Genomic DNA, 57,671 nt, shown 5'->3' with positions numbered 1-57,671 from the left:
GTGACGGTAGGATCCTCGAGGCGACAATCACCTCAAACCCATTCGCGCCAATTCAGCAGTTCTGGGCCTATAGCTCCTCCCCTTCCCTTCAAAAAGTCGCGCTCGGCTCTGTAGTGCCCGCGCTGCTCGTATCAGGCCTCATTGCTTATCTTGGGCTCAAACCTACCAGCAATCCATTAGGGGATGCAGCCTTTCAGGACCTCGCAACCCTTCGGCGCGGGAAGTGGTTTGGCAAGAAAGGTCACATATTCGGCCGCATCGGGAGCAACGTCCTCCGCGCGTATGACGATCGCCACCACCTCATTATTGGCCCGACGCGATCCGGTAAGGGCGCGGGCTACGTCATCCCCAACGCTCTCATGCACGAAGGCTCTATGATCGTCACGGATCTGAAGGGCGAGGTCTACAAGGCAACCGCCGGCTATCGGAAGCGCAACGGCAGCCAGGTCTTCCTGTTCGCGCCGGGTTCCGAGACGACCAACAGCTATAATCCCTTGGATTTCGTTCGTCCGGAGCGAGGCAATCGCACGACTGACATTCAAAATATCGCCAGCATTCTTGTACCGGAAAACACCGAATCCGAGAATTCAGTTTGGCAGGCCACAGCTCAACAGGTTCTCGCCGGCGCCATCAGCTACGTTCTCGAAAGCCCCTTCTACAAAGGGCGCAGGAACCTCGGCGAGATCAACTCCTTCTTCAACAGCGGGACCGATCTGCAGGCCTTGATGAAGTACATCAAGGAGAAGGAGCCATACCTGTCGAAGTTCACGATGGAGAGTTTCAATTCCTACCTGTCTCTCTCGGATCGGGCCGCGGCCTCGGCACTGCTTGATATCCAGAAGGCGATGAGGCCGTTCAAGAACGAACGCGTTGTGGCCGCAACGAACATGACCGACATGGACCTTCGATCCATGAAGCGTCGCCCCATCACAATCTACCTTGCCCCGAACATCACCGACATCACGCTTCTTAGGCCGCTGCTGACGCTATTCGTTCAACAGGTGATGGACATACTCACACTTGAGCATGATCCCAACTCCGTGCCGGTCTATTTTCTGCTGGATGAGTTTCGCCAGCTGAAGCGCATGGACGAGATCATGACAAAGCTGCCCTATGTGGCCGGCTATAAGATCAAGCTCGCCTTCATCATCCAGGACCTGAAGAACCTAGATGAGATCTATGGTGAGACGTCCCGACATTCGCTCCTTGGCAACTGCGGCTATCAGCTCATCCTTGGTGCCAATGATCAGGCCACGGCAGAGTATGCTTCCCGCGCGCTTGGCAAGAGAACCATCCGATATCAGTCTGAATCGCGCACTATCGAGCTTATGGGCCTCCCGCGCCGAACAAAGGTCGAGCAAATTCGCGATCGGGACCTGATGATGCCGCAGGAAGTGCGGCAGATGCCCGAGAACAAGATGATCTTGCTGGTGGAGGGGCAGCGGCCAATCTTTGGAGAGAAGCTGCGCTTCTTTAAGACGCAGCCCTTCAAGGAGGCGGAGGCCTATTCTCAGACGCACATACCGACCGTTCCAACTGTCGATTACCTGCCACCTAAACCAGTTCCAGCGACCACGCCAGCATATGCCAACGCAGGCCAGGAGCAGGCTGAACAAGCGGAAGCGATAAAGCCTGCGTCTGAGGCGAAAGCGGAGGAGCCGCGGGCGCCTGTCCAGGAGGAGGCTCCGCAAGAGCCAGCGCCCTCCACCTCGCCCGCTCGCGTTGTGAATCCCTCCGCCTTGGCCAGTAAGAAGGTAAGCGCCGGGGGCATTCCGGAACCTGCAAAGGCAGCTGTGCCCGCTCCCGAAAAGCGCACAACACCTGTCTCAGAGAACGACATCGAAAAAGCGCACAATGATCGGGTTAGTCGCCTTAGGGAGGTCGTCGAACGGGAAGCGGAAGGCAAATCACCGCGCAAGAGGAAGAGCTTGGAAGAGCTATTCGCAGCGACCGTTCCTGATCCAATCATGGAACAGGCCGGTCGCTAATTCAGGTTCAGAAGGGCCAGAAGCTCGACGCGTACTGACCCGCCTCTGTTAGCCAAGCCATGGAAGCATGATACCAGCCGATCACGGTCCCGTAGACCTTGATCAGGATCGCGAGGATCCCAACGCAGACCATGCCCCACACCATCATCTTGCCGACGATATCGGCAGACTTGGGGTCGTTTACTTCCACCAGGTAGGTGTTCTGATTACCGTCCTGCATGACACTTTAGCGATCACGGTCGTCCCGATTACGCTCCCTCTGTTCAACCTGTTCACGCTCCAACTCCTCGAGACGAGGAATGTGCTGTTGCGCGGGATCAGTCCGAGTGGTCTCGCCGCCCTGCTTGGCCGCTTCCCTGTCTCTGTTTACACGATCTTGATGCCTCTGAGGTGCGTCCACCGTCTCAGCGAGCTGGTGAGCCTCACGCTCCGCTTGCCCGATCGGACGTTCCTCTTCCAGATCCACCCTGAGATCGCGTTGGCGATCGTCGGCAGTATCCGCTGTTATCGGCTGCTTGTTTGACTTGTTTTCGTCCCCACGCTCTTCATTGCGTTCAATGGTCTCGATCTCCGCGCGCAGTTCCGGATCCTCATGTGCCAAATCCCGGAGATAGCCGTTTCCGGTAGCGGCGAGTTGAGCTGCATGATGAAGCGAAGCCTCAAGGCCCTTCTCATACTGCTCCCGGTTTTCGTCTCCGAGCTCGCCGGCTTCGATTTGGGCGAGGCCGGAGCGATAGTGTTCCACATTTGCCATCGCATCGCGACCTACCTCAACGACAGCCTCTCCATGCTTGGCAACAGCTGCCTCCCACTGGAGGTTAGCATTCGTCTGCTCTTGCACCTCAGATGCCGTTATTTCCGGCGCGGCACCACTTTCTCTGGAGACGTCGCCAGCAGCGTTTCGTCCATCCTGCTCATCAAGCCCACGCTCCTTCATTTCGAGCATCTGCCTGCGCAGATCGACGATCTCGCGAGCGAGGGAGGAAACCTCCTCGAAGCCTGACCGGTCCTCTGGGAGAGCGCTGCGCTGAAGGTTGAATAGAGCCGTTTCAACCGTCTTTTCGTAGGCTTCGAACTCTGGCCGTGTCTGCTCGCGCATGTCCTTTGCCTCCGACAACATGTCTCTGATTGCTACCATATTGGAGCGGTAATCACCGCCAAAATCCGCATGAACGACTGTACCAGCAGGCGATTGATCAGCCTGGGCAAGGCCGTTTTCCAGATAGGAGCGATGCTGAGCGGCGTAGGCCGCAACCACTGTGTCGCCGGCGTTGACTGCAATCTTCTGCCAGGTCTCCTGAGCTTTCAGGATGTACTGGCGGCTCCTCTGGCTCGTCGCCACCACGCGCCGATCAGCTCGCTTTGCGTCATATCGCGCCTGCGCCGGATCGCTGGTGCCTACATGCTCGGTTCGACCGTTATGTTTGACGGCGCGAACCTGATTACGCGTGAAGGCTGGCGGCGTAGCGAACTCGCGGCGATCGGTCATTTCCATATTGATGCCGTGGTCACGCGCCTTCTCGGCCATGACCTCACGCCATTGCCGGAAGGTGGCCGGGGCAGTCTCGATCCGGTCTCCCGCTTCCGATCGCATGGTAACGATGGCGTGGGCATGAACATGCGGCCGCTTGCCCCCCTCAGAGGCTTCCTTCGGATCGTTCTCCGGATCGTGCAGGGAGAAGACATAACGATGGCCCGCAAACTGCTCAGCCAGGAAGTCGCGGACAGCTCCTTCAAACGCGACAGCATCCGTGCCGGCACGTGCCGATAGGATCACGTGCATCACGTCACGGCTTTTGCGGCTGTGCAGCTCATCCCGCCATTCCTTCTGCACGAGATCGCCTGCAGCCTTGTCGTCGGCAATTAAGCGACCCTGATCGTCCCGAACGTCGTTGCGCTGCGCGATCAGGTCTCGCAACTTGGCAGCGCCGTATTCCACGCCGTTGCCATAGCCTTTGAACGAGAAGCTCGCCAAAGCCTCTTTTGCAACAGCGCTGGCGTTAAAACGCTCCTGAACGATGTCGGCCGCCTTCGCGTCCGCCGTAAGGCGCTCGCCCTGCACGCTGCGCAACACAACATAGCCCTCGATCTTCAGCGATCCGTCGTTTCGGGTTTCGACAGAGTAAGCATAGCGCCGATTACCAAAGCCCCGCTTAAGAATCTCCCGCACCTGCTCATACGGGTCCGAGCCGCCGGCCAAGCTCACCTCGACGCTGAACGCGCCGATATCGCGGCTCTCGGTCCTGTTCTGGAAAAGGTGATCCCAATCGCCACGCAGACGCGCCAACTCCTCACGGCCACGCAACGTCTCGCCGTTCTCGTTCTCAACCTTCAGCTCCCCCCCTCTGGAAACATAGTTGAGCATCGAGCCGACGCGGGCTCCACCACCGTAGGAAGCCAGTTTGACCACGGCGGGCTGGCTCCCTTTGGCAACGCTCGCAAGACGAACGTCCATTGATCGAATAGCACCCGAACCGGCAGCCATCGTCCTCGGAGGCGGCGACACATTGAATGCCGAAGTCCTCACCACTCCCCTAGATCCCGACCCGCCTTTAGACATCCCAGCCTGGTGCTGCAGATTCTTCAGTCTCTTCTCAAGCTCTTCCTCGACAGCCCTCCCACGGCCGCCGAGCGTCATTTCGTGCAAGAGCGCCGCGCGCCTTTGCTCCCATTCGCTTGTGAAAGTGCCGAAAAAGAACTCCACGACCTACACCTCGCCTCGGCGCGCATGCCCGGCACGGCGCGAAAGTGTCCGCAGCTCACTCATCACAGCCGCCTGTATCCGCTGGACGTTGCCAAGATTGATGTCCAGCTCGGAAGGGTGGACACCTTTGCCCGCATTAAGGGAGCGCGCGACCTGGTTCAGATTGATGCCGATCATCCGCATGTCTTCGAGCAACGCGGCCATGATCAACCTGTCTTCCGCAGTCAGAATGGGTCGAACGCCAGCCCCCTCGAGGAGCAGCGAGCGGAAAAAAGCAGACACACTCATACCGGCCAACTTGGCCGCTTCTTCGATAGCCGAATGCTCAGCATCGCTGACACGGACGTTGATGAGACGCCCCTTGCGTTGCTCGGGCGTCGGTACTTCGATCGTGTCTTCGCTCATCAATCACTTAACCCTTCCCGGAGCTTTGCGACCCTCATCGTGGGCACGTTCCACGATCGAAATGCAAAATGTAAAACATTTTTGCGTATCCTGCCACCCTTAACACACCTAACTCTCATCCTTTACCAACGCGCTATTCCCCAAATTTCAATTTACTTTCGCCTCTCCTCGAGCTCCGCTTCGCTTCGCACTCCATCCGTTGGAACGCTCACCAGGGTTCACCGCCAAAACCGCTTCTGAAGGCCTTTCTCTGTCCCTCGTACTCGAGGTGACAAGGGACGCTTCGCTCTTCGCCCTTGGCACCCTCCGTGCGAGCGCCAAGTGAGGCCTCACGCGGCTCCGGGGTTCACCACTCGACCCAGACAGTTGTAAAAGCCACACGACCAACTCGTGTGGTTTTATTGATGTTCAAAAGCGTGTGATCACACGCTTTTTTTGATCTTAACCTGCGTGTGCTCACATGTTAGGTTTGCTTCGATGTGAAGATCTTAACGACGATACTGATGTGCCGATTGAACCCACGTCGGATCGCTAGGGGGCGGGGGAACCGTTAGTCTGAGAGGATCGTGCAATGGCAATCTGCATATCGCTGGTAAGCGGCAAGGGTGGAGCGGGCAAGACAACCGCCGTAATCCTGGTCGCTGGAGAATATGCGCTTCATGGTAAGCAAGTGCTCTTGGTCGATGCCGATGGCCGACAAAACCTGAATGAGTGGTGGTCCCGTTCCGAGGCGAAAGACAACAGGCCAGACGGCATTGAGCTTCGCACGGCAGTAACCAACGCATCACTTCAGCATATTCTGGAGAACGAAACGCATGGGTTTGACGTCGTGCTGATCGACTCGCCCGGTCAAGACACCGTGCTGCGAGACACGATCATCGCCGGCTCGGACATCGTTATGACCCCGATCCAGCCAAACCAAGACGAGATCCTTGCTGCCGGCCAGGCAGCAATGGATGTGGCTGACACCTGCGATCGTACCGGGCGAAACATTCCACATCTCAACTTCAGAACCCGGATTACTCTCCCGGGACGTTCACTGGAAGCCTACCGCCTGATACGCCCCTTCATCGCAAACTTGCAGGAACAGGGATATGATTCATACCTCTTGGACACTGAGCTTTATGAGCGAAACCCATACCGCGACATCAGACTTGGATATGGGACGCTGCAAATGCTGGAGCTGAGCGACTCAGTCAAAAAGGCCCGGAGCGAGGTCATGACCTTGATGCAAGAAATTGAACGTTTCCTGTCGAACGAGCAGAAGAGGTCGTAAGATGGCTAAAGGGACTTCCAGCATATCTGATTTTCCCGTTGCACCGCGACGGTCCCGGGGGAATGTACCCAATCCAATGTCGCAGCCGGCTATAGACAACGAAGCAGAAAACGCGGTCGCCAGCCATCAACCGGACGAGGTCGCTGTCGAAGAAGCTCCCGCTCAGGTACCAGCCGTTCAGGTGCCCCCAAGATCAAGTTTGATTTTGCCCTCACCGGAGGCTCGCCGGGAGAGAGCGACGAACAAGTCGTTGGAGCGTGAGGCGTCCAGAATACGACTGCAGGAGCTCAAGCAGAACAAGGCGCGCGAGAGCAAGCACTTCGTGAATTGCCCTCTTGATTACGACACTAAGAAACGCTTGGAGCGCGCAGCCTCTGAAAATGACTTAAAAATGACGGTGATCGTCAAGACCGCAATCGACCAGTTCCTGAAGGATAATGGTTATTGATCCTCGACCTTCGATTTCTGGCCGGGGTGGCCGTGGGCACCACCCTTGGCTTCTTGATCAACCCTGAAGCAGCGGAGAAGGCAGGGATCGACATTCAGTCCATAAAGAGGACTATGCCTGTTATTGGTTCTTCTCCAGCCGAGCCGGTCAAACAAGCTGATTGGCCAACCAACGAACACGCGAAACGGGAGCTGTTCCGGTTTGCGATGTGGGACTTTGAGACATTTGGGCCGAAGTCTGAGATTTTGATCACAAGGTGCATCAGCATCGACCAGCTTTCATTGGCATGCGAAATGCGCGTGAAGCTGAGCTGGATCTTCGAAGAAAGAACGGTCGAAGGCGTTTTTCAATCCAGCGCCCACAGCTGGAACCTGATCGCTGCGAAAGCCGTGAACAGGAATGCTCCCACTGGATCTTGAGGTGATGGACAACGCGCCCTGAGTTGCGGATTTTATATCGAGGAGATCAGCATCCTGGCATTCATTCCCCCCACTTTTGTTAGGGCTTTGTAACTGGCGCGCAGGATGACAGTGCCTTAATGGCACGTTATGGTGCGTGATATCTGCCACAGGCGGATTTGGGGACTGAGGGAATACCGACTGTGCGGAATCTATCCGACTATATCAAATCAAGGGAACTGGTTGAGACTACAGATCCAGATTTCCAGAGACCCTTGTACCGCAAGGAGGGATTCGACGGCATAGTCAGCTTCGGCGAGATCGACGCAAAACTTTCCGCATTCCTACTCGACGAACGCGCGAAAACTGGTCTGACCCAGAGTGATTTCGCGACCCTGGCTGGTCTCGCTCGAGTGGTCTACAGCCGCTACGAACTGAACATTTCGCGACTGACCGTCTCTCGAATGATTCACCTTTCCGAGCTCCTTGGGTTCCTGCCGATGCAGATGATTCATGCCGCAGCACCTCATCTCTACGGTAAAAATCCTGAAGAGGCCGATGATCGGGTTGAACTCTTCAGACTCATTCATGACCTCCCGCATGACACCATACGCAGTTTGATCGGTATAGTTGGCCAACTGACGCCTAAGGATGTTCTTGAAGCTCGGCAAAAAGCGGAAGCGGAGGCCGAAGCAAAAGCTGAGGCCGAACGCCAACGACTGACTAGAAAAGCGGCGAGAGTCAGCAGGAAAGGCCGTCCCCCTGGCCGGCCACCAGGTCGAAAATCATCCAAGGTCGATACCCCGACAGACGATTGAAGAACGGAAAGGGCCGTCAAGTGATGGCCATTTAGGAACGCGTCGTCCCTCACCCCGTTTTCCGATCGCTGTTCGCATTTGCACGCAGCAGCGACATCAGCATCGGTCCCAGTCCGAACTCCCCTCCCCTCGCCCGGCGCGTGAGATCGCGGAGATATCCACCTGCCGAATTGATATGCCCTGCCCTCTCCAAGATTGCAGCCATGGCAACCGCCGCGTTCTCCGGCCCCATCACCTCGCAAGCTTCTTGATAAGCCGACGGGCTAACACCAAGCGTTGATCGTACCACCACCGCGGCGCCCATCAGCTCGCGCCAATGGGAGATCGTCCCGCCCGGCCCGTAGTCCGAAATCTGCGGGCAGGCTTTCAGGACCATCGACAGCGGGAACGCCTTCATCTGTTCCGGCTTTGCCAACGGCTGAGCAACCGCTTTGGGTGCTACTTCCAGCTCGACGGCTCCGCCCTGCTCTTTTCTAGAGCTAGGTTCAAGTTCATGGATGGATTTGGGTTTTGAATTCTGTATGTGGCAGCCATTTTGAACAGCATTGCCATCCATATTTTGAGAATCTAACTGATTTTCCAGAAGGTTGAGGATTTCGGTGCGCAAAAGCTGCATCTCGTCGAGGATTGCCTCCACCTGGTGACGGTCAGGATTGCGGGGAAGTCGGCTGACAATGCCGACATACATGTCTTCGATGGCTTCCCAGTCGCCGTCGGCCCCCTCCTCCATCGCTGCTGAAATCAGCTTGCGCACATCACGCCGGCAGATAGTCAGTGCCTCTTTGGCTCGCCTGAACTGCAGGCGTTCGGCAGCGACTTCCTGCGCCAGAATTGCAAGTTCCGTAGCACGAGCCAAAAGTGGAGAAAGATCGAACCCAAAGGCTTGCTCGATATCGCCACCCTTGTCCCGGTGAGCGTAGCGCTTGCCGTTCGGACTATCCTTGCGCTGGATGAGCCCGGCTTCGACCAAGGCAGCCAAATGGCGCCGCAAGGTCGTTCCAGTGATGCCGTGCGCTCTGACAGAAAGCTGGGCGTTCGAAGGGAAGACCACCAATCCGCTATCGCAGTTGAGCTCGCTTTCCGGATAAAATGTCAGCAATGCGTCCAGCACAGTCAGCGCCCTGTCCTGGAGGCCGAGGCGTTCACGGGCCTCACAGGCGTCGCGAAACACCTTCCATTTTTCGACCGGGCGGTATGGTTTTGTATCGGACGTCTGGAGCTGCCTCTTTACAAGAGCAAGCACAGCCGGCCGCCGCCCAAAGGGCGTCGTGACATTTCCCGTCTGCATATTCCTTCACCTTTCTTCAGGCAAAAGAAATCCGCTCACCAAAACGATGCCAAAGACGCTTGACTGGGATTCATGGAAATGCGATTCTCGATCTTGCTAGGAATTGAGAGAGGCTTCCACGACGGAAACGTTTTGGGGGCCTTTTTCTTTTGTCGCGGTCTCTCCTCTTGACCAATTAACGAGTGTCTCGATCACACCTCTTGGTGAGTTGGATCGGAATGATTGTTGTATTCGCTTAGAAGATCAGGCATTCGGTCCGCCAGCCAGCGCGCGAAAGCGCGTTCCTGCTTCGGGATTGAGACCGTAGTTCCAGCCGAATTACTCTTCATGCGGCCAAAAACTCGGCCACCCACGGCGAAGTCAACAATCTCTTCAGCTGGTTCCGCAGTCACTTTGTCGGCTGCAGCACTTGCAGCTCGTATCGCTTGGGCAATACGGCTGGAACTGTCAGCGCCTCGAAACTCGACCGTGTCGATTATCTTGCGAACACGTGCTGCGCTGCTCGGATCTTTCAGCAACTCGGCAAATGCGGTCCATTTCGGGCGACCAACTCCTTTTGCTCTGCCGATCGCAAGAATGATGTCTTCGGGAACCGCCTCCGTCACTCGAAACAGATGCGATATTGCCGCTTCTGAAGCTCCCAAGATTGGGCACATGGCGCGATGGGAAAGGCCAGCACTTTTGAGCTGTACTGCCCACATTGCCTGCTCGATCCAGGTCAAGTTTTCCCGAACACCATTCTCAAGCGATTGCTCTTCAATCAATTGCCGATCGGAAAGCTCTCGAACATACGCTCGAATCTTTATGGTCTCCGGGCGATCCGCTTCTGCCATTATGGCCTTGATCGCCGCCCATCGACGGTAACCGTAGGCAAGCTGGTAATGATCCGGTTTCGTCGGATGCGGCCGAACGAGAACCGGAATTTTTTGGCCTTCGCTTGCGATAGAAACCTTAAGCGCCTCGAGCTCTTTGGCCGCATCTTCGTCGTTGCCAAAGCGATCTCTATAGGGGGAGCGGTCGATACGGTCAGGGTCGAGTGAAATGACACTATCTTCGGTGAGCTGTGTCAGTGCTCGACCCACATTGGAAATGACCGGTGAAGAGTGCCGCCGCGCCAGCGAGGGCTTGTCAGACGCGTCCGACACCACAGTAGATTCTGTCCGGTTTTCGGCGGCCGCCATTCGCTGAAGGATGCTTTTCTTCATGTGCTACGTCCCCAAACTTTGTGAACGAGGTCGAGGATTTCGGAGTTAACTCGATCAGCGCTCTCAATTGCACGCTTCAACGCTTCACGACCGACCTCGCCCGACTCGAGCTCGTATAGTGTCTTCTTCGCTACCGCTGCACCGGCGATTGCCGTCGATTCTAGCGCCTCCGCAACCAGTACATCATCACCAAACAATCGGCGCATGACTCCAGACATGTACTTCTGAGGCCCGTCATTCGGGTTCACGCGGGTGAGCAGGAAACGAAAAAAGTCATGCTCAAATTTTGCTCCAAACTGCCCCAGCACCTCCGATAGATCGGAGATCATGATCAGGAACTGATTGCATGATGCAACGTCGAGCATCGCCGGGTGAACGGTAATGATCAAGGACGTGGCTGCGTAAAGAGCGGCGAGCGTCGAGTATCCAAGGGACGGTGGGGTGTCGATGATAACGATATCGTATCGATCATCGACGCGGCCCAGGGCACTGCTTAACCGCTCGAAAAACAAACCCAAGTCATCTCTGGTTTTCGAGGTCAGATAGGACGGGGTATCAAACTCAAAGTCCATTAGCTCCAGATTGCCAGGAACTAGATCGACACCCGGGAAATAGGTTGGCCGGATCACTTCAGCGAGCGGCCGCCTCTCATTGTCATATCGAATGGCTGCATAGGCTGTTTGGTTCTCGCCGAGATCGAACTCGGGCTGAATACCAAATAGCGCAGTCATCGATGCTTGCGGATCAAGATCCAGACACAGGACCCGATAACCCTGAAGCCCTAGAAAATGTGCGAGATGGATAGAAGTGGTTGTCTTGGAACTACCACCTTTAAAATTCGCCGTAGCAATTACCTGAAGCTTTTCGCCTTTGCGACGATGCGGAAGCAACTCGCCAGCTTCGTCCGGACGAAGTTCGGCCAGGAATGCCCTAAGTTCCTTGACCTGTTCTATCGTGTAGGTTCGCCTGTTGTTTTCTGCACGCTCGGGCAAAGGCCCCTTCCCTTCCAGCGTCAACTGGCGAAGAGTACTTTCCGGAACCTTGAGTAGCCTCACTAGGTCAAGGGTTGAGAATGTCCGACCAAATGTTTTCTGCGCAGAGGGTGGATAAACAGCCTCACGCATATCGTTCAGCTCCGCAGAGAGTTTCGAGGTGTAGACCCCGATCTTCGACGCAGTGTCTCTGACGCTCTGAGAAGCTGGCTGCAACATTCAATCCTCTTGACGGTTCTGACCACTTTACGAGATCATTTCCGTCAGGGATGCCAGACTGACTCCGATTCTTCAAGGCGTTTTTCGTTAACAAGAAGTTAACGCATCAAGGATGCCCGACTTTACAGTTGTAAAGTTTTGGGTCGATGCGCATGAGGCCCGACAGTTATGCCAAGGCCCCTACCCTGTAGAAGAGCTGAACTGTCGCAGATAGTCAGCGACTGCCTGAGCCTTCGCGGCGGCAGTGATTACTGCACGTGAATCCTGCTTGAGCACCTTGAGCCAGTTTTCAACGTAAGTCGCGGTGTTGTCTCGCGGATCATGCTCGATGCCAAGATCGGCGCAGACGAACGCGGCTGAGATCTCGGCAACAAGCTCCTCCATGGCGTAGGCCTCACTGCCGAACCGCCCACTCAGGTCGCGGCCCAAACGTGCCTTTGCACCACTCCAATGAGAAATTTCATGAAGAACAGTGCTGTAAAGGTGAACCTCGCTGAGGAACCGCCCCCGATCTGGAATCAGAATGTCATCGAGACCAGGGCGATAACAAGCCTGCTTGCCGCCGTAGGTGATCTTCGCGCCAGTGCGATCTATGAAGGATTCGACGTTTTCGAGAACTGGAACGGCATCCATTGGCACATCATCGGCCGGGCTCTTGAAGCGGTCAGGCAGGTTGTCAATCTGCTCGACGTTGAAGACGGTGTAGCCCTTGAGATAGGGGACTGCGCGATCGTCCGCCTCCTGCTCCTTCGGCGTGAAGGTGCCGTACTTGACGACGAGGGTTCCTTGTTCGCCCTTGCGGACCTGAGCGCCAAGCTCCTGAGCCTGCCGGTAAGTCATCCATGTGTTTTCGTCGTAGCCGGCGAGTTGCCCGGAGAGCCACAGCATGACCACGTTGATGCCGCGATAGGCTTCGCCGGAGGCGCGGAGCGGCGTAGCCGACCTGCGGCTGTTTCCGCGCCATGGCCGGATCCAAGGCCTGGTGCCGGCCTCGAGCTGCTGAATGATGGTGTCGGTGATCCGCTGGTAGGTGTCCTTTACGCTCTGCATCGCCGTCTCCTGTTCGTTGGTTGACGGCAAAGATCCGGAGATAGCGAAACGACCCCATGCACCCGTAGGGCCGCAACGGAGTGTAGGACCGCGCACGCGGTTGAATGGGGGAGGAGCTATCGTAGTTTGTCCGTCAAATCATCCAACGGACAGGGGAGGGCGCAGAGCTCCGGCACCCCGGCCAATGACACAGGCTCACTGCAGCGACCGGGCCGCAGGTCAGCGCTCTCGGTCGTCTTGGTCGCGGTTTCGCTGGCGATCGGCAAGCTGCTGCGCTTCGATAGCCTTAAGCTCGGCGTTGATGTGCTGCGACTGAGGCTCTTGGGCCTTTTGCTGACCTGGCGGCGATTGGGCATCTTGAACCTGTTCCGGCCGCCCCAGAGTCTTGAAATCAGATCGAGCGGTGAACTTCACCTCCTCGTCGTCGGGAGGCATCCGCTCGGGAAGGTCAGCGCGGTCAACGGCCACAATCCCCCTGTCGGTCACGAGGCTCGCCACGCGATTGTCGTGCCCGAGAACCTGCCCTTCGATCACTTCGCCCGGGCGGGCCGTGCGGATGTTGTGCTCGAACGGGTTCTCGCCAGCCTGCTCAAGATCTGACATGGCACTGCGGATAGCCCCGCGGCGGTTAGGATCCATCGCATCCTGGATGAGATGCTTCATCGCCGGACTGGACGGATCATTGGTGGTCTCAATGGATGCCTCGATCATGCGAGGCTTGGTGATGACGGTAAGATCGATGTCATGACCGTAGGTGCGGCCCAACGAGACCACTAGCGCCTCGTTTGCCCTTCCATTGCCTTCTCGAAAAGCGTGAACGTAATTCAGCTTAGAAAGGACGTGGGCGGCCTTCTCGGCAAACTGCTCAGGTGTAGCGGCTTTAAGGCCCTGAACGTCTCTAGCAGGCCTCAGCGCCTCGTTGAGGCCCATTTCGATGCGCGAGCCGGGGAGGAAGGTCGTGTCGCCCTTCGAAAGCCCACCTACCGGCTCTACCCGCTGCCCATCGACGACAGGACTTTCATTTCGCGTATGTCCTGCCCATTCATAGACATCTTGAAAGATGTAGCCGTGCAGAGCCTTAAGATGCGCTGCGTCGTGATTCCCGGTCGGACCTTTTCCCTCAGCCAGCTCCGTTTGCCTCAAAGCCGTGAAAGCGTATTCGGCCTCACGCAGCGCCGAATGGCTTCTGATATCCAGCTTGTTCTTCAGAACATCCCTGAAATCCTTATCCTCTGAAGTGTTTGGATAGGTGTAGGAGCCTTTGGCTTCATCATCGCGGGCCAAGCGAAACCTCATGCAAAAAAGCCGCCTGAGACCACAGGCGGCCGCGAGAAATATCTAAGTGATGATTAAGCCCGCTTGAAGCGGGCCAACAACTCTTGGCGCATTTCCTCGGAAGTGATATCTCCCGCAACGTAACGGCCGTTTGCTTCTTCCAAAACCGGATCGCCAGTGTAACCCTGCCGCATATTGGCAGCACGAGCCTGATCGACGGCTTTCTGTCGGGCTGCAACAGCTTCCGGAGAGCGATCGGGGCGAGGGGCATGAACGTTCATTGGCAGAGCCTCCAGTTACTATTCAACTTAGCACAAAAAGAGCCGAATATCCAGCGAATGCGGGGTAAGCGGCTCTTTATGGTGGGAGCCCGATCAGAGATCGGGCCTCCCAGAGCGATCAATCGCGGGGTTCCCATTCGATGATGGCCTGCAGTGCCAGATCATCTTGGCCGGGGTAGCGGCCCAAGTTGGCGTTGAAACCGAGGCGCTTGATGGAGAGGGTGTAGTACGGCTTCCCTTCTCCGCTGGTCTTCTTCCAGATGCCGCCAACTTCGATGTCGTGGCCGCGAGGTGACTTGGCATAGACGCGATGCGTTGGAGCCTTATCGTTGGTGGAGTCGAACGGTGTAACCTTGATGTCCAGGTCCCGGTCGATTGTGGAGATGAGGCCGGTTCCCTTGGCGTTGTCGATGTCGTCATTGTCGAACTGGATGAAGTTGGTCATGCTCATGTTAATCACTCCTCTATGGTGGTTGCGATGATCGTTCATAAGGCACGGCGTAAAGCGGTGCGCACCGCAGGCCGGAGCGCAGCGAAGGAGGGTGGGCGGGGACAAATTTTTTTTCGCGAGGAAGCCGAAGGCGGGGAAAATTTGGAGACGAACGGCTTTGCGCCAGCCGTGTCGCCGTGCGAACGGGCATCAAGAGCAACCACTTTGGAGGTGTGGGGCCTGAGCGCTTGCAGCAATACGTCACCTCGACAAATGGGACATCGGCACAGGTCAAGGGCGGGATTGTGCTGACTGCAGCCGAACCAGCAGCCTGAAACAAGAGGCTGGGGTAACCAAGAGTTCCACCAAAACATGAGATCTCGCCATCTGTTGCCCATATCAGCGCCGCCAGTCGTTCAGTTGCAGGAATGGCTGCGGCGATAGGAGGAGGGCGATTCAACCTGAGCGCCCCACAAGCCTTGGCCTCGCTGTCGGGCTCTTGCCTCGGCGCGGCGATACTGGTCGAGATCGATCGGGTGAGATCTTGGCAGATAACGCAACAGGAGGCTGGCTTGGCCCGCCTTCACCATTTCGAGGCCAATATCCGAGTTGTCGATGAAGCACTGGCCGACAAGGCGTTTGTACTGGTCTCGATCGACTTCAACACAGCGGACATGCTTGCCATCGATCATGCGGGCGAGGAAGCGACGTGCCTCGATGCCGCACCTCCATATCGCGCCATTCTTGAAGCCGGTCTGATCGCGCTCACAAGCATCGATAGCCGCAATGCGGATCCTCTGTTGGCGGATGCTGAAGGTGTCTCCATCAATCACCCGCGCTCGGCCTGAATAGTCGGCCGCTGCAGAAGACGCGGTGAACAGAAGCGCGGCCAGCGCGGCTCCAACCAAGCGATTTTCTATCACGAGTGTGCCTCCATTGAGTTGCGGGCTGCCAGCCCAAATACGGAGCGGTTCAGATGAAGGTCTCCGCTCGCGGCACGGTCGGTCATGGCCCGCAAATACCCACCCGGCGAGCTGATCTCGGCCCGCGTGTATTTCTCAAAGGTGAGAGCGATCGCAACGGCAGCCGCCTGCTGGCCCATTCGGTCCACGGCCCGCTGGCGCGCATCCTCGGACACGCCGGCGACGCGGCAAAGTTTGGGAGCGATCCGGTCCAGGTCCGCCCAACTACGCGGGGGCTGGTAGCCATACTCGGCAAGGCTTGGCGTAGCCCGCCACACATCTTCCAGCGCCACAAGTGAAGGCCGCACTTGCAGTTGCCTATTGCTTTGGCGCAAACCGCTCCCCAGCCTTTCTTCAAAAGCCCCCTTGCTGGCGGAGCCAGCCTTTGGCGAACTGACTTGTTCGGCGTTAGCCGAACGCCGTTCATTATTACGAGGTTCAAAAGGATTGGGGGTTGTAATCTGTATGTGCATGTCGTTTTTGACATCCGTGCATGTCATATTTGCATCTATGTCAGAAGCTTGCGGGATCCGATTCACGTTGCGCAATCGGTCGCCAAGCCACTCCAAAAGCATTGTTGCCTTCCGGAGGACTTGGGCCGGTGCGTACCTGGCTGATCCGATGAAGGCAGCGATCTTCTCAACACGGGACCCGATCCGCCCGAGAATGACTTCCCCTCGATCGGTGGAGGACGCCAGAGCATATCTCGCGGCACGCAGAGCGTCCCGGAAGCGACGCGACGCGCTGTCGCGAACTCGAATCTCTTCCCGCTTCTGGCGCACCAGCTGATCAAGTTCATGGTGCCGAGCGATCAGGACACGCAGATCAATGCCGCAGGCGTCGGCAATATCTCCTTCACCGTCACGGATCGGGTAACGCTTGAAATTCGCACTGTCCTGCATGGTGACAAGGCCGAGGTCGTACAATCGGGAGAGAATCCGGCTTACGCGCCCTGGCGACTTGTTGATGTCATAGCCGAGCTGTCGGTTCGACTTGTAGACGATCGGCCGCCCTCCTTTGTCGAAGGCGTCTGCCTTGGCGGTCGTGATGATTGCTTCCAGCAACGCATATTCTGCGGTCGTAATCATCCCGATTGTCATCAGGTTTTTTGCAAGTACCGCAAGCTGCCCGCGCGTCACCGTTCCGATTTCCGTTGACTGCGCCAGTCGCCGGAATTCGGCTCGCTCCTTCGTCATTCTGCGACCTGTCGGCCGCTTGTGTTGTGTGGGTTCCCCCATCGTCCGTCTCCTGTCAGAGGCCAGACAAAGCTCCGCCGTTCACCGAAAAGGTGTTTTGATTATTGACATCGGAGGGGAGGTCTGCGAGAACGATTTTGGCTTATTATTACCGAACTGCAGACCGCTTCCGGATTCTTCGGGAGCGGTTTTTCTTTTCTGGGCCGGGTGTGATCTCCAAAAAGCTGTTAGAATGTGTGAGTCGGAATCGGTTACGGTTCCGCTCGTTACGATTTGTAGCCTGAGATACCGAATTGATGCAAGTTGACACATTTCCGCGCTGCTGCGCTGGTTCAGCCGACATCTGAAATAACGCTTACATTTCAATTTCTTAGCATGCTTTTTCGCCTCTTCCCTCTCTTCACGCTGAAATCTGGAACGTTTCCAGAGTAGGATTTACCCCCCGTTATTGTTGGGGAAATTCAACCGGGTGGGGAGGAGAGTTTGAGAGGAGGGGGCGAGGGCCTCCTCTCAACAAGCGGCCTGATCTGCCGTCCCCCGATACGTTTCTGCCTCCCAGGCACCTGCGAAAGCGCCCGCATTGGCTCGATGCCAAGGCGGGCGCTAAAGTGCGATCTAGAAGCAGGCTCAGCCGCGCTGAGCAGCATCCTCAAGATAGGTCGGCGGTAGATCGAAGGCCTTTAGCGCTGCATCGAGTGCTTTTTGCACATCATCCCAATCAACATGCTCCGGGTCGCTCAGGTAGGCGTTGATTAGCTGACAGCAGCTTTCGGCGGCAAGGGTCGGATCAGGTTCGGAATCGAGCATGGCTTATCCTCTGGAATGGGGGAGCCGGTCACGCTGGAGGACGTGACCGGGGACAAGCAGCGGCGGGATTATTCCGCTGCCATCGGGAACGAGTGTTCCTTCTTTTCCTCAGAGGTTTCAGCCTCACCCTCTGCGTTGGGGTCTGACCCGATCCGAACGTGAGGCGGAAGCCAACCGCTGTCCTGGATGGACTTGGCGGCATACTCCGCAGCCTCGCCCTTCTTCATGTTGCAGACACCGGCGGCGAAATCCTCGCCACGCACCTCGGCAACAACGGCTTGAATGGTCGGTCTGTTGACATGGCTGAAATAGCTTTCCGCCGTAGTTTCAAACCAGTCACGCATGTCCACATTCAATGCGCAGCCCATCTGGTCGGCATGTGCCAGCGCTTGGCTGCGACTGCTGAACTTCTTCTCAACCGCATTGACGGAATGGGCGGCGGCATAGGCCAGAAGCTGCAACAATTCGCTTTGCGATTGATCCATCAGCCATTCCCAAAGGTCAGCAGGATCGCCGGGAAGCCGGTGCCCATAGTTTTCCTTAAGGCTTCCCCACGCCTCGAGGGCCTTGTTCTCGGCGGGACGCTTCATCGAACCGTCCAGCACTTCATGAGTGACAGAGATTTCAAGCGCGCTCTGGTGGCCGGGAATGCCCCATTCCGTGCGATACTGCACTTTGAGCAACATCGCGTGGACGACCGCGACAAGCGCAATGTCGGGATTGTTTGCCAGCTCGACACGAAGTGCCGCCGTCTTCTGAGCGGTCAGGTCTTCAATCAATGCGGCTGAATGGGTCAGCCCCTTAGATTTCGAAGCGCCGTCAGCCTCCTCGGTCGCCCCGCCTTGCTTTCCTTCCGTGGCCTCGGCCTTCTTCTTGTCCTCGTGGCGGACAAAGCCTCTCAGCACCGACAACTTGCCCCAATGGTCGATTGTGACGATTGCCCCTGCCATTGCGAGGTCTTCGCTGCGATAGGCTTCTTCGCGCTTCTGCAGGACGGCAATTTCCTGCTCGACGGCGGACAAGGCGGCCTCTGCACCTTCATCCTCCTGATCCGCATCGATCTGCGCCGCCAGTTCGTCATAGCGCTCAGTCAGTGCGTCAAGCTTGGCTTGATCCTCGTCGCTTAGGTCCAAGCGCTGCGGGTAAACCCGGGCCATCTGATAGATGTTATCCGGCTGCTGAGCGCACCACTCGACCCATTTCCAGCCTTCGGCCTTCACGGCTTCCGCCTCGATCTCCAACTTCTCGGCAACCAGCTTTTCAAGCAAGCCGCTATCGCATGCAAAGCCTCCTCCCTGCTCGACAAACAGGTCGCGGCGCACTGGACCGCCCGCCGCCTCATAAACCTCTAACCCGCCGATCAGCGCGAGCCGCTTGTCGCTTGCGGGGACTTCATCCACGGCGAGCCGGCGCTTGATTGTGTTGGCGCTGCGATCCCATGAGGGGAGGGCATTCCAAACCTCTTCCTGTCGAGCGTGATCGTCGGTGATGGTGAAGGCGGCAAGCTGCTCAAAGGTCATATCCTCGGCGCGGAACGCCGAGAACAGGACAGGGGAAACCTTCGCCAGCGCAAGACGGCGGTTGACGATGATTTCGGTTGTCCCGAAACGGGCGGCGATGTCCTTGATGGACTTGCCCTCATCGAACAACGCTTTGAATGCCTCGAACTGGTCCGCCGGGTGCATGGCCTCCCGCATGACGTTCTCGGTCAGGCTTAACTCCGTTGCGTCACCCGCCTCCCGGACAATGACGTTCACGGCGTAGTCGGCCCCGATCTCGCCGCGTTCGGCGAGAAGATTGAGGGCTGCGAGGCGGCGACCGCCGGCCGTCACGAGGTATCGGCCTTTGGGAGCTTTGCGCACCACAAGGTTTTGAATAATGCCATTGGCGAGAATGGACGCCGACAGGCTCTCGATGCTCTCCTTGGTGTAGGTCTTGCGGACGTTTTTGGGGTCTGCGTTCAGCTTGTTCAGTGCTACCGCGATGATGTCGCTCATGGTTCCTTGCTCCAGTTTTTCCCGTTTCCCTTGGGAGCAAGCCCCGCTAGTGGGCGAAGCCTCTGCCTTCGTTTTCGAAGGATGTGCCCCCACATCCGGCGGAACGAAGGGGGAGGGCTTGAGCCCGCTCCCGTTAGGACGCGGATCGGGTCATGGGGCGGGAGGAAGGAAAAACGGAAGGTTTGCCGGCCTGACGGCGAAAGCCGTTTTTCCTGACGAGCGACAGCGCTTGCGCGCTTGCCCATTGGCGCGATCGGCGACCTATCGTAAGAGCGGTACAGGGCAGGGTAGATGGGCGGCCGACCCTGGCCGCTCCTTTCGGATGCGAACCGGCGACGCCGGTTCTCCGTCTTCTGATACAGGTTATAACACGACGGATCTGCCCGCTGCGCTCCGAGTGATGAGCGCTCCGCTCCTCGAGCAGCTCTCCATTTCAACTTGATTCAACATGTCGATAGCGGTCGCTATCCCAGTCCCTGACGAAGATAGAGAGACAGAGCGACAGGCAAGTCTTGGGCGCGATGCTGGCTACGAGCTTTTGCAGGGATATCTGACCGGCTGGCGTTTCGCTAGAACTCCGAAGGCTGGACAAGGCATCCCAGTGCGGACGCAGCAGTACGGTGTACGGCATAGACGCGCTTGGCTTTTTTTTGGGCGTTTGCCCACGCTTCGTGCAAAAGAAACCACGAAATTAGCGAAGCGTAAACAAGTGGCCCTTAAATATCGCATTCGGTGACTGTGCTCCGTCCGAAGTCGTTAAAAACGCTTCTTCGATGGGCCTCACCTCAAATGCGGCTTGCCGCATTTGAAATGTCGACGGGGACATTCGTTGGGAAGGGATCATTATGACCATCAGGGTCAAGCTTCTTGCCTGCATTTCGTTGCTCACCGCAGCATTGATAACCATCACGGGTTTCAGCTTTTACGCCCTTAAAAAGGAAGCGGAAATCGCCAACTCGATCGTTGCCGACAGGGTGTTGCCAATGGAGCAACTGAAGCGGATCGGCGATGGCTATGCCGTCAATATTGTTGATAGCGCTCACAAGGTGAGATCTGGCGCGCTCTCTCCTCAAGATGGCTTGAGTAATATAGACGCGGCGCTGGCCTCCATCGATGCGCACTGGAAGGAGTACACATCGACGGTGCTGACCGCAGAAGAGAAGCAAATTGCCGATCACTTCGTGCAGGTCAAGGGAGAGGCAAACGAAGGAGTGCAGTTGCTGAGACAGATTCTGGTTTCCCGCGACAGTGCTGCGCTCTCAGAATTCGTTGAGCAGAGGCTCTACCCGACTATTGATCCCCTCGGCACCGATATCTCGAAACTGATCGATCTGCAGATCGAGGTCTCAAAGCAGGACCTCGCTAAAGGCAATGAGCTGGCATCGCTTTTGACAGCCGGCATGACGATACTCACGGTCTTCGGGGCCGCTGTTGCCGCATTCTCCACTTGGACCGTATTGAGAGGCGTAATTCGCCCCGTGAACTCCATCACCGCGGCGATGTCCGATCTCGCGAATGGAAACCTTCAAGTCCAAATCTACGGCCAGGGCCGTCGGGACGAAATCGGCAAGATGGCCTCCACCGTTGCCATATTCCGAGACAATGCCCAAGAACGTGTGCGCCTTGAACAGGAAGCTGAGGCAAATCGTTCACTCAGCGAGCAGGAGCGTCTCGAGCGTGAGCAGCAGCAGGCTCGCGAAGCCGCAGAAGTGCGGTTCGCCGTTGAGAGCATCGGCCACGCCCTCAACGAGCTCTCAAATGGCAAACTGAATTACCGGATAGATGCCGTCTTTTCAGAGCGACTGGATCAGGTTCGCTTAGACTTCAACGAAGCCGTTGCTAAGCTCGAGGATGCGATGCGCCGGGTCGGCCAAAATGCGCAAGCCATCGCGGCCGGCTCCAATCAGATCCGCGCGGCGGCCGACGACCTTTCAAAGCGAACGGAACAGCAAGCGGCATCTGTAGAGGAAACTGCAGCAGCGCTTGAGCAGATCACCACAACGGTCTCCGATTCCAGTCGCCGCGCCGAAGAAGCTGGAAAGCAGGTCCAAGAAACACGGCAGTCTGCCGAGCGCTCCGGAGAGATCGTCAATCGTGCTGTTCATGCAATGCAGGAGATTGAATCCTCGTCGCGCGAAATCTCAAGCATTATCGGTGTAATCGACGAGATCGCCTTCCAGACGAACCTGCTGGCGCTCAACGCTGGGGTCGAGGCGGCGCGCGCTGGTGAGGCTGGCAAGGGCTTTGCTGTCGTCGCCCAAGAGGTGCGAGAACTTGCTCAGCGATCCGCCTCCGCGGCGAAAGAAATCAAGACTTTGATCTCGAAGTCTGGCGAGCAGGTGGAGAACGGCGTACATCTCGTCACAGAAACGGGCAGGGCGCTTGAGCATATCGTGTCTCAGGTTCAGGCGGTCAGCGTCAATGTTACCGCAATCGTCGAGGGCGCCAAGGAGCAAGCGACGGGGCTGAAGGAAATCAATACAGCCGTCAATACAATGGACCAAGGCACGCAGCAGAATGCTGCGATGGTCGAGGAATCGACTGCAGCCAGCCATTCGTTGGCCAAGGAAGCAGAAGCTTTATTCCAGCTCATCGGACTTTTCGAAATCGGAAACTCGCAAAACAAGTCCATGCCAGCGGAACGTTCCTCGATGCCCCCGGCAAACACATCACCTGCACGCCGACTAATGAATCGTGTTGCCACCGCCGTCAGAGGGAATGCTGCAGTGAAATCCGAGGCGTGGGAGGATTTTTAAAGTCCTCCGTTCATAATAGTCGCGGGCCAGCTCGATCTGGTCCGCGTCCGCATTCCGGCAATGAAGGTTGCAGTCATGGAAGTTGATACCGAGCTGATCACAGGACGCATTCTTGGTCGTGGCTTGAACAGCCTACGCGTACGGTTCACCCTGATGATTGGGACTTTTTGCTCGATTGTTGCAGCACTCGTGTTCTACTTGCTGGAAGCCGGAAGCGATTTCACCCACACGTTGACGACTTTGGGCTACATTAAGCTGGTAGCTTCGATCGCTGCCGCTTCGGGGTTTACATATTATATGACTGGTCGGCTCACTCGGCCAATTCAGAACCTGAAAGCCAGTACGGAGGCTATTGCCTCAGGCGACTATAGCGCTGTTGTCACTGTGGACTGCAACTGTGAAGTCGGCGGCTTGGCCGAGAGCTTTCGCAAGATGGTGGCGCGCCTCAATGATAATGTGTCCAAGATCAACACATTGGCCTATGAAGACGGTGTTACCGGTCTTCCCAACCGCGCAGTACTGAGCGAGATCATCGACCGGAATCCTGATCTCAAGGGTCATGTGCTGTTCATCGACCTCGACCGGTTCAAACAAGTCAATGACCTCTATGGTCATCAGGTCGGTGACACTTTGCTTCAGATGGCTGCGACCAGAATGATGGTGGACGGCCTTGAAATCACTCTGGATGGGATGAACCGATGTCTCACTCCAGAGAGTGTCAATTTGGAATCGGCCGGATGTCGACTTCTGTTTCGATTTGCCGGTGACGAATTCGTTGTGCTGGTGACAGGTAGCGCAGGGGACAAAGACGTTACGGACATAGCTCAGCAGATCATTCGATCACTCGCTGAGCCGTTTGTGATCGGCGAACGACAAGTTCAGATTGGCGCGAGTGTTGGTATTGCCGTGCTTGGCGACGAAGCCGTTGATGCTGCTGACACCCTCAAGTACGCCGACATGGCTATGTACGAGGCGAAGAGCCGCGGTCGAGGAACCTACGCGTTTTTTGATGATCAAATGCGAGATAGGGCGACTGATCGCTGCGAGCTTGAACGTGACTTCCTCCATGCGATCGCCAACGACGAAATCATTGTCCACTATCAACCCAAGATCAATCTCGCCTCAAATAGTGTCGAAGGTTATGAAGCGCTGGTGAGGTGGGCGCATCCAACGCGGGGCCTGTTGTATCCCGGAAGCTTCCTTGATGTCGTAGGGACGGGTGATGGGCTGGAGCGGATTGGACGCAAGGTGATGTCGATTGTCGCGACCGATATCCCAAAACTTCGTGCATCGGGAATTTCGTGCCGCGTTGCAGTCAACGTGTGTCCAACTCAATTCGCGGATGATGAGTTTGCCGATCGGCTCACCGACTATGTGAAGTCGCTCGGTGTCGCGCCTAGTAATTTCGAGCTGGAGGTCACGGAAGCTGTCGCGATGTTAGATGTTGAGAAGGCGAGAAAACATCTGCTCGCTCTGAAACGCGCCGGTTTCAAACTGTCCATCGATGACTTCGGGATGGGATTTTCCAACCTGGCCCAGCTGTCCAAGCTCCCCTATGACAGCCTCAAGATCGATCGTTCGCTCATCTCTGACATTGTGACGAATCACGATAGCCGGATCATTGTGTCGGCGATAGTTTCGATGGCTCACGGCCTTGGGCACACCGTTGTTGCCGAAGGCGTCGAGACCGCAACGCAGCTAGAGATCTTGCGGCTGCTCGGCTGCGATACGTTGCAGGGATACTATTTGGGAATCCCAGTGCCGTTTATTGACCTAATTGCCGAGGCCAGCAGGCCTACAGAGCCTGTAGCGGCCGTCGGTTTCTGAGGGGATTCCATCTCTGGTGGGGCTGAGCATGAAGTGGCGAACCGTCTTTTTGTGGGGATTGTCGGTAGTTTGCTGTATTCAGCTGCTCAAACTCGGTTTGGTTGTGTTTGATGAGCCCGATGCAGACGTAAAGATTGTCGAGGACACCTCTCACATCACCGCCGGACACAACTAGCACGAGGTAAGGCTCGCAGCGCCTTACCCCGGGATCACGGCAACAGTGGACTTGCTGGCCATCTGGTTCTTCCTCAGCAAGCGTACTAGCCTTAATAGCCGCGAGCATCCAACAACTGCTGCGGAATATCGCCACCCCTGCCAGTACCTTGCTCTTGGACGATCCATTGTATTTGAGCATTGCATCAAGCAGCCTGCTCGCTATGGTGTGTCTGGCCATGCCAAGCTTTGGGAGGCAGAGGCGAGCCGAGCTTGGACCGAAACTGATGCAGCCCCCGCCGCTTGGGACTCCCAGGAGCGGCTTTTGACCCGCCACTTACGGCGGGTCTTTTTTGGGGATCAGACCGCAGACCCGGCTTTCGGACCATTACGCCTGCCCAGAGGCAGATCCTCGACACCGGACATAAAGGCCTCATAGCGCAATATCGGAACTCCTGCCACTCGTCCTGCTTGAGCGCTGCACTTCCATGCGTCTGCGCCGGGCGTTCTATTCCATGATAGGCCGTACCCTGCGGGGCAGGGTGCGGCCGTACCTCACTGAGGCTTGTTGTCGTTTCCGGCCTTGCCGTTGAACTCGACCTTGGCGAGGAGCGGAAGCATCACGGCGATGGAGAACCGAAGTTGGCCCTTATGGGACAACTTCGCGATTTGCCGGTTGATAAACTGGCGAAGGCGACGGCCGGTTTTCTGGCAGAAGGTTACGAGCGTTTTCATCAGAGGTTCCTCCTTAGTGGTTGTGCGTAATCGCGAAGCTCGAATACGGCTGGAACCGCCGAGTGCATCGCGTAGCGATCGCAACAGAGCGAAGCGGAGGGGAGAACCCTTTAGGGTTGCACGCTAAGGCGGGGCCTGCCGTATCGTGCGCAGGATTAGATTGCGTACGGCCACTAAGGAGCGGCCTGAAAACGCGGCCTTCGTAGCCCCGGCCGTCGCCTTCGCCTTCAACCGGCAAATCGCCATCCGGCCGCCAGGTCGGATCTCCATCGCCGTGATGCTGCAGCGGTGGGGAGCTGACATCGACGCTCTGGCTGGAAACGACAACAAGTCTCAGGGAGCCGCCCAGCTTGCGGGGCGCTTCCGTCGTGAGGGGGAAGGGAAGTTTGAGGGGAGGGGCCGAAGGGGGCTCCCCTCATTGCGGTTGGGTGCCGCTCGATGCGGCGCTCAATCGCTCCTAAGCCTGAGTGGCGCCGCGCTTGCGTAACAGAAACCGCTTCAAGCTCCATCCGGCTCGCAAGATGTAGGGTGGCCGCCCAAGAGAGTAGTGCCCGCAATTCAGCCGCAGCACGCTCACTCCGGCTCCGGCGTTCTCCAGCCTTCCGAGCAGCCGTTCGGACAGGTCCGGCAGAACAACCGAATCCCTCGACGCCAGAATCACCAGAAGTTCGAGGCCTGGCCGCGCCAGCCTGTCTGGCTGGTTTTCGAGATTGAGCGGTGCCCACGCTCTTTGCAGTTGGGCAAGCGTAAGATGCGGCTCGAGGCTTGTCCGGATCGAGCGGGTTGCGCGCCCGGTCCATACCATTTCAGCAAGGCTCCCTGCCGTGAGGAACATAGACGCCCGCGAGACGGCGGGTTCATACGCCGCGACCAATCCTGCAACCCAAGATCCAAGGCTCATCCCGAGAACGGAAACATCCCGATAGCCTTGGCGCTTTAGCCAGCCGATAAGCTTACGCCCGTCCCATACCGCCTGTTTGACGGCTTGCATCGTGCGGCCGAGATTGGCGCTGAGCATGTAATCGGCATAGAGCGATCCGGGCCGCTTGCGTTCCAAGTGGTAGGGCATGGCGATCTCAATAACCGTGATCCCCTGCCAGGAAAGGAACCCGGCGATCTGCCGGTTCCGACTGGTCGCGTTCCAGTGATGGAAGATCACGACTGCCTGATCGCGTTTTCCGCTCTCGGTGATCCTGGCCCACACGATGTTGTTTTCAGCAACATCGGTTGAAACGTCCGAAGGGAATGTCAGCCAGCCATTCCGCAGCTCGAAGCTATGATCGCTCGCATCAGGCGGCTCAAAAAAGTCCGGGTCAGCGGCGGCCGTTTCCGCGAGAACGCAAAACTCCTCTACCGTTTCAGCCGCCCCCATGCCGGGAAATGCACGATCGGCGTCCAGAATGAAGTCCGTGATCTTCTTGGCCTCTTCGCCGCGCTGTGCGCGACCCTCGTCCCAACGATCCAGCCAATTATGAAACACGGCTGTCGCCTCTTATCTCACGGGCACGCCAAGCTGGCTCAAACGCCGGATCAAATAGACCATAGGTCGCAATGAGTGCGGTAACGATTAGCAAAACAGAGAAACCATCGAACGCGTCGATCAACATGTATGAGACGAAAAGCAAACCGATCACCGCAGACATCTTCCACAGGGGGGAACGAAGCCGCCTATCATCCCCCAAGCGGATTGCTCCATACACAAAGACGCTGCAGGTCGAAAGCACGACGAGCAAGCTGCTGTAGTGTGTGGGCATGATGTAATCGAAGGTCCTATCTCCATCGTCGTAATCTGCCAGCGCAGCCCAGACATCGCGGACCAGCCATGTCACGAAATCCGGGCCCTGCGATGCAAGATAGGCACTTTGTGCCTTCATGCAGATGGCAGCAAGGACGACGAGCACGGAACATCTGAAGACCCCGAGCATGATCCGCAGACCGATTTCACTGGTGTCCGGCCAGGCTCTCTGCTCGCCAAGGAGTTCAGTTCCGCGTTTAAGCTTCCATAGATCATGGATGATCGTATGCAGCAGGATCAGGCCAGCGAACAGCAGGTAGAAGCTTGTGGACATGTAGAGATAGGCAAGGGCGGTAAATACGATTGCCGCCGGCGTCGATAGGATATCCGGCCTGATGATACCGATCGTCCCCCAGCTTGGGGCAAAATCCTGCGCTTGCTCAAGCAGAGGGATAAGCTGCACGCCGATCCATTGCACCACGCCCGCGAATAGTATGCAGATCAGGAAAACTGCCCAATAGGTCTGTGAGTTGGCCTGCAAATGTAGCGTCCAGGCGTCGCCGCTTCTAACACGATCAGCCTCCGCCAGTAGCCTGAGCCGGCCATCATGCTTCCAGAAACCCAGAAGCTCGATGACGACGGCGAAAAACAGTGGCAACAGCACCATGAACAGGAAGGTCCAGTTCGGTGCCCAAAGGAAGCCAACCTGCTTCTCGATACCATCCGCGCGTACATAGGTGATGCTGTGGATCCCCAAAATGTAAGAGAGGAATCCGAGGGCGGACGAACCGGCGAAAATCCAGGCCGGCAAGTTCAGATGTGATCCGTGCGAGAAAATCGCCTCGGTCTTGAATGCCAATCCCCTTGGCCGCACCGCTGGCATGGTTTGAAGGTCCACCGAGACGACGGGCGTTAGCGGAACCTGGTTTTTTTCTGGCGCTGACGTGTCAGGCACACGCAGGGCAGTCGCAGTCGAGCCACCGGTCTTCTTTTGATCTCGCCGCCTGGCGGTCAGACGCGCTTGGGCCGAGCTGAGCTCATTCAGCCAATCATTCGTCGCCTCGCGATCGTCGCAACCGAAGATGCGCGCCAGCCAGCGAATGTTGGCCGGGCTGATGCCTTTGTCATTCTCCTGAAACCAGAGCTGGACGGTGCGAAGATCCACTCCGACACGGTTGGCGTCGATCTTTGAGATGGCATCCGCCAGTAGCTCCGGCGTCCACGGGCCTTGGGGAAAACCGTCTTCACCCAAGGGGCGTCCGGCACCCGCAGCAGCCATTTTCTTGAACAGTTCCTTGAAATCGCTTCCATCCGCCGGCGGCGGAACAAAAATCTTACCGTTTTTTTCCAATGACTTACAGCCCAAGATTTCGTCTTGTTTCGTATCCTATCGTGCGTTGTGGACGATTTGATGGTCTGAGACGATCCCCAATGCAACTAGATCGGTGAGGCATCCGCCATGCTACTGTCGTCATCCAGTTCGCGTTCGTCCCGTGAAGCAATTGCCGCTCGATGCACCAAAACGGCTCCGGCATTGTCCACGTCCAGGAGAGTAGTAACGGAGATCGCAGCTGGTGCGACAGGAGAAAAACCTTCGCTTCGTGAGCTGATCGATCAGCATTCAGCGGCAGTTCAAGGGGGGAAAAAGGCGAAGGCGAGCCGCCAGGCAATCATCAATTATGAGCCAAAAGGCGACGGTGAAGCATATCTGAAGCTGACCTATCTGGCCGGTTATCTGATCGCGACCAGGAGCTCATTATCGATCCAAGAGCTGAAGTCGATTTCTGAGAACTCTGGCGCTCGTGGACGCCCCTGACGTTCCGATCCCGGCCTCGCTTCAGCGGCAGCAATCGGGCGGGAGGGGAGCCGAGGGGAGGGGCACGGGCTCCCTTCGGGCAAACCGCAGCCCGCTCGATGCGGCCAGGTTCGCAACTGCCAAAATGGCTACGGGGCCAGTTCTTCCGAACCAGCCCCGCAGCAAAGCATCCAACAATTGTCAGCGTACCAATCCTAGCCGCTCGCCAAGGCTTGGCAGCGTCGGCGTTCCCGCTTCCTTTGTCATGGCGACGATGGCCTTCTGTGACAGCCCTTCGATCTCATAGCCAAAACGGCGCGCGCTCTCGATGATCGATTCAAGGCTTGGGTGCTGCTCAAGATGCGTCCCGAACCATAGGGCATATTCGTCGGTTTCCTCATCGGGAAACGCCTGCAGAAAGAAGGTGCGCAACGGCGGATCATAGCCGATCACGGCGTTCTCGTCGGTGTCTTCGTCGGTTTTCACGGTCACGGTGTAGCGGCTCAATGGTGTCCCTCCTGATGTCGGGCCGCATCGAAATGCGGTCCAGGTCCTATTTGAACAGCGGCATTGACCGCTTGTTGGTCAGGTTGGCGCGGTCGGTCTCAAAGCGGTAGCCGTCCCAACCCTTCCACGCTTCCCAACCTGCCGCGGTGGCGCGCCCATACCAGACGCGCACCTTGACCTTATTGTTTCCAAGGTCCTCGACAACCTCAACCGTGTGGCTCCCTCCTAAACCGGAGGGCGTGTCGAACACCTCAACGCTTCGGCGCTGGCCGTTGCTTTTCATGCTTCGCCTCCTACAGCCGGAAATGGGCAACCAAGCCATGATTGGCTCGGTGGCTTGCCAGTGCATAGGCGCACGCCTGCGCCAGAAGGTCGGGATTCTCTGTCATGCCCGACTTCGCGCGTCCCTTGATGTCGGCTTTCAAGTCGTCATCGCTGGTTCCAACGTGCATGTTTCCGACAATCCAGGCGTCCCGACACGAAAGTGATCGATCTGTCCGACATTTGAGAACGAATAAAGAACCGGCCCCGCCGTACAGCGTTCAGCCTGAAGCAGCAAGACGACTTCTGGATCTCAAATCTTAATGGTGTTTAGTTGTCAGGGGGACGGAAAGACGCCGGCTTTCACGTCTCCGTCAGGCTGGGCAGGAATACGTCGAACAACAGCGCGGCAGGTGCCATCCACTGATCCGGTGCATTGTAATTGCCGGTGGTGATGGCTAGGACAAAGTCAAAACCGGGGAAGACGAACAGTCGCTGCCCACCATTGCCGAAGGCAGCGATGAAACGCTCGCCATGGGTTCCTGTCTTGTCTGTTATCGCCTCCTCGCCGAGATACCAGAGATAACCGTAATGCATTCCCCGCCAGCCGATATCTACGATGGCGGCAGGTTCGAAGCTCTCATCAAGCCAGGATTTTGGAATGACACTGCGGCCTTGCCATTCACCGCCCTGCAGGATCACTTGCCCAATGCGGGCCAGTGAACGAGGCGACAGCCGTAGCCCCGATGCAGCCGATGGCTCACCGTCCTGCCCCCGGATCCATTCCGTGGTGTCGATGCCGAGGGGATCAAACAGCACTTCTTTCGCGAAGTCCGGTAAACTCTGGCCGGTGCCTCGCTCAATAATCTTGCCAATCAGCGCAACCGCCCCGCCGCTGTAAATCCACCCTCTTCCCGGTTTGGCAAGGATCGGCCGATCCAAGATGAAGCGATAGCGATCCGGCGCTTGCTCCATGGCAATCTCGCTATTGGCAGGATCGGTGTAGGGGGCGTCTTCGTTCCATTCCATGGCCAGCGTCATGGTCAGTGCATGACGAATGGTGATGCGCTCGCGTTCGGGATTACGGCCAAGATCAGCATATTCGGGAAACTGCGCGATGATCGGCTCGTCAAGCGCCGGCACTCGCCCCTTGGCAAGCGCAATACCGTAGAGCAGACCGACGATGCTTTTCGTAACGGATCTGATGTCGTGAAGGGTTTCCGGCCCGAACTCCACATTTTCCAGGGGCTGCCCCCACTTCATGTCATTGCCGTTGAAATAACGTTCAAAGGCGATCCGACCGCCGCGCAAGGCGACAACTCCGTGCACACCCGATAGTTTTCCGCTTTTCGCCAAATCATCGAAACGCGTTACGGGGTCGGATTTGAACTCTGTCTCACCCGAAGCGGCAACCTGCCAATCGGTATGCTTTCCGTCCGCGATGGCTGGGGTCGTACTGACCATTATCGTTGCTCCCATGTACTTGAGGATCTCTCTGCGATTTTTTCGGATCGTCATTGGCAACCTATCAATTTCGCCGTCCAGCAAACCAGATTTCAGCTTCGACGACACCGCTATTTTTCAACTTTGAGAGCTTGGTAGAGTGCAGTTTTCCCAATTTTGATGCGGGCGGCCGCCTCCCGCACGTTAAGTCCTGCCGCCAGATGTTGGCGGGCCTTCGCAAGCTTTTCAGGTGTTACGACGGCTTGGCGGCCACCGCGGCGGCCCCGTGCCTCCGCGGCTTGCAGCCCGGCCCTCGTCCGTTCTCGTATCAGATCACGCTCAAACTGCGCCAAGGCCCCGAACAGATGGAACACCAGGCGGCCACCGGATGTCGTGGTGTCGATATTCTCGGTCAGGGAGCGGAAGCCGACACCTTTCGCTTCCAGTTCGGTGACGATCTCGATCAGGTGCTTCATCGATCGGCCGAGACGGTCGAGCTTCCAGACCGTCAGCGTATCGCCGTCACGCGCATAGCGGATAGCATCCGTTAGGCCGGGTCGGTCGGTCTTAACACCTGACGCTCTGTCCTCGAACAGCTTCTCGCAACCTGCTTTCCTCAATGCATCGAGCTGCAATGCCGTATCCTGGTCTTCCGTCGAGACCCTTGCATAGCCGATCGCGGTCATAACGTGCGACTTGTCCGTTTTCTGGTTCAATACGGACAATGTCCGATTTGCCGTTAAATAGCAATATTTGCGGACAAAACTTGTGGATGCCGTCAAACGTCCGTTTGGCGGACACTTATCTTAGGCGTGCTGTCTATTGGGCAAGCACCGCCTTAGCAGCAAGGTCGAGCTGTGTATCAGTTCCGCTTTTCAATTGTTCGATCGACAGCGGAACTAATTTGTCAGGCTGAACGCCAAGACCTTCGAAGGGCTGTCCATCGGGAAAATACTCGCGTTTCGTGGATACCCTGAATGACATCCCGAATTCCGGAAAGTTCACGAAGTAAGGCTGGCCAGTCGACCCGAAGGTAGGCTCGCCGACAATAAGTCCACGATTACCATCCTTGAAACGTAACACAAAGTCCTCGCATGCCGAAGCGCAACCACCATCGATGAGCACCGCCATCTTTCCTGCCCATGCGTCTGGCGAAGGCTGTGTCTGGTCAGGGCCGTAGCGCATCATAACGGTCGGCAATGGCTGGACAGCTCCATTGTTGGAATTAGACGCATCAACCATTGCTATGGTCATAGGTGTGGCGACGACGGTTCCACGATAAGGTTTCGTCATGATAGCAGAAAGCAGCTTGCTGGGCGTGTTGCCACCTCCATTCCCACGCAGATCAAGTAGAATAAAGTTCGCATCCTTGGCCGCGTGAATTGCCACGATTGCGGCCTGCTCGTATTTTGGGTTCTCGAAGCTTGGGATACGTATAACAACGACACCCTGTGAAAGGTGGGTCGTTTCGACTGCCGTCGGGAGGAAGACGCCCTGTTCGGGTCCGCTATAGGTTGCGGTCAAATCGACAGGCACTTTTCGACCGTCCTCTGTCTCGATCGTGAAGCGTGACGGAAACAAAAAAGGACGGAGCCAAGTTGTGCGATCAAGCGCTGCTAGGTTCGACTGACCAATATTCTCGCGGACAGGCTTGAGCCAATCATCAACCGGTTTATTGTCAGCCATGACAATCACATCAGCAGGATGCAGGCCGGGGAGCCTGGACGTTGCGACGACCCATCGCCCATCTATCCTGCGCACCGTGAAGGGCAGCGATCCACCCTGCTGCCATAACGTCTCGTCGTTGAACGACGTGTGGCCGTTCCGCAAACTTGCGAACAAGCGCATTGTCGCCAACGAAAAGCCTCTCCGATCAGGAGCACTCAACGCCTCTTTGAGATAGGAGCGATAGCGCACTTCGAAATCGTAGCCGGCTGGCAGCCCCTCTGCATGGGCAAAGTAGCGCCTGATCGTATGATAGGCCGTTGCAGCGATGTACGCGCGGTCTGCAACCTCCGGATCGCGGAACCCGGCGATATGCGTGGTGTTTGCCGCCCGGGCGATCGTTGGCGCCAGAGAGAAAACCGAAGAAATCGCTACTGCACCAAAAATCGACAAAAACGATCGAAGCTTCATCATGTCCTCGAATTACGATGCATAGGTTAGCCGTATATCACTTGGTAACGAGTTATAACACAAGGTCGAAGAATGACGCGAAGGGAACTATTGAGCGAGGCATGGTGGCAGCAGGCAACAACCATTCCGGATGACGACAGGGAGATCGCCAAGCACTACACGTTGGACCGATCCGACCTCGACCTCATCATGCGGCAGAACAAGGCCTCGAACCGGTTGGGTCTTGCCTGTGTCTTGGCCACGCTGCGTTATCCGGGCAGGCCGCTTTCTGACGGGGAGATCCTGCCGTTGGGCGTTCTCCGGTTCCTGGCAAGGCAGATCGGTGTCGATCATCGCGAGATCGACCGTTACTTCGAGCGGCCGCAGACGCGGCGCGAACACCTCGTTTTGCTTTTCGATCGAATGCAGATCAGACCGTTCGCTCCTTCGGATGTTCGGGCGCTGACCGGCTGGCTGACGCCAGCTGCCCAAACACTGCGCCAAGCCGACAAGTTGGCGGATATGGTCGTTGAGGAACTACGGCGCCGAAGACTTCTCCTGCCAACGCGGGCGGCGCTCGAAGCCATCATCCATGTCGCGATCCGGCGCGGTATCCGCATCGCTCATCGGGCTTTAGCTGGTGGGCTGTCAGATTATCAGAAGCTTGATCTCGACAAACTTCTCGATCCGCGTGAGGGGACGAGCGTGACCGTCCTTGCCTGGGCGAGAACGCCGGCGTTGTCGCCAGCCGCCGCCAACCTCGACAGGATCGCCGAGCGCATTCGCTTTCTGCGTTCGCTGAACCTGCCGGCGGCTTTGATGGAGCGGATTCCAGTGAAGGTCTTTGACGAATTCGCCGCCGAGGGCATGCGGATGAGCGCGCAGCATCTGCGCGACCTCAACTCCGAACGCCGGTACGCCGTCCTGGCTGCAACGGCGTTGCACCTTTCCCGTCACCTGACGGACTGCGCAATCGATATGTTCAAGAAGATCATGGGCATCCTGACCCGGCGGGCTGATAATCGGGCGGCCGCTCGCATGACACGGTCAGTTCGGGAAGTGCAGAAACCGCTTAAGGATGTTTCGAAAGTCTGCCACGCAATCATTGAGGCTAGACAGAAAGGCGAGGACATCGCAAGCGCGATTGAAAGAGCAACTCAGTGGCCGACCTTCACGCTCAGTGTCGAGGCGGTCGACACGCTGATCGTCCCGGATGTCATCGACGGCAAAATCGACATGCTCCAGCGCTATCCGACAATCCGGAAACTTGCGCCACAGTTTCTTTCCACCCTCGTCTTCCGCGGCCATGCCGTAGCGGCAAATCTGTTGCGGGCACTATCCGTGATCGCCGATCTCTATCGCACGGGCAAAAGGGCGATACCAGACAAGGCGCCGATCTCGTTTGCCCCGAAAGGTTGGATGCCGCTCCTCCTGCAAGACGGAAAAATTGATCGCAAGGCATATGAGCTCTGCCTATTTAGCGAATTGAAGCGCCGGCTCGATGCGGGCGATGTCTGGGTGGAGGGAGCAAAGCGCTTCCAGTCTTTTGAGAGCTTTCTCATCCCCACACCGACATTCGAGCTGATGCGTGAGGAAGGGCCGCTTCCGATCGCAGTCGATACCGATGTCGAGACATATCTCCACCAGCAGCGCCATGTCCTGAACGAGGGGCTGGCTGACCTCTCCCGTCTTGCTGCCGCCGGCGAACTCGACGATGTCGAATTGACGGGAGCGGGATTCAGCGTCACGCCGCACAAGGCCTTGTTTCCGGATATCGCGAAGTCGCTGAAGGCGAAGGTCGAAAGCCGCCTGCCTGCGATCCGCATCACCGATCTGTTGCTGGAGGTGGATGTACGCACGGGGTTTTCCAATGCCTTCACCCATCTGCGCAGCGGTCGAACGGCCGACAGCAAACTTGCGCTTCTCACCGCGATCCTGGCCGATGGTATCAATCTCGGCCTCACCAGGATGGCCGACGTTTCTCCCGGGATCACGATGCGCCAGCTTGCATGGGCGCATGACTGGCACATCCGAGAGGAAGGTTACACCGCCGCGCACGCCATTCTCGTCAATGCCCAAAGGCAACTGCCGCTCGCAACCCTATGGGGAGATGGAACCACCTCGTCCTCGGACGGCCAGTATTTTCCGGCGGGTGGTCACGCTGAGGCGATCGGCGACCTCAATGCTCGCTATGGTCCCAATCCCGGCGCCAAATTCTATCGGTTCACGTCCGATCAATACGGCGCATTCTACATCGTCGCCATGAATGCTAACGCCAGCGAGGCCATCTATGTCCTCGACGGGTTGCTCTATCATGGCAGCGATCTCGCCATCGAAACCCACTATGTCGATACCGGCGGGGTCAGCGATATGAGTTTCGCCCTTTGCCATCTCGTGGGCTTCCAACTCGTGCCCCGGCTGCGAGGCCTCAAGGATCGCAAGCTCTACCTCTTTCCCGGTGATACGCCTCCGGAGAACCTGGCATCTCTCGTCGGAGAACCCATCAACGTCGAGCGCATCAAGGCAAACTGGAATGACATTCTTCGCCTGGTCACGACGATCCGTTCCGGTCAGGTCCGACCGTCCACCCTACTGGCGAAGCTGTCTGCATTCCCACGTCAGAACGGATTGGCGTTGGCGCTGCGCGATCTCGGCCGCATCAATCGATCGATTTTTCTGCCGCAGTGGTGGCAAAACCCGGAGATGCGCAGAAACGCAACCGCCGGCCTCAACAAGAGCGAAGCCCAGAACACGCTTGCCCGCGCACTGTTTTTCAATCGCCTCGGAGAATTGCGCGACAGGACCTTCGAGAGCCAGTTCTATAGAGCATCCGGATTGAACCTGTTGATCAACGCCATCGTCTACTGGAACACGCTCTATCTCCAACCTGCCTTCGCCGAACTCAACCGGGAGAGCATCCCCACGCCGCCCGACGTCATCAAGCACATTACCCCACTCGGCTGGCAGCACATCAGTCTCACCGGTGACTACATCTGGACCCCGACGGACGGCGTTGATCTCAGGCCGTTGCGGCAGGAAACTTCCATCCTCGCAGCGTGATCACCCTATGTTCTCAAAAGTCGGACAGATCGGGCACTTTCGTGTCGTGACGCCAATCCAGCGCAATTGCGCATAGGGGATCTCGTCAACACGCCGAACAGGCAAGGCCGAAATCAGGCCCTTGCGCTGACTGGCTGCCTCTCCGGCCTCACTTGCCTCCTTCTTGGTCGGGAAATAGGCTTTCACCAGCTGGCGGCGCTGCGCGTCGGCTGCACTCATGAAAGCGTTTGAGCCGTCTTCTTGGGTGTATAGGCTCCAGTCGGCGGCACTGCCGCCGAACATGGCGTCGCCTCGGCCGGAAAACTCCATGACTGTAAAAATCTGCTCATTCATGTGGGGATCCTCTGTTTTCCGGGGCTGATCAAGCGGCGCTGTTGCCGCTGATCGATTTCAAGACGCACTTGGCCGCATAGCGTCCGGCCTCGTTCAAGTTGCGCTGCCACGCTCCTTGCGATGGGGACCAGCGGAACCCGTGAGATTTCAGGGTGCGTCGCGTCTGCTCGTCCGGCTTGCCGGGAAACAGCAACTGAATGCGGGCCATGTCGGTATTTTCCTTGACCGTGACGGCTCCTGCCTCCGTCTCGACGTCCTCGGCGCGGTCGCCGCGCTTCTTCATCGCAGCAAGCGAAGCGAGGCGGGTTTGCATGCGGCGCAGCTCGGCGCGGGTGTTGGTGGTGGAGAAGCCGCGTCGGTTCTGCCATGGGGCAAGGGTAACGCCACGCGATGCCCTCTTCTCGTCCATGCCGGTTTCTGCCACCACACGCGCCAGAATGTCGGCTTCGCTCGCCTGATCCTTCTCCATCCGACGAATGATGACATTCGCCCGTTTCATCCGGTCGATGGACAGTGCCAGATCTTCGATCCGCGATGCGATGCGCTGCATGGCGGCCGGATCACTGGCTCGGATCGGCTCGTCATCGGTCCCGTGGGGAAACGCCTTGCGCTTCACTGCTTTTTTCGCAGTCGCGATATGGGCTGAGATGTCAGCACGGCGGGCGTCTGATACTCGCATCCGCTTTTCATTGCGGGCGACGGGAAAGCGGGCAGGTCCGGTGATAAACCAGTTCATGCAACGGCCTTCCGCTGCCCAATACTTGGCGGTGATCTCGACATGACGGCGGGCAAAGGCCTCTAATTCAGCGTCCGGCAGGGGCAGTTTTGCTTGCTCCCACAGCTCCCCCATGTAGGCTGCAAAGCCGTTCAGGCGCTCTGCCAGCCCTTCCAGTTCGGAAAGGGTGCGCCGCTCCGGAAAATGAGTAAGGGCATGGAAGCTATGTTCGATGTCCTTCGCCGCGATGGTCGCGGCAAAGGTTCCGGCGAGAATGGACAGGGTGCGGTCCTCGACAACAGCGATGATCATCGGACTACCCCCGCCATGACGGTTGGGTGAGTGCGGGTGATACGGGTCTGGAACCCGATCAAGGCGCCGCCCAGAATGACCCCATTGGGGGAATGCTCGTCTGCCTTGGCAAAGACCGGATCAAGAACCGGCTTGCAGACGGTCAGGCGGGCCGCTGCTTCCTCAATGCTGATCTGCGGCGGTAGGACATGCGCGCCGTCCAGGCTGGCAAGAACAATCTTTCCAGCCAATGGCTGCGGGTAGCCGTCAAAGACGGTGAAGGCGGTCAAACCGTCCCGCAAACCCTCCTCATCGACGATAAGAACGTGGTTCGTGTCGAATGGCACCACCTCGACAAGCTGGCATCCAATCAGCCCGTAGGTCTGAGAGAATGCGCTAGGTGCTGCGACCTCTGCGGCTTGAATGGTCCCGGCTTCCGGGTCCAGCAGGTAAACGGTTGCGGTTGTGGTCATAGTTCTCACCCTTTCTCCAATTCCGCGAAGCGGTCTTCTCGTGCCCCTCGTGGGCAGGAGCCCCGCTCCTGTTCCCGAGTTCGCGCGGAGCAGCGGGGGAGAGGGTGGCAAGGGGATAAAAACGGAGGGGGTTCGCCCGCCCGAGGCAAAGCCGAAGGGGCGGCGCGTTAGCGGCGATCCTGCACGAAAGAGCGGCCTTAAGGCTGCGCGAAGGAAGGACGGGGAGACCGTTTTTTCCCCTTGTGAGGGAGAGGGGGCAGCGCTCCTCTTTCCCTCATCAAAGAAACAGACAGGACGCCTCCGGCGTCACTGCTTTATCCTGGCCTAGGCCGGCAAACCGCTGATGCTGATTACTGTGAAGAGCAGTAGGGGAGGGGAAAGGCCGCCCCGATAGGAGGCAGGGCGGCCTCCGTAGGCACGCGACAAGAAAGGGCTAGAGACTTGCCACGACCTGACTTGATCAACAGCCAATATGGGTCGATCGGGCGAGGCTGTAAATGTTCCGAACGGATTTTGCCTGCGATGAATCTGATTTGAGGCGAAGCCGCAGCGCAACCGATCGTCACCCGAATGGGCGGAGACAGTGTCTGCTGGCTCCGTGCCGAAGGCATAGAGCGGGGTCGCAAAGCGATGCGCCAAAGCAGCGATCCAGGGTAGACTTTCGAGGCACCATCTTTAATTTTCCCGGAGGAACAACGATGAAATTCCAGTGTGGTAGGCGGCAATGGCAGGTTTCGGACTCGAGCAGTGGGTAAGCTATCTCGGACTTGAACGCGTTGACGACCCAGACAAAGATCATCCGGTTTATCGCAAACGGCTCGACGGAAAGATCATCGACCTCAAGGAACTGGATCTGCTTGTCGCGCGAAGGCTCCGTCACCTGCGAACCGACCGACAAATTGCGCAAGCCAAAGTCGCGACCCTCCTGGGCGTAAAGGAGGCAACCTACGCCCGCTATGAAAACGCCTCATCCTTGATGACCGTCGGACGCCTGCTCCACGTGTTCGAGGTCCTCGATATTACTCCGGAAGAGTTCTTCGATCCTTTCATCAAAGAACGGCCCCCTCAATCCGAAGGCAACTCACAGGAAACAGAGAGAAACAAGCTGATGGAAGAAACGGTCGGCCACCTGCAGAAGCTCGACGAAACGGCCTTGAAGATGGTGCATGACCTTGTGCTTGCCATGGAGCCCCGGACGATCGAGAAGCAGAAAGGGAATGGCGCGGCGAAAGCCGCGCCATAACTTGCACTCAATGGGTTGGCTCTGGTTTCCGCCGCGCGCCGGCCGCCATTGGCGAATAGCCGGCGCTCATGCGGCGTCCTTCAGCTGCTTCAGGTCGCATATGACCCGGAGGGCGGTATCATATTTAAAACCGCTCAACAGGACGACTTGCTTTTCTCACGCCATCTCCTTGAGCGGATCGCGAAGATGCAGGTTTCGGCGGACCGAAGATGGAAAGAGCTTCAGCGTCATTGGGTGGACGACAAAGCGACCTGGGAGGGCTTTGAACATCTTCTCGATACACCAAGTATTTAGTGAAGCGAGCGCGTCGGCTCCGGCAGCAGCTTTACCATCTGCTTCACGACCGTTCGCAATTTTCTCCAGTCTCGTAGATCGCCTTCGTTTACGCGCTCCTGGATAGCCGTTAGGACCCATCCCACGCAGGCAATATCGTCTGCAGCGCGATACTCGTCCGACCGATGGAAGCATGCGACGATGCGAGGCCGTGCGCCTTCCTCGGTCTTTGGAATCTGCGAAACCAGATCCTGCGCTTCTCGATAGGCATTTGCCACACGTTTGAGGTCGTCTGGCCCGGCTTGGGTGATCATGCCGACGGTCCACATCAGGGTATTTGACAGGTGTTCCACTTCGTCAGTCATGGTGCGATCTGATCCTCTCCATTGTGACAACGCTTGGGAACGCTACCAACACGCTAACACTCGTGTTAGCTGCACTTCAGCAGATTAGAAGGGCGTAATGTTGTATCTTGATTTCCAGCGTCCCGTTTTGTCCCTTTTCCTCTGTGCCATGAAGCCGGGATTTGCCGAGCGGGACGCTCTGCGCTATATTCCTGATGTAGGAGATCGCACATGCTCTTAAAGAAGTTTGACGAGAACAAGGAAGCCCTCAAGCAGATCGGCCGTGAAGCGATCGCCGAGAGCCGCCGTTTGGGCCTGCCGATCTCCGCTCGTGACCTCCAGAATGAGGCCGAGGATCTGGCGGCATTTGAGCAGAAGAAGCGTATTTCTGCCGCCTGAGGGTCTAAATCTTTGTCCCGACCTACCTGCGTCATTCTCGGCGGTCCCAACGGATCGGGCAAGTCGTCGGCATATGCCAAGCTGCAGCTCGACGGCGCTTGGATCAACGCCGATGAGATCGCCAAAGGACTGACGGGATCCGACGATGGGAGGGCGGCAGCCATCGCAGCGGGGCGGGCGGCTCTCATGAAGATCGCGGAGATGATCGAAACCCGGCAGTCGTTCGTCTTCGAAACCACCTTGAGCAGCCAGCAGTCAATCAACCTGATGAGCGAGGCCAAGGCGGCTGGGTACTATGTCGGCCTCTACTACGTTGCCCTGGATTCCGTCGAGCTCAACATTGAGCGTGTTCAGCGTCGAGTAGAGAAGGGTGGTCACGGCATCCCAGAAGATATCATCCGTCGACGTTACGAAGGATCGCTGCAGAAGCTGTCTAAAGCTCTCAGATGCGCGGATGAGGCCCTGCTATTAGACAACAGCGGTATCGAGCCCCGGGAGATCTTCCGCGTTCGTGCTGGCGAGATCGTCGGGTCTGACGTTGATCGTCGCAATCCGCTGCACAGGCTTTTCGAAGGCCGGGTTGCGGAAGCCTATGACCTCGTAAGGGTAGGGGAGGCGTACCGTTCTCGAACCTCGATCGAGTAGGGATCAAGTGCCGTAAACAGCTAACAATTCGCGCCGTCGCATCCCGATCGTTGATCTAATTTATAATTATTATCAATAATTTATCAAAAATTGCATAGTCATAATTATGGAACATTCGAGTTGCCTGCGTCGCAGGTTGCCAAGATGGTGACGCGAAAATCAATTTGGGTGCCTGAACGACCGTGGCAATCATCGACCAAGTCCTGCACGATCACATCTCATCACTGCGCGACGAGGTCGTCGGAAGGCAGATCGGAACGCATGGCAGCTACGGAATCGTGGCAAACTTTTGGTCGGCCTGGGCATCGTCCGCAGACAAAAGCCTGACGACGGGCAAGTGCGTGAGTGGCAGCCTACCAAGTTTATCTTCGATATCGTCCACTTGGTCAGAAATGGTGGATATCTCTATCGTCAGTGCAGCTCCATTGGCGAACTACACCGGGTTTGCCGAATACTCATACATGAGATGGTATCGACCGGAGGCCTCAACCTTTCTAAGCTCTCGATAGAGATTGGTCGCCGCCTCAACTGCAAGCCGAACTGTTTCGATTGCTAGAGCAATCTGATTGCCGGCAATAAGTTGAACAAATTTCATACCCAGGAGTTCACCGTCCCAGCCGTATTCTTGCAAGGCACGGCGTCGTGAAATGGCGTCCCCTGCCCTGATGATGGATGCCGCCGTAATGCTAGGCGATACACCACGTTCCACTTTGTGAACAACCAGTTGCGCAATTTCCTTGCACGTGGTTTCGTCGAGCCGCGCTTCGCGGATTAGCGCTGCTTGGAGCAAGTCTCTGACTTTGGGAGCGGTTTGGATATCGAGACCAGCCTCAATGAACGTAACCGCCTTCTGAAGCTGCCTCGTTTCAAACCGACGATGAGCCGTATTGCCCGAAACCCTAAAGCGCAGTGTCTTCATCTGTTTTACCGTTGCCTAAAAAACGCCAAATGGCAGAGGACACCTCACTCAGGCCCTCAAAGGTCGGGCGGGCGACAAAGTAGCCTTGGATCAGGTCAACGCCGAGCTCGGTGAGCGTTGTGAACTCCTCGGCAGTTTCAACACCCTCACATACGACCGTGATGCCGAGATCTTTGAGCATTTCAAGCGTCCGGCGGACTACTACCTGCTTGACCGGGTCCAAATCGATGCCGCGGATCAAATCCATGTCGAGCTTGACAATATCAGGCTGAAAACGCGTCAGAAGGTTAAGCCCGGAATGGCCGGCACCGAAATCGTCGATCGCCGTCTTGAAACCGATTTCGCGATAGCTTCGGAGAATATTGATCAGGTGTGCTGTGTCGAGTTTCTCGACTTCCTTAAACTCGAAGATGATCCGGTCGAGCGGAAAGTTTGTGCGCTTGGCCGTCTCCAGCGTCTGGCGGATGCAGGCCCGCGGTTCATAGATGGCTTTTGGCATGAAGTTGATTGATAAATGCGGAATGTCTTTGCGGGGAAACAGGCTGGCCGCAAGTTCGATTGCATGCACCCGGCACTGTTGATCGAAGGCATAGCGGTTGTCCGGATCCACGAACGACAGCACACTTGCCGCGCCGCTTCCATCCATGCCGCGCACAAGGGCCTCATGTGCAAATACTAGTCCGCGACCGACATCAATGATCGGCTGGAAAGCCATTGAAATTGAAGTCCTGAAAGATGCTCCGTTCTTGCAAGCCTGACAGTTCATCTAACGGCCCCCCCCGAGGCCAAATTCAATCGGTTTCAGCAAGCACAAAAGGTTTCGCGAGCTGCTTCGGGTCGGTCATTGGATCTATCTCCGCGTCCATCACCGACGCCTTAGCATGATGGCCCTTCAGTCGATCGTTCAAACCCCTGACCTACAAGTGGTTGAGCCTTCCTCCGGAGCTCAGAGGTTTGTCGATCAAGGTCAGAAAGCAAGCGCTCCTCAACGGCTCATGCGGCAGAAAAAACTCTGTCTTTACCTGGGTTCGTCTCAGCAAGCGGCATAGACTTTTCGCGTATCTTGCTTCGCCTGTTCAGTGTGAAACGGCCTGCGAGTTGCGTTAGATGCGCAGATCCCTCCGATAGTGCATGGCTGATTGCTGTCGTCTCCTCCACCATTGCCGCGTTTTGCTGGGTCATGCGATCGATTTCACTGACCGCACTGCTAATCTGCCTCAACCCTTCGGCCTGTTCTACTGACGCTGTCGATATTGCCTCGACATTGAGATTGATAACGGACACAAAGTCTTCAATGCGCGTTAAGGAGGAACCGGTCTGAGAGACCAGCCTAACACCTGCTTCCACTTGAGTTCCTGAAGTGGCAATCAGGGTCTTGATTTCCTTTGCCGCCGTGGCGGAGCGTTGTGCAAGCTCGCGAACCTCCTGTGCGACAACAGCGAAACCTTTTCCAGCCTCTCCTGCGCGGGCTGCCTCAACCCCAGCATTGAGGGCCAGCAGATTGGTCTGGAAGGCAATCTCGTCGATCACACCAATGATCTTGCCAATCTCATCGGATGAGTTCTCGATCATCCTCATGGCTTCTATCGCGTCTTTGACAACCTTGCTCGATTCTTCACTGCAGGCCTTAGCGTCTCTGACCAGCGTACGTGTCTCCACTGTTCGCTCGGAGGCCTGCTTGACCGTCGCAGTCACCTGAGACAGTGCGGCCGATGTCTCCTCAAGCGCTGCGGCCTGTTGTTCGGTCCGCTTTGCGAGGTTGTCTGAGGCCTCGCGCATCTCTTCGCCATGGGCATGAATGGTCCGCGTCGCCTCAAGGACGTCGACAAGCGTCGCTTGAAATGCGGCAAGCGCGTTGTTGAAGTCATGGCGCAGCGGCTCGAAGTCGGCACTAAAAGGCTCATCAATGGTGTAGCGAATGTTGCATTCGGCAAGACGCGAGAGGCCAGCACCCAATGTCGCCACGACATTAGCCAGAGCCGCCGCCTGTGCATTCGTCAGCTGCTCGCGCTCAATACCCTCTGCCTCCGCTACAATTCGTGCTTCTTCAGCCTCAAGGCGCAAGCGCTTACGTTCCAATGCTGCCTGACGGAAGACCTCCACCGAATTGGCCATGGTCCCTATCTCATCACTGCGTGTTACGAAGGGCACTTCCTGCGTGAGATCTCCGGCCGCCAAATGCGACATATACTTGGTAATCCTGTCGAGCGGTCCGATGGCGCGCAATCGAAAGAACATAATGCCCAAGACAAAGAGAATAACGGATAGCGCGCTACCAACGGCGGCGGCTTTACCGAGACTGCCAGAGGAGGCGCGAGCATATGCCTCTTGGGCTACAAGATGACCGCCGGCCATTTCGACCAGTTCACGAACGGCAAGATCATGGACCCAGAAGCTCTCAAGAAGGCTTTCGGTTGCGGCTTGTTTCGCCTCCAAATCAGCGGCAGAAGCAGCTGGCATGAACTCCGCGCGAAATTTCTCCCAGAACCTGTCTCCCTTGACCAAGACATCATTTAAAAGCTTGTCCTGCAATGGCTGCGGAAGGTTTGACTGTTGCCAGTATTTGCGTCGCGTCTCATATTCTTCAGCAAGCTTTTCTATTTTGGCAAGGTTAACGGCTGCCCTGTCCGGGTGGAGCACCGTCTCGCTTGATAACATATATGCCTCGACCACATACAGGGGCGGCGGCAGGATGTCGGCGATCAGATCCTTGCCGTCGACAATTGTCGCATAGATCGGTCCATTCACCTTCAGCTTCTCCAAGGTATAGGTTTGAAGGCCGATTGAGGCAGCAAGTCCTGTTACGATAACCACGGCAAAGACCGTCAAAAGCCTAGCGATTGTTATGCGCACCGCATGTTCCCCTGGAGAAATAAGCAAGACCGTCTGGTAACGTCTGCAGTTAGGTTCACAATTACTACTTAATTATATGTGAACCTATTGAAATAATCGCCCAAACGCCGAACCTTTCACGCCAGTGTGATTGGACTACCTAACACTGCAAGATTGCGACGCTTCAAAAGGAGTAATCCACAACCAAATGAATTGTTATCCTGCTTGTTCGTCGGACGAACCAAGCCCACCTGTCGCTCAAGCTCACCAGCCGTGGTTTCCTTCAATCCTGGCTACAAAGGCATTAGGGCGGTTCCCTGAATGATTGAATCTGGGGGTCTTTGCAAATCAGCCGTGTTCTGATTCTCAAACTATCTGCCGATGGAGGTCGGCAGATATGTCAAAAGCTCTCTCTGTGGATCTGCGAGTTCGCGTGCTTGCTGCTGTTTCCGCTGGTGCGACCCACCGAGAAGCTGCTGAACGGTTCGGCGTGAGTGCCGCAAGCGTCAGCCGCTGGCGAACTCTTCAACTTCGCCAGGGCGACATGCGACCTGGTCCTCTTGGCGGAGATCGAAATTCCCGCAAGACAGAGGCCCATGGCGTGGCGATCATGGCATGGCTCGCTGAGCACCGCGATGGAACCTTGTTCGAGCTGCGGGACGCGCTTTCTGCGCAGGGCATCACGATCAACAAGTCGGCCTTGCATCGGTTCCTTGTCCGGCACGGGCAGACTCGTAAAATCGTATGGCCCGCCCCGTTGGCAATAGGGTTGTTGATGACTTTGCTTGGTCGTGCACAAACGTATCCGGCATAGTGGCACATTAGGCAAGATGACAGGCCTGCCGATCACCGTAGAGCTGGTGTTACCAGCACGCGCAAGTGCCGATAATGAGATGGCCCAAGCTGCCCAGGCTCTCCAGACAGCGGGGCTGATGCCGCATACCCTTGTGGTCACGCAAGCACATGATCTAAAATCGTGGCAACCCGGTGCAACCCGTCCTGAGGGTCCAAGCTTCGAAGAGATGGCGAAGGCGGCACGCCACTTTTTCCCCGGGCTCGAAATCGGTGGCGGCATGCTGTCCTTCTTCACCGAACTGAACCGCAAACGCCCTCCCCGAAACCTGTTCGATTTCGTGACGCATTCATTCTGCCCGATCGTTCATGATGCAGGTGACGCCGCGGTCATGGAGACCTTGGAAGCCTTGCCCGATATCTTTGCGACCGCTCGCAGTTTCATCGGCGACACGCCATACGATCTGGGGCCAACCACCATTGCCGCGCGCATGACCCCTATGGGGCAGACCTTGTCCCAAATCCTGGCAATCGACGGCTATGCCTGAGTGCGACAGACCCTCGCCAGTTTGCAAGCTATGCTGTGGACTGGAACCGGGGCCTGATCGAAGCTGCAGCGCGCGCCGGCATACGTCGATTGACGCTTGGTGGCCTTTGCGGCCCCCGGGGCCTGCTTGACGAGCAGATGAGACCGACGCCGCTCTATCACTTCTTGAAAGACTTGCTTGCCGAACCTTGAGCTTCAATAGGTGGCTGCGTGACCCGTTCTTGTATGAAACGCTTTTCTTATCACGGCCCTGTAGAGCAACGATCTGGATGAGATTCTCATATCGCGGTCGTCGGTGACGGTATCATCGTGATTGTCGCTGGCAAGGGCTTCGTCGGCTTCTGATTGTCGCGCAGCGTCAATCTCCGCGGCACTTTTCATTGTCGCGAACGATGGTGGCCTGCCGCGCTGGCGTTTGGCTTCCATTGCCGAGCGACGCCGGTAGCTTTCAACATTCATCTCAAAGATGGTTGCATGGTGAACGAGACGATCGACGGCAGCGAGTGTCATTGCGGGGTCTTGGAAAACCCTGTTCCATTCACCGAAGGGCTGGTTGGCGGTGATCATGATCGATCAGGGCTCGCAGTTTACCTCGGTGGACTTCACGGCAGTGCCGAAGAAAGCTGAGATCGCCATCTCGATGGATGGCAAGGGCGCATGGCGCGACAACGTCTTCGTCGAGCGGCTCTGGCGGTCGATCAAATATGATGAGGTCTACCTGCACGCCTACAAGACCGTGTCTGAGGCCTGCGCTGGCATTGGTCGATATCTGATCTTCAGCAACAGCCGACGACCACATTCATCCCTTGACCGGCAGACGCCGAATCAGGCCTACTTCAACGCGCTGGCACCAATGATGGTGGCGGGATAATCGAGGCGGAAATCCACTTAGCGAAACGCCCCAAACTGTTCAGACAAAACGAGCCACCTCTTTCGTCGGACGAACCAAGCCACCTGTCGCTCAAGCTCACCGGCCGTGGCACCGTCAATCGCGGCTACAGAAGCATCAGTGCCTCTTTGCGGGTGATCGATAGAGGAAACTCTTATTACAATCGGCAGCGTTCAAACACTTCGGTAATGCTATTGAGCAGCCAGCCCGACAGCAGATGCACAAGACCGGGGCCGGTTCCGGCTGGGGTCAAGGTATGGATCGCTGGCGGGCATTAGCACCCACATGCGGCTGCTCCGGAAACGGATTGTCAATCATCTCTTGCTACTCCAATAAATCAACGGGAGGATTGATCTGGGCGGTGATTTAACGAGGACATCTGCATGGTGTGCGATCAGGCGAGAGATTCAGTACCACCCCGCGAACCGACGGTTGAGCGTCCCCGAAGGACCCGAGTACTCAAGGGCGGGCTCGCTGCCTTCCATGAAGGGCACAGTGCAGTGCCTTGCATCGTCCGGGACCTGAGCGACACCGGTGCCAAAATCGAGCTCGACGTCGGTTGGATCGTACCTTCGCACTTTACTCTTTTTGTTGAACTCGATGGCTTTAAGGTTGAGTGCGAAAAGGTTTGGCACCGTGGCAATCTCTACGGCGTGCGCTTCACGGGTTCACGAGTAGGGACCAACCCTGCTCGCCGGCAGCGCATTGATCTTTGCGACACAACGGAGGAGGTGGAAACCGGCATCGCACCTGCCCCGAAGCAGACGATCGATAAAGATCCGCGGCGACCCGTCTTTGGCAAGCTGAAGTGAAGCGACATCAGAGACGTGAGTTTACACCTGGGCCGTGGACTCATTATGGCGGAGAGTGAGACGAATACACGCCAGCTTGATCATGGTGAGAAAGTTCATCCTACAGCAGGTCGCGTCGATTCGGATTCATGCGCCCTGCTGTAGACTTCTGTTTGCATCCAACGGTTCGCGATCAACATATTGCCGAGATCGCAAAGCGGGGCCGGCTGGCTTGGCAGAAGTCGACGAGGTACAATCAGCGCAGCCGGAGCGAAACCCAGATAGGCCGATGGAAGACCGTCGTCTGCCCCAAACTGCAAGCGCGTCATCTCGACAATTAGAAGACTGAGGCCCACTTCGGAGTTCGTGCTCTCAACCGAATGACCCAACTCGCTCGTCCGGTCTTCGAGCGCATCGCGTGAAATGCGAACTGCGTAGGGCCGATGTCGTCAAGCCGCTGATCATGCAACACGCTACCCAGATATCCCTCAGAACACACGCATGTACGAGCTTGTTTAAACCTTCACGAGTGCGGAGGGGCGGACATTTCTTGAGGCTTCACCTGGAGTCGGCAAGCGTCTCAAGGGTCGGCGGAGCGAACCGGGCGGCCAGCCAGTTAGGCAGGGCCTTTGCTGACATCGGGATGCCAAATAGATAGCCCTGTGCAAAGCGGCAGCCGAGCATGCGGAGCACCTCGGCGTCTTCAGGCGTTTCGACGCCCTCAACTACGATGTCGATTGACAGGGCGTGACCCATCCCGACCAGTGCTGAGACCATCGCCTGGTTCTGTCGGCTAGTCGCGATACCGTTCACGAAGCTGCGATCAATTTTCAGGCGGTCGACTTTGAGGCCGACTAGATGGGCGAGCGACGAATGGCCCATGCCGAAATCGTCGACGGCGAGGCGAAAGCCAGCCTTTTCCAGTAGTCCAAGCTCGCTGCCAGCGGCGGCGGTGTCGAGAGTAGCTTCCTCAGTGATCTCGATCTCCATCTGCGATGGCGAGATGCCGGCGGCACGGGCCACTTCGCCGAGCGTATTCGACAGCGAGTACATCGAGAATTCGCGCGGCGAGACGTTGATGGCGATGCTGCTACCGGCGAGGCCGAGGGCGGGCAGACGCAGGATAAGTGCGGCGGCTTCGGAGGCGACATGGCGGGTTAACTGTTCCGAGATATGCAGCGCATGGGCCGCCTGGACAATTTCCGGCGGGTTTATTGGGCCGAGTGCCGGATGGTCCCAGCGCACCAGCGCCTCGAAACCGGTGATCGTTTCGCCCGACAGCTCTACCTGCGGCTGGAAAAAGACCTCGACTTCACCGGCCGCGAGGGCCTGCTCAAGGCCGAGTTCGATCTGCTTCTGGCGATCCAGGCGCTGCTTCATATCCGGGCTAAAGACGCGGAGGCGGCGGCGACCGTGTTCCTTGGCGGCATAAAGGGCGATATCGGCACAGGCGAAGATCGCTTCGGCCGTGGTGGCATGTTCGGGTACATGGGCGAGACCTACGCTCGAACCGACGGTGACCTGGCGATCGCCTATCATCACCGGGCGGGACGTGAGGTCTAGGATTTCCCCGCCAAGGGCCAAGGCTCTTGCGGCTGCGTCCTCACCTTCGATCACCACAGCAAATTCGTCGCCGCCGAGGCGGGCGACGAGATGCTCAGGCGCCGCAATTGCAAATAGTCGGCGGGCAAACTCGGTCAGGACGATATCGCCGGCGGTGTGTCCCATGGTATCGTTGATCAACTTGAACCGGTCGAGATCGATGATAAGCAAGGCCGCCGGCACAGCGCCTTCAGTTTGCCCTAGCATTTGCTGAAGGCGCAGGTTGAAAGCCGCGCGATTGCCAAGGCCGGTCAGCGGATCTCTGCTCGCGAGTATCTCCAGCTCGAGATTGGAACGCGACAGAGACGCGGCTAGATTTATGGCTTTCAACCTATCTGCCTGGCTGCTGATGAAATTCAGCTCACTCATGCGGCTGCTGCGGAACATCATCACCATCAGCAGTAAGACGTCCGCAGCGATTACCAAGTTGACAGTGCTTGGCTCGAGCAGCAGGGAGGCGACGGTGGCCAGCATGGCCGGGGCACCGAATGCGATGGCGATGCGTGAATAGGCCGTGGTCTGTATGATCGCACCCGCCGAAATTCCAGCGATGATGAAGATCACATAGCCCTCAGCGCCGTCGGAGCTGAGCCCGAGACCAAGAAAAGGAGCGAATGCCCAGAGACAACCGCTGGCAAAGGCACCTATCGTGAGATGGTTGAGAACCGCATGGGGATCGCTGCGAACGATATCTCTTCGTCTGAGACGGGCGGCTAAAATGTGCCGCAACGTATTCAGCGTCAAAATGCCAGCGAGCCAGATGGCTTGGTAGATCGCGGGCTCTTTCAGCCACAGGACGGCGGCCGTAGTGAGAGCGATGAAACTGTTGGCCAGGAACGATAGCGTTAGGACGGCCAGCACAGAATCGGCCTGCGCAGCGCGGATCTGTTGCTCGAATTTCATGTTGATGATACCTTTCTGGCCATTGTGGCCCGCTTCTGTACATCGCTCGGACCAAAACGGATCCTCATCTGACATCGCCATACAACAGCTCCCGCAAAACTCTTCACTCAAATCCGCTCTCAATCATTGGGCGAGTTGACTCGGGCGTTGATGGTTGCAGAAGCGCCAGGGCACTCTTTAGCTCCTCAAGTTGAGAGAATATCTCCACGAAATGGCTTCTGACATATTCGAGGCAGTCGACAACTTCTCTGAAAGCTTCGAGGGTCGGTTCCAGTGGAATGTCGGTCACGCCCGCTGGACGTCCTTTAAGATAAATGACTTTACACATATACTGGTCCATTTGTTCTCTGTGTTGGTCACAATTCAAACAAGGGCTGTACGGACAGCAGAAACATTGCAACCGGTGTTGTGGCTCGCCTGCTGGCGGTCGCTCAGAACTCTTCCCAAGTGTCCCTAGTAGCCGCCGTACTCGCGCCGATGCCGATCGCACCAGCGACCGTCTGCACCATGCGCCGTGCCGGGGATGGGACCGGGCGATGCTGTAACGCCGAGGCCGGGGCCGGACGGGTTGTCGCGGGACCCTGATGACCGGAGTGACCAGTCTGGCCGAGCTGGAACTGCGAGACCAGCTGGCGCAGGCGCTCGGCTTCCGAAGCAAGCGAGGCCGATGCTGCCGTCGCTTCTTCGACCATAGCCGCATTCTGTTGCGTCGTCTGGTCCATTTGGTTCACCGCCGTATTCACCTCCGAGAGGCCGACCGACTGTTCGCGTGACGAGGTGGCAATCGCATCGAGCTGACCGTTGATCGCGATGACGTGGTCACCAATCGCCTTCAGCGCCTCGCCGGTCGCCGTCACCAGTTTGACGCCGCTTTCGACTTCCTGGGCCGACTTGCTGATCAGTTCCTTGATCTCCTTGGCTGCCAGGGCGGAGCGCTGGGCAAGTTCGCGGACTTCCTGAGCGACAACCGCAAACCCCTTGCCGGCTTCCCCTGCGCGTGCCGCTTCAACGCCTGCATTCAGCGCAAGGAGGTTGGTCTGGAACGCGATCTCGTCGATGACGCCGATGATGTTGGAAATCTGGCTCGACGAGCTTTCGATCCGCTGCATCGCATTGACCGCATTGGCGACGACTTCGCCGGACTTCTTGGCCGAAGCGGTGGCCTGAGCCGCCATGTTGCGGGCTTCTTCGGTGCGCTTGGACGAGTTCTGCACATTAGTCGTGATTTGGTCGAGGGCGGCAGCAGTTTCCTCTAGCGAGGCTGCCTGCTGCTCGGTGCGCTTCGACAGGTCGGAAGCACTCTGGCTCAATTCGCGCGAGCCGCCATCGATGGCACCCGTCGCCTGAGCAACCGATGCCAGCGTGCCGCAGAGCTTGGCGACTGCAGTGTTGAAGTCAGCGCGCAGGCTTTCAAAGTCGGCGGCAAACGGTGTCGACAGCTGGTAGCCAAGATCACCATTAGACAGTCGCTGCAGGCCTTCTGCAAGGCTGGAGGTTGCCTGCGCCATCTCGGTAGCGCGCTTGCGTTCCGCCTCTGCGGCGCGCAGGCGTTCAGCCTCGGTTTGATTGCGGGCGGCTTCCGCCTCGCCAGCCAGTTCCCGCGCCTTGAGGCCGGCATCCTTGAAGACCTGGACAGAGCGTGCCATCAGGCCCAACTCGTCACGCCGCTCGGTTCCCTCAACTGTCACCTCAAGATCGCCACCGGCCAGCATGCTCATCGTATCCGACAGCCCGCGGATCGGACGGACCAGCCAGCTGCGGATCGCCAGGAAGCCACCGACCAGCACGACGGCTATTCCAGCGAGAACGTCGATCACCGTGTCGAAGGCAGTTGCATGGGCCATTTCAGTTAATTCCGTGCTGCTGTCGTCAGCCAGTTGCGTCACCTTTTTGGTGACGTTAACGAATAAGGGCGCCAGTTTGACGAATTCCGGCTGACAATCCTGCAAAAAGAGCGCCTGGCTTGCGAGAAGCGCTGCATCTTCGGTCACGGCACGACCCGCCATCAAGGCATTGGCACAGGCACCGTCCACGACCTTCAAGACCTCCGCTTTCAAGGCTGGAATATCATGTGACGCCGGCAGTGCCTTGGCGGCCGAGTCGATAAAATCGACGAAATCCCTAATGCTCGACTCCAGCCCCCTGTTGGCGGCGTCGATACTCTCTGCGGTGCGCGCCATCAGGATATCGCCAATACTGGCCCGGATGGTCTGCATCGCGCGGTTGGCGCGGGCGAGAGACAGAGCCGCCTTGCCCTCGTTGTCAAGCAATCCGTTGTACGCCGTGTCCACCGAGAGGATCCGGCTACTTGCAAAGATGGCAACACCGAACGCAAACAGGCAGAACAATACTATGACGACAAGGAACTTGCCGACGATCGGGATATGTTTCATGACACGCTCCAACGATGTTAAGCTTGGATATTACGATTCATGCTGCCCCAGACGACAAAAAGAATTTTCTTGAATAATTGATATAATGTTAAAGCAACATTCGTTTTTTCGATATATGTAATATAATTCGAATTTTTATTTTATTGTTGCTCGAATTATTAATTTCCTCACATGTATTTCCAGAGTAATTCACTGTAGCGGAAAGACTAACCGTGCGGCTGCGCTCGCATCACTACCTCATTGCATAAATTGGTGACTCAGTGTCTATGGCAAATGAGTAAGGCTTCAGCCCACCAGCGCTTCTGGTGTTATTCAAAGGGTCAAACTGCCACCGCAGCGAAGGCCTGCCTCATACTCGGCCCAGTTCGTCACTAAGAACTTCATCTTGCTGAGGTGATAACGGCGGGCGGCGTTAAGTTTGTGGGCATCCGGGATCAACAAACCTATTCTCGATCCAAGCCGCTTAAATCCAACACGTTGGAATCTTATCCATGCATTAACGCCACCTCGCATAGCTGCCATTCCGCGACGCCCTAAACTGCTTTCAGCGGACGCCCACCGCTTTCGGCGGGCCTTGAAGTTTGTCCGGAGCGTTCTCCAATCCTGAACTGCTTGATGAGTTCAAACAGTTTTTCAGCCTCTCTCGCCAGGCTGTGAGCAGCGGCGCTCGTCTGTTCAACCATGGCCGCGTTTTGCTGGGTGCCCTGGTCCATTATGTTGACCGCCACGTTGATCTCTCTGAGACCGGTCGCTTGTTCGCGAAAGGCATCCACGATGGCAACAACATTGGAATCAACCTGAACAACCTGAGTTGCAATGTCCTCCAGAGCCTTACCGGTATCGCCCACTAGGCCCACACCGTGTTTAACGTGCTCGTTCGAGGCGTTGATCAGATGATTGATTTCCTTCGCAGCCTTGGCAGAACGCTGCGCAAGTTCGCGGACCTCTTGGGCGACAACTGCAAAGCCCTTGCCGGCTTCACCAGCACGTGCCGCCTCGACGCCCGCATTGAGCGCCAGGAGATTTGTCTGGAAAGCGATTTCATCAATTACGCTGATGATGCTCGCAATCTCTCCGGCCGACTTCTCGATTTTGCCCATCGCGTCTACGGCCTGACTTACGACATCGCCCGACTGCTCGGCGCTTTCCTTAGTGCGCCGAACAAGCTTGCCGGCATCCTGCGCCCGGTTACTGGAGTCGGTGACGGTGGTGGTGATTTCCTCAAGAGCGGCAGCTGTTTCTTCAACCGAGGCCGCCTGCTGTTCCGTTCGCTTCGATAGGTCATTCGAAGCAGACTGGATTTCCTGCGATGCCGCTGCAATCGAGCGCGCATTCTCGTTGATGGTCAGCATAGTCCTCTCAAGCTTGGCGACGGCCTGGTTGAAGTCGACGCGGAGGCTTTCCAGCGACGGCAGGAAGGGGTCCTTAATGGTGTGCGTCAGGTCTCCGGCAGCAATTGCCTCCAACCCCTGACCGAGCCGATGTACATTGTTGACGCGCTCGGTAACATCGGTCGCTAACTTGACGACCTTGAACACCTTGCCATTCGAATCGAAGATGGGGTTGTAGGAAGCTTGAATGTAAACGGGAGCACCACTCTTAGTGATGCGCGTGAATTCACCGTCAACAAGCTGGCCACCAGCAAGTCTGGACCAGAAGGCACCATAATCGGCACTGCCCACAAACGCCTTGTCGCAGAACATCGAGTGATGCTTGCCCTTGATCTCGGCCAGTTCATAACCAAGCGCTTTGAGGAAATTCTGGTTGGCACCCAGAATTTCTCCGCTAGGCGTAAATTCGATAACGGCCTGAGCGCAAGAAATGGCTGCAATCTTCCCCACGTCTTCCAGTGCCTGAAGTTTGCTGGCCGTTATGTCCGTCGCAAGTTTGACAACCTTGTAAGGCTTCCCCTTCTTGAGTACTGGATTGTAGGACGCCTCGATCCAGATTTCGCGACCGTCTTTGGTGATCCGCTTGAATTGGCGCCGTTCAAATTTACCGCTCGCGAGCCCCGCCCAAAATTCCTTGTACTGCGTTGTGCTGGATTCTGCGGGATCAACGAATATGCGGTGGTGCTTGTCGACAATCTCGGGCAACTGATAGCCCAGCGCTCGACAGAAATTATCGTTTGCTGTGATGATCGTTCCGTCGAGCTTGAACTCGATAATCGCCTGCGACTTGTCTAACGCACTCAGGATGGCTTTCGCATCGAATGCAGCAAAATCTAGCATGACCCTTCCTCTCTTCGCAGCCCATTGGCGTGGTTTTTGCATAAAACGGATGCCGAGAAGATAGGGAGGAACAAAGTAAATGATTTGCTTATGTTTTAAATCTTTAGTTGCATTCTTCGCGATCAATATAATATTTTCGCTTATTTTATATTTTTTCCAGCTGGACTCCCGTGCTGCATCAGATCTGAAATCCCTCGTGTGTAGTTTTGGATGCGGTGAAAGCAACGGACGGAGAGCGCAGTGATGGACGCACTCCAACAGGAGGCTGTGAGAAACAGCTTTTGCTTGAATATCGAAAGCATAAAACGGCTTGAGGAACTGAATTCCCTAGGCTTTTTGCCCACGGAGTTTAAGCCGATTGGTGGAAGCGCGTTCGACGTCAAAATCGTGGGCACGAAGCGAGGCGCGTTGTCCATTTGGCGAACAACATCACAGAGCGGCTTTGAAACCGAGCCGAAAACCTTCGAGGATGTTTTCACGCTCCGCTTTCCAATAGCTGGCTCAGCGACGCGGAAACATTTTGATCGGGAGTACGTGCTGTTCCCAGGGCATGCACTCTTACTCCCGTTTGAAGGAATGCAGGGCATGCGCACGCTGCCAGGTGTAGATATGATTAGCTGCACAATTGGCAGCGAGACGCTTTTCGCCTCCAGACAATCTCTTTGGGGGACCGATGCGAAAGAGGGAGACTTTTTCGACCCGCTCGTCAAGGTCTCTCACCCGAGCATGCAGGCGCTACGGCAGGCGGTTGTTTGCCTGCATTCACGAATGGCATCGCTAACGGTAGCTGATGATATATACTATCCCGTGATCGAAGAAATGATCGTTTTCCAATTATTGTCTAGCTGGCCAAGTCGGTCGGGGGATGAGTTCAAAATTGCCGGGGCGCCCAGCCGAGCCCTCAGAATAGTTATCGAATATATTGAAGAAAACCTGGCTCGCCCGTTGACCGTTTCAGAACTTGCCGCCGTGGCAGGCGTTAGTGTTCGTAGTCTGCAATTGGCTTTTCGAAGGAGCCTTAATCGAACACCGATCCAATACATTATAGATCTACGACTTGAGCGCGTCCACCAACAGCTCATGAAGGAAAACTCGAAAGTCTATGTTTCGCAAGTCGCACACCAGTGGGGCTTCTATAGCATCGCTGACTTTACGAGGCGTTACAGGATTAAGTACGGAGAAACCCCTTCGAAAACGCGCTCCCGGCAGATCGTTCGATAACATGTTGGTTTCCGCGCAGAACTGAACCGGTGGGGATGCGGATAAAAAGTTGGACTGATTGATAAGTTCAGGCCAAGGCTCTAACGATACTCGACCGGGCTGAGCGATCCCAGCGATATCTTGATCCGCTTCTCATGTACCAGCGGATGTAGGCGTCCACCTCTGCCAAGAACTGCTCGATCGTGATCGTCTTCCAGTCTCATGGATAGAAGAGTTCCGTTTTCAACCGGCCAAAGAAGCCTTCGCATGCGGCGTTGTCTTGCGAGCATCCCTTTCGGGACATGGAACGTAGTAAGCGGTGTTCTCAGACCACGGCCTTTGCGATGGGCTTCTCGGCATAGGCCCAGGGCATGTCATCGATCCGGCTATTTGGATGGCCGTTGGCTCTTGCTCGAACAGAACGATGTGTATGGACCGCTCCCGGTTTGCAAGGAGTAATTTGAACGTCACGGCAGAGACGGTGCTTGCGGTCGTGTATCCGGCCTGTTTATGCGAGCCGCTCGGCCGCTGGCCTTGATGGTATTCGCGGATCGGCGGCCAGACAAATGGACGAGCTCATATGGCTCGCATCGTTTCATGGGCCTTTGCCGAACCCGGATCATACCGGTTTGCCATCACATTCGCTTACCCTCGCAAGCCAGCACTGATCATAGGAACAGTGCTGAAGCTGTTATGCTGCAGACGGTGCCGCCGCAATTGGTTTGCGGTACTTTTCTTCACGCGTCAGCATTGCCCACAAGGCGCGTGCCGTTTTGTGCGCGACGGCGACAGCGGTGACGTTGGTCGGTCGGCGTGCCGCCAGTGCAACCAGCCACGGACGAGGCGTCACGTTATTGCGGAACAGCGTTCCGACAATCGCTCTTGCGCCATGGATTAGAAGCGCCCGCAGATATCGGTCGCCTCCTTTACTGATCCTTCCGATCCGCTCTTTTTTCCCGCTTGCATGCATCCTTGGGGTCAATCCAAGCCAGGCCGCAAAATGCCGCGCCGACTGGAACTGACGACCATCTCCCACAGCGGCAACGATAGCGCTCGCCGTGATTGGGCCAACACCTGGCGCAGTCGCCAGTCGAAGGCTGTCTTCGTTGCTCTTATGCCACTCGACAATCTGTCGTTCGACAGCAGCAATTTGTTCTTCAAGTACATCGATATGATCAAACAGGGTATTGATAGCTTGGCAGGCGATCGCTGGTAGGTGGTCTGGCGTCATTGCGTTCATGCGCTGCCGCAACTCTGACATGCGGTAGCGGCCTTTTGATGTGATCAGCCCAAACTCACCAACCAATCCCCGCACAGCGTTGATCGATGCTGTTCGCTGCCGAACCAGCAATGAACGAGACCGATGCAAAACGAGCACTGCCTGCTGATCTCGGGTCTTGATTGGAACAAAGCGCATGCTTGGCCGACCCGCCGCCTCACATATCGCCTCTGCGTCTGCCGCGTCGGTCTTATTCCGTTTGACATAGGGTTTGACGTATTGCGGCGGAATGAGCCGAACATCATGTCCAAGAATAACCAGCTCACGAGCCCAGTGATGGGCGCTGGAGCATGCTTCCATCGCGATCAGGCAAGGAGGCAGCTTGGCGAAATATGCAAGCAACTCACTTCGTCCAAGGCGACGGCGCAGAACGGTTTGACCGGCCTCATCAACGCCGTGCGCTTGAAAGATTGTTTTTGCAAGGTCGAGACCAACGGTAACAACAGGCATG

At 56.8% G+C, this 57,671-nt stretch carries 48 protein-coding genes and 6 pseudogenes (1 of these 54 running past the window's edge); 17 read left to right on the top strand and 37 right to left on the bottom strand.

Annotated features, from left to right (window positions below; translation table 11 throughout):
• Window positions 1-1,988: the 3' portion of a type IV secretory system conjugative DNA transfer family protein gene (locus tag QO005_RS20155; protein ID WP_307159809.1), read on the top strand. Its footprint begins 100 nt before the window's first position; only the last 1,988 of its 2,088 coding nucleotides appear in the window; its start codon lies off the left edge, out of view; the stop codon is at window positions 1,986-1,988.
• Window positions 1,989-1,995: 7 nt separating this feature from the next.
• Here QO005_RS20155 and QO005_RS20150 read toward each other — a convergent pair whose 3' ends face one another.
• The 3 genes from QO005_RS20150 to QO005_RS20140 are packed head-to-tail and all read right to left on the bottom strand — an operon-like array spanning window position 1,996 to window position 5,097.
• Window positions 1,996-2,208 carry a hypothetical protein gene (locus tag QO005_RS20150; protein ID WP_102022182.1) on the bottom strand — a complete coding sequence of 71 codons (213 nt, stop codon included), beginning with the start codon at window positions 2,206-2,208 and terminating at the stop codon, window positions 1,996-1,998.
• 6 nt (window positions 2,209-2,214) lie between these two features.
• Window positions 2,215-4,692, bottom strand: coding sequence for a relaxase/mobilization nuclease domain-containing protein (locus QO005_RS20145; RefSeq protein WP_307159807.1), 2,478 nt, complete (start codon window positions 4,690-4,692; stop codon window positions 2,215-2,217).
• A gap of 3 nt (window positions 4,693-4,695) precedes the next feature.
• A complete protein-coding gene (locus QO005_RS20140) occupies window positions 4,696-5,097 on the bottom strand; it encodes a DUF6290 family protein (RefSeq protein ID WP_307159806.1) in 402 nt (133 codons plus the stop codon).
• 571 nt (window positions 5,098-5,668) lie between these two features.
• On the opposite strand from QO005_RS20140, the gene QO005_RS20135 reads away from it, so the two are divergent.
• The 4 genes from QO005_RS20135 (at window position 5,669) to QO005_RS20120 (ending at window position 8,037) form a co-directional block, all read left to right on the top strand.
• Window positions 5,669-6,373: a ParA family protein gene (locus tag QO005_RS20135; protein ID WP_307159805.1), complete on the top strand. Its 705-nt coding sequence runs from the start codon at window positions 5,669-5,671 to the stop codon at window positions 6,371-6,373.
• Window positions 6,374-6,449: 76 nt separating this feature from the next.
• Window positions 6,450-6,821 carry a hypothetical protein gene (locus QO005_RS20130; RefSeq protein WP_307159804.1) on the top strand — a complete coding sequence of 124 codons (372 nt, stop codon included), beginning with the start codon at window positions 6,450-6,452 and terminating at the stop codon, window positions 6,819-6,821.
• A complete protein-coding gene (locus QO005_RS20125; RefSeq protein WP_307159803.1) occupies window positions 6,818-7,240 on the top strand; it encodes a hypothetical protein in 423 nt (140 codons plus the stop codon). Before QO005_RS20130 ends, QO005_RS20125 begins: the two co-directional genes overlap by 4 nt.
• Window positions 7,241-7,494: 254 nt before the next feature.
• Window positions 7,495-8,037, top strand: a complete 543-nt coding sequence (locus tag QO005_RS20120) for a helix-turn-helix domain-containing protein (protein WP_245408071.1) — start codon at window positions 7,495-7,497, stop codon at window positions 8,035-8,037.
• Window positions 8,038-8,086: 49 nt separating this feature from the next.
• Here QO005_RS20120 and repC (QO005_RS20115) read toward each other — a convergent pair whose 3' ends face one another.
• The 11 genes from repC (QO005_RS20115) to QO005_RS20065 form a co-directional block, all read right to left on the bottom strand.
• Window positions 8,087-9,325 (bottom strand): plasmid replication protein RepC, encoded by a 1,239-nt coding sequence (gene repC / locus QO005_RS20115; RefSeq protein ID WP_307159802.1) that lies wholly within the window; start codon window positions 9,323-9,325, stop codon window positions 8,087-8,089.
• A gap of 191 nt (window positions 9,326-9,516) precedes the next feature.
• A complete protein-coding gene (gene repB / locus QO005_RS20110; protein WP_307159801.1) occupies window positions 9,517-10,530 on the bottom strand; it encodes a plasmid partitioning protein RepB in 1,014 nt (337 codons plus the stop codon).
• On the bottom strand, window positions 10,527-11,741 hold the full coding sequence (gene repA / locus QO005_RS20105) for a plasmid partitioning protein RepA (protein ID WP_307159800.1): 1,215 nt from the start codon (window positions 11,739-11,741) through the stop codon (window positions 10,527-10,529). The genes repB and repA overlap by 4 nt, the downstream gene beginning before the upstream one ends.
• Window positions 11,742-11,921: 180 nt before the next feature.
• Window positions 11,922-12,791: an ArdC family protein gene (locus tag QO005_RS20100; RefSeq protein WP_307159799.1), complete on the bottom strand. Its 870-nt coding sequence runs from the start codon at window positions 12,789-12,791 to the stop codon at window positions 11,922-11,924.
• A 219-nt stretch (window positions 12,792-13,010) separates the two neighbouring features.
• The gene (locus QO005_RS20095) at window positions 13,011-14,075 is read right to left on the bottom strand and encodes a Fic/DOC family protein (protein ID WP_307159798.1); all 1,065 of its coding nucleotides are present in this window, start codon (window positions 14,073-14,075) and stop codon (window positions 13,011-13,013) included.
• 65 nt (window positions 14,076-14,140) lie between these two features.
• The gene (locus QO005_RS20090) at window positions 14,141-14,347 is read right to left on the bottom strand and encodes an antitoxin VbhA family protein (RefSeq protein WP_037093580.1); all 207 of its coding nucleotides are present in this window, start codon (window positions 14,345-14,347) and stop codon (window positions 14,141-14,143) included.
• Between the two features lie 118 nt (window positions 14,348-14,465).
• Complete coding sequence (locus QO005_RS20085) at window positions 14,466-14,798, bottom strand: DUF736 family protein (RefSeq protein WP_307159797.1); 333 nt, start codon at window positions 14,796-14,798, stop codon at window positions 14,466-14,468.
• A gap of 395 nt (window positions 14,799-15,193) precedes the next feature.
• Entirely contained in the window at window positions 15,194-15,697 is a 504-nt protein-coding gene (locus QO005_RS20080; protein ID WP_370878121.1) for a thermonuclease family protein, read from the bottom strand.
• Window positions 15,697-16,977 (bottom strand): plasmid replication protein RepC, encoded by a 1,281-nt coding sequence (gene repC / locus QO005_RS20075; protein WP_307159796.1) that lies wholly within the window; start codon window positions 16,975-16,977, stop codon window positions 15,697-15,699. Before repC (QO005_RS20075) ends, QO005_RS20080 begins: the two co-directional genes overlap by 1 nt.
• Before the next feature lie 585 nt (window positions 16,978-17,562).
• Entirely contained in the window at window positions 17,563-17,742 is a 180-nt protein-coding gene (locus tag QO005_RS20070; protein WP_307159795.1) for a hypothetical protein, read from the bottom strand.
• A gap of 68 nt (window positions 17,743-17,810) precedes the next feature.
• On the bottom strand, window positions 17,811-19,739 hold the full coding sequence (locus QO005_RS20065) for a ParB/RepB/Spo0J family partition protein (protein ID WP_307159794.1): 1,929 nt from the start codon (window positions 19,737-19,739) through the stop codon (window positions 17,811-17,813).
• 845 nt (window positions 19,740-20,584) lie between these two features.
• Here QO005_RS20065 and QO005_RS20060 point away from each other — a divergent pair.
• Window positions 20,585-22,495 (top strand): HAMP domain-containing methyl-accepting chemotaxis protein, encoded by a 1,911-nt coding sequence (locus tag QO005_RS20060; RefSeq protein WP_234614024.1) that lies wholly within the window; start codon window positions 20,585-20,587, stop codon window positions 22,493-22,495.
• Between the two features lie 75 nt (window positions 22,496-22,570).
• On the top strand, window positions 22,571-24,322 hold the full coding sequence (locus QO005_RS20055; RefSeq protein ID WP_185969776.1) for a bifunctional diguanylate cyclase/phosphodiesterase: 1,752 nt from the start codon (window positions 22,571-22,573) through the stop codon (window positions 24,320-24,322).
• Window positions 24,323-25,030: 708 nt separating this feature from the next.
• On the opposite strand, the gene QO005_RS20050 is transcribed toward QO005_RS20055, so the two are convergent.
• The 3 genes from QO005_RS20050 to QO005_RS20040 form a co-directional block, all read right to left on the bottom strand.
• Window positions 25,031-25,210, bottom strand: a complete 180-nt coding sequence (locus QO005_RS20050) for a hypothetical protein (protein ID WP_307159793.1) — start codon at window positions 25,208-25,210, stop codon at window positions 25,031-25,033.
• Between the two features lie 457 nt (window positions 25,211-25,667).
• The gene (locus QO005_RS20045; protein WP_307159792.1) at window positions 25,668-26,690 is read right to left on the bottom strand and encodes an alpha/beta fold hydrolase; all 1,023 of its coding nucleotides are present in this window, start codon (window positions 26,688-26,690) and stop codon (window positions 25,668-25,670) included.
• Entirely contained in the window at window positions 26,680-28,296 is a 1,617-nt protein-coding gene (locus QO005_RS20040; protein ID WP_307159856.1) for an RcgA family putative transporter, read from the bottom strand. The genes QO005_RS20045 and QO005_RS20040 overlap by 11 nt, the downstream gene beginning before the upstream one ends.
• 183 nt (window positions 28,297-28,479) lie before the next feature.
• On the opposite strand from QO005_RS20040, the gene QO005_RS20035 reads away from it, so the two are divergent.
• Window positions 28,480-28,761, top strand: a complete 282-nt coding sequence (locus tag QO005_RS20035; protein WP_307159791.1) for a hypothetical protein — start codon at window positions 28,480-28,482, stop codon at window positions 28,759-28,761.
• 180 nt (window positions 28,762-28,941) lie between these two features.
• On the opposite strand, the gene QO005_RS20030 is transcribed toward QO005_RS20035, so the two are convergent.
• From QO005_RS20030 to QO005_RS20010, 5 genes are all read right to left on the bottom strand, one after another.
• On the bottom strand, window positions 28,942-29,247 hold the full coding sequence (locus QO005_RS20030; protein ID WP_307159790.1) for a hypothetical protein: 306 nt from the start codon (window positions 29,245-29,247) through the stop codon (window positions 28,942-28,944).
• A gap of 46 nt (window positions 29,248-29,293) precedes the next feature.
• A complete protein-coding gene (locus QO005_RS20025) occupies window positions 29,294-29,530 on the bottom strand; it encodes a hypothetical protein (RefSeq protein WP_307159789.1) in 237 nt (78 codons plus the stop codon).
• A 341-nt stretch (window positions 29,531-29,871) separates the two neighbouring features.
• Window positions 29,872-31,080, bottom strand: coding sequence for a serine hydrolase domain-containing protein (locus QO005_RS20020; protein WP_307159788.1), 1,209 nt, complete (start codon window positions 31,078-31,080; stop codon window positions 29,872-29,874).
• A 2-nt stretch (window positions 31,081-31,082) separates the two neighbouring features.
• On the bottom strand, window positions 31,083-31,637 hold the full coding sequence (locus QO005_RS20015; protein ID WP_307159855.1) for a recombinase family protein: 555 nt from the start codon (window positions 31,635-31,637) through the stop codon (window positions 31,083-31,085).
• 133 nt (window positions 31,638-31,770) lie between these two features.
• On the bottom strand, window positions 31,771-33,090 hold the full coding sequence (locus QO005_RS20010) for a S41 family peptidase (RefSeq protein WP_307159787.1): 1,320 nt from the start codon (window positions 33,088-33,090) through the stop codon (window positions 31,771-31,773).
• 69 nt (window positions 33,091-33,159) lie between these two features.
• On the opposite strand from QO005_RS20010, the gene QO005_RS20005 reads away from it, so the two are divergent.
• On the top strand, window positions 33,160-36,126 hold the full coding sequence (locus QO005_RS20005) for a Tn3 family transposase (protein ID WP_370878120.1): 2,967 nt from the start codon (window positions 33,160-33,162) through the stop codon (window positions 36,124-36,126).
• On the opposite strand, the gene QO005_RS20000 is transcribed toward QO005_RS20005, so the two are convergent.
• From QO005_RS20000 to QO005_RS19990, 3 genes are read right to left on the bottom strand one after another with little or no spacing between them, the layout of a single operon-like run.
• On the bottom strand, window positions 36,127-36,459 hold the full coding sequence (locus tag QO005_RS20000; protein WP_307159785.1) for a hypothetical protein: 333 nt from the start codon (window positions 36,457-36,459) through the stop codon (window positions 36,127-36,129).
• Between the two features lie 28 nt (window positions 36,460-36,487).
• Window positions 36,488-37,486, bottom strand: a complete 999-nt coding sequence (locus QO005_RS19995) for a DUF8626 domain-containing protein (protein ID WP_307159784.1) — start codon at window positions 37,484-37,486, stop codon at window positions 36,488-36,490.
• Window positions 37,483-37,938, bottom strand: coding sequence for a DUF3846 domain-containing protein (locus tag QO005_RS19990; RefSeq protein ID WP_307159783.1), 456 nt, complete (start codon window positions 37,936-37,938; stop codon window positions 37,483-37,485). Before QO005_RS19990 ends, QO005_RS19995 begins: the two co-directional genes overlap by 4 nt.
• A gap of 724 nt (window positions 37,939-38,662) precedes the next feature.
• Between QO005_RS19990 and QO005_RS19985 the strand changes: the two genes are divergently transcribed.
• Window positions 38,663-39,181, top strand: a complete 519-nt coding sequence (locus QO005_RS19985; protein WP_307159782.1) for a helix-turn-helix domain-containing protein — start codon at window positions 38,663-38,665, stop codon at window positions 39,179-39,181.
• A 290-nt stretch (window positions 39,182-39,471) separates the two neighbouring features.
• On the opposite strand, the gene QO005_RS19980 is transcribed toward QO005_RS19985, so the two are convergent.
• On the bottom strand, window positions 39,472-39,819 hold the full coding sequence (locus QO005_RS19980) for a hypothetical protein (RefSeq protein ID WP_307159781.1): 348 nt from the start codon (window positions 39,817-39,819) through the stop codon (window positions 39,472-39,474).
• Window positions 39,820-40,029: 210 nt separating this feature from the next.
• On the opposite strand from QO005_RS19980, the gene QO005_RS19975 reads away from it, so the two are divergent.
• Together QO005_RS19975 and QO005_RS19970 are read left to right on the top strand one after the other, a co-directional pair.
• On the top strand, window positions 40,030-40,197 hold the full coding sequence (locus QO005_RS19975) for a hypothetical protein (protein ID WP_307159780.1): 168 nt from the start codon (window positions 40,030-40,032) through the stop codon (window positions 40,195-40,197).
• A gap of 12 nt (window positions 40,198-40,209) precedes the next feature.
• Complete coding sequence (locus QO005_RS19970; protein ID WP_307159779.1) at window positions 40,210-40,842, top strand: ATPase; 633 nt, start codon at window positions 40,210-40,212, stop codon at window positions 40,840-40,842.
• A 433-nt stretch (window positions 40,843-41,275) separates the two neighbouring features.
• On the opposite strand, the gene QO005_RS19965 is transcribed toward QO005_RS19970, so the two are convergent.
• The 3 genes from QO005_RS19965 to QO005_RS19955 all read right to left on the bottom strand — a co-directional run bounded on the left by QO005_RS19965 (window position 41,276) and on the right by QO005_RS19955 (window position 44,614).
• Window positions 41,276-41,761, bottom strand: coding sequence for a hypothetical protein (locus QO005_RS19965; RefSeq protein WP_307159778.1), 486 nt, complete (start codon window positions 41,759-41,761; stop codon window positions 41,276-41,278).
• Window positions 41,742-42,476 (bottom strand): EAL domain-containing protein, encoded by a 735-nt coding sequence (locus QO005_RS19960; RefSeq protein WP_307159777.1) that lies wholly within the window; start codon window positions 42,474-42,476, stop codon window positions 41,742-41,744. Before QO005_RS19960 ends, QO005_RS19965 begins: the two co-directional genes overlap by 20 nt.
• A 278-nt stretch (window positions 42,477-42,754) precedes the next feature.
• A complete protein-coding gene (locus tag QO005_RS19955) occupies window positions 42,755-44,614 on the bottom strand; it encodes a methyl-accepting chemotaxis protein (protein ID WP_307159776.1) in 1,860 nt (619 codons plus the stop codon).
• Window positions 44,615-44,990: 376 nt separating this feature from the next.
• Here QO005_RS19955 and QO005_RS19950 point away from each other — a divergent pair.
• Window positions 44,991-45,332: pseudogene (locus tag QO005_RS19950) on the top strand (helix-turn-helix domain-containing protein); the annotation flags it as partial.
• 91 nt (window positions 45,333-45,423) lie between these two features.
• Window positions 45,424-46,124: pseudogene (locus QO005_RS19945) on the top strand (D-apionate lactonase family protein).
• A gap of 108 nt (window positions 46,125-46,232) precedes the next feature.
• On the opposite strand, the pseudogene QO005_RS19940 reads toward QO005_RS19945, so the two are convergent.
• Window positions 46,233-46,505, bottom strand: a pseudogene (locus tag QO005_RS19940) (ATP-binding protein); the annotation flags it as partial.
• Between QO005_RS19940 and QO005_RS19935 the strand changes: the two are divergent.
• Together QO005_RS19935 and QO005_RS19930 are read left to right on the top strand one after the other, a co-directional pair.
• Window positions 46,504-46,803: pseudogene (locus QO005_RS19935) on the top strand (transposase); the annotation flags it as partial. The pseudogenes QO005_RS19940 and QO005_RS19935 sit on opposite strands and share 2 nt — an antisense overlap.
• A 401-nt stretch (window positions 46,804-47,204) precedes the next feature.
• Window positions 47,205-47,633 (top strand): PilZ domain-containing protein, encoded by a 429-nt coding sequence (locus QO005_RS19930; RefSeq protein ID WP_307159774.1) that lies wholly within the window; start codon window positions 47,205-47,207, stop codon window positions 47,631-47,633.
• 537 nt (window positions 47,634-48,170) lie between these two features.
• On the opposite strand, the gene QO005_RS19925 is transcribed toward QO005_RS19930, so the two are convergent.
• The 5 genes and pseudogenes from QO005_RS19925 to QO005_RS19905 form a co-directional block, all read right to left on the bottom strand.
• Window positions 48,171-50,198, bottom strand: coding sequence for a putative bifunctional diguanylate cyclase/phosphodiesterase (locus QO005_RS19925; protein ID WP_307159773.1), 2,028 nt, complete (start codon window positions 50,196-50,198; stop codon window positions 48,171-48,173).
• Window positions 50,199-50,220: 22 nt separating this feature from the next.
• A complete protein-coding gene (locus tag QO005_RS19920; protein ID WP_307159772.1) occupies window positions 50,221-50,457 on the bottom strand; it encodes a hypothetical protein in 237 nt (78 codons plus the stop codon).
• Between the two features lie 91 nt (window positions 50,458-50,548).
• The gene (locus tag QO005_RS19915; protein ID WP_307159771.1) at window positions 50,549-52,510 is read right to left on the bottom strand and encodes a methyl-accepting chemotaxis protein; all 1,962 of its coding nucleotides are present in this window, start codon (window positions 52,508-52,510) and stop codon (window positions 50,549-50,551) included.
• 315 nt (window positions 52,511-52,825) lie between these two features.
• A pseudogene (locus tag QO005_RS19910) lies at window positions 52,826-52,945 on the bottom strand (IS5/IS1182 family transposase); the annotation flags it as partial.
• Between the two features lie 98 nt (window positions 52,946-53,043).
• On the bottom strand, window positions 53,044-54,741 hold the full coding sequence (locus QO005_RS19905) for a methyl-accepting chemotaxis protein (protein WP_307159854.1): 1,698 nt from the start codon (window positions 54,739-54,741) through the stop codon (window positions 53,044-53,046).
• 243 nt (window positions 54,742-54,984) lie between these two features.
• Here QO005_RS19905 and QO005_RS19900 point away from each other — a divergent pair, with 243 nt between their 5' ends.
• The gene (locus tag QO005_RS19900) at window positions 54,985-55,962 is read left to right on the top strand and encodes a helix-turn-helix domain-containing protein (RefSeq protein ID WP_307159853.1); all 978 of its coding nucleotides are present in this window, start codon (window positions 54,985-54,987) and stop codon (window positions 55,960-55,962) included.
• Between the two features lie 80 nt (window positions 55,963-56,042).
• Here QO005_RS19900 and QO005_RS19895 read toward each other — a convergent pair.
• Window positions 56,043-56,266, bottom strand: a pseudogene (locus QO005_RS19895) (IS3 family transposase); the annotation flags it as partial.
• A gap of 366 nt (window positions 56,267-56,632) precedes the next feature.
• On the bottom strand, window positions 56,633-57,670 hold the full coding sequence (locus tag QO005_RS19890) for an IS110 family RNA-guided transposase (RefSeq protein WP_165223220.1): 1,038 nt from the start codon (window positions 57,668-57,670) through the stop codon (window positions 56,633-56,635).
• Window position 57,671 lies beyond the last annotated feature (1 nt).

This window comes from Allorhizobium paknamense (genome assembly GCF_030815125.1).
Lineage (GTDB): Bacteria > Pseudomonadota > Alphaproteobacteria > Rhizobiales > Rhizobiaceae > Allorhizobium > Allorhizobium paknamense.
The sequence above is the reverse complement of the archived record's forward strand: the minus strand, read 5'-3'. Positions and strand labels throughout refer to the sequence as shown.

Excerpts from the sequence above, each read along its gene's own strand:
- QO005_RS20100 (WP_307159799.1), bottom strand. The coding sequence starts at position 12,791 with ATGCAGAGCGTAAAGGACACCTACCAGCGGATCACCGACACCATCATT.
- QO005_RS19915 (WP_307159771.1), bottom strand. The coding sequence starts at position 52,510 with ATGAAACATATCCCGATCGTCGGCAAGTTCCTTGTCGTCATAGTATTG.
- repA (WP_307159800.1), bottom strand. The coding sequence starts at position 11,741 with ATGTTGCAGCCAGCTTCTCAGAGCGTCAGAGACACTGCGTCGAAGATC.
- QO005_RS19900 (WP_307159853.1), top strand. The coding sequence starts at position 54,985 with ATGGACGCACTCCAACAGGAGGCTGTGAGAAACAGCTTTTGCTTGAAT.
- QO005_RS20085 (WP_307159797.1), bottom strand. The coding sequence starts at position 14,798 with ATGAGCATGACCAACTTCATCCAGTTCGACAATGACGACATCGACAAC.
- repC (WP_307159802.1), bottom strand. The coding sequence starts at position 9,325 with ATGCAGACGGGAAATGTCACGACGCCCTTTGGGCGGCGGCCGGCTGTG.
- QO005_RS20150 (WP_102022182.1), bottom strand. The coding sequence starts at position 2,208 with ATGCAGGACGGTAATCAGAACACCTACCTGGTGGAAGTAAACGACCCC.
- QO005_RS19975 (WP_307159780.1), top strand. The coding sequence starts at position 40,030 with ATGCTCTTAAAGAAGTTTGACGAGAACAAGGAAGCCCTCAAGCAGATC.
- QO005_RS19890 (WP_165223220.1), bottom strand. The coding sequence starts at position 57,670 with ATGCCTGTTGTTACCGTTGGTCTCGACCTTGCAAAAACAATCTTTCAA.
- QO005_RS20005 (WP_370878120.1), top strand. The coding sequence starts at position 33,160 with ATGACGCGAAGGGAACTATTGAGCGAGGCATGGTGGCAGCAGGCAACA.
- QO005_RS19995 (WP_307159784.1), bottom strand. The coding sequence starts at position 37,486 with ATGATCATCGCTGTTGTCGAGGACCGCACCCTGTCCATTCTCGCCGGA.
- QO005_RS19990 (WP_307159783.1), bottom strand. The coding sequence starts at position 37,938 with ATGACCACAACCGCAACCGTTTACCTGCTGGACCCGGAAGCCGGGACC.
- QO005_RS20025 (WP_307159789.1), bottom strand. The coding sequence starts at position 29,530 with ATGAAAAGCAACGGCCAGCGCCGAAGCGTTGAGGTGTTCGACACGCCC.
- QO005_RS20055 (WP_185969776.1), top strand. The coding sequence starts at position 22,571 with ATGGAAGTTGATACCGAGCTGATCACAGGACGCATTCTTGGTCGTGGC.
- QO005_RS19930 (WP_307159774.1), top strand. The coding sequence starts at position 47,205 with ATGGTGTGCGATCAGGCGAGAGATTCAGTACCACCCCGCGAACCGACG.
- QO005_RS20000 (WP_307159785.1), bottom strand. The coding sequence starts at position 36,459 with ATGAATGAGCAGATTTTTACAGTCATGGAGTTTTCCGGCCGAGGCGAC.
- repB (WP_307159801.1), bottom strand. The coding sequence starts at position 10,530 with ATGAAGAAAAGCATCCTTCAGCGAATGGCGGCCGCCGAAAACCGGACA.
- QO005_RS19980 (WP_307159781.1), bottom strand. The coding sequence starts at position 39,819 with ATGACTGACGAAGTGGAACACCTGTCAAATACCCTGATGTGGACCGTC.
- QO005_RS19925 (WP_307159773.1), bottom strand. The coding sequence starts at position 50,198 with ATGGCGATGTCAGATGAGGATCCGTTTTGGTCCGAGCGATGTACAGAA.
- QO005_RS19905 (WP_307159854.1), bottom strand. The coding sequence starts at position 54,741 with ATGCTAGATTTTGCTGCATTCGATGCGAAAGCCATCCTGAGTGCGTTA.
- repC (WP_307159796.1), bottom strand. The coding sequence starts at position 16,977 with ATGGGGGAACCCACACAACACAAGCGGCCGACAGGTCGCAGAATGACG.
- QO005_RS19985 (WP_307159782.1), top strand. The coding sequence starts at position 38,663 with ATGGCAGGTTTCGGACTCGAGCAGTGGGTAAGCTATCTCGGACTTGAA.
- QO005_RS19965 (WP_307159778.1), bottom strand. The coding sequence starts at position 41,761 with ATGAAGACACTGCGCTTTAGGGTTTCGGGCAATACGGCTCATCGTCGG.
- QO005_RS20010 (WP_307159787.1), bottom strand. The coding sequence starts at position 33,090 with ATGATGAAGCTTCGATCGTTTTTGTCGATTTTTGGTGCAGTAGCGATT.
- QO005_RS20060 (WP_234614024.1), top strand. The coding sequence starts at position 20,585 with ATGACCATCAGGGTCAAGCTTCTTGCCTGCATTTCGTTGCTCACCGCA.
- QO005_RS19960 (WP_307159777.1), bottom strand. The coding sequence starts at position 42,476 with ATGGCTTTCCAGCCGATCATTGATGTCGGTCGCGGACTAGTATTTGCA.
- QO005_RS20070 (WP_307159795.1), bottom strand. The coding sequence starts at position 17,742 with ATGCTCGATTCCGAACCTGATCCGACCCTTGCCGCCGAAAGCTGCTGT.
- QO005_RS20130 (WP_307159804.1), top strand. The coding sequence starts at position 6,450 with ATGTCGCAGCCGGCTATAGACAACGAAGCAGAAAACGCGGTCGCCAGC.
- QO005_RS20050 (WP_307159793.1), bottom strand. The coding sequence starts at position 25,210 with ATGAAAACGCTCGTAACCTTCTGCCAGAAAACCGGCCGTCGCCTTCGC.
- QO005_RS20015 (WP_307159855.1), bottom strand. The coding sequence starts at position 31,637 with ATGACCGCGATCGGCTATGCAAGGGTCTCGACGGAAGACCAGGATACG.
- QO005_RS20140 (WP_307159806.1), bottom strand. The coding sequence starts at position 5,097 with ATGAGCGAAGACACGATCGAAGTACCGACGCCCGAGCAACGCAAGGGG.
- QO005_RS19920 (WP_307159772.1), bottom strand. The coding sequence starts at position 50,457 with ATGGACCAGTATATGTGTAAAGTCATTTATCTTAAAGGACGTCCAGCG.
- QO005_RS20135 (WP_307159805.1), top strand. The coding sequence starts at position 5,669 with ATGGCAATCTGCATATCGCTGGTAAGCGGCAAGGGTGGAGCGGGCAAG.
- QO005_RS20065 (WP_307159794.1), bottom strand. The coding sequence starts at position 19,739 with ATGAGCGACATCATCGCGGTAGCACTGAACAAGCTGAACGCAGACCCC.
- QO005_RS20090 (WP_037093580.1), bottom strand. The coding sequence starts at position 14,347 with ATGAACGTTCATGCCCCTCGCCCCGATCGCTCTCCGGAAGCTGTTGCA.